50 protein-coding genes (2 of these 50 running past the window's edge) are annotated in these 55,925 nt (G+C 65.1%); 25 read left to right on the top strand and 25 right to left on the bottom strand.

Annotated features, from left to right (window positions below; genetic code table 11):
• The 3 genes from ACFUTU_RS01510 to ACFUTU_RS01520 all read left to right on the top strand — a co-directional run.
• Nucleotides 1-1,640, top strand: the 3' portion of a protein-coding gene (locus ACFUTU_RS01510; RefSeq protein WP_377960011.1) for a DUF3320 domain-containing protein. Its footprint begins 4,840 nt before the window's first position; 1,640 of the gene's 6,480 nt are visible here — the last part of the coding sequence; the start codon falls outside the window, past its left edge; its stop codon occupies nt 1,638-1,640.
• Nucleotides 1,641-2,285: 645 nt separating this feature from the next.
• Nucleotides 2,286-3,617 carry a hypothetical protein gene (locus ACFUTU_RS01515; RefSeq protein ID WP_377960012.1) on the top strand — a complete coding sequence of 444 codons (1,332 nt, stop codon included), beginning with the start codon at nt 2,286-2,288 and terminating at the stop codon, nt 3,615-3,617.
• 193 nt (nt 3,618-3,810) lie between these two features.
• Complete coding sequence (locus ACFUTU_RS01520; RefSeq protein ID WP_377960013.1) at nt 3,811-4,458, top strand: hypothetical protein; 648 nt, start codon at nt 3,811-3,813, stop codon at nt 4,456-4,458.
• A 134-nt stretch (nt 4,459-4,592) separates the two neighbouring features.
• Here ACFUTU_RS01520 and ACFUTU_RS01525 read toward each other — a convergent pair whose 3' ends face one another.
• Nucleotides 4,593-5,132, bottom strand: a complete 540-nt coding sequence (locus ACFUTU_RS01525; RefSeq protein ID WP_377960014.1) for a GNAT family N-acetyltransferase — start codon at nt 5,130-5,132, stop codon at nt 4,593-4,595.
• Nucleotides 5,129-5,998 (bottom strand): ribokinase, encoded by an 870-nt coding sequence (locus ACFUTU_RS01530; RefSeq protein ID WP_377960015.1) that lies wholly within the window; start codon nt 5,996-5,998, stop codon nt 5,129-5,131. Before ACFUTU_RS01530 ends, ACFUTU_RS01525 begins: the two co-directional genes overlap by 4 nt.
• Before the next feature lie 142 nt (nt 5,999-6,140).
• Between ACFUTU_RS01530 and ACFUTU_RS01535 the strand changes: the two genes are divergently transcribed.
• Nucleotides 6,141-7,574: an MFS transporter gene (locus ACFUTU_RS01535; protein ID WP_377960016.1), complete on the top strand. Its 1,434-nt coding sequence runs from the start codon at nt 6,141-6,143 to the stop codon at nt 7,572-7,574.
• A 32-nt stretch (nt 7,575-7,606) separates the two neighbouring features.
• On the top strand, nt 7,607-8,590 hold the full coding sequence (locus tag ACFUTU_RS01540) for a nucleoside hydrolase (RefSeq protein WP_377960017.1): 984 nt from the start codon (nt 7,607-7,609) through the stop codon (nt 8,588-8,590).
• Between the two features lie 214 nt (nt 8,591-8,804).
• Here the strand turns inward: ACFUTU_RS01540 and ACFUTU_RS01545 are convergent, their stop codons facing one another.
• Nucleotides 8,805-10,091 carry a GAF domain-containing protein gene (locus ACFUTU_RS01545; RefSeq protein ID WP_377960018.1) on the bottom strand — a complete coding sequence of 429 codons (1,287 nt, stop codon included), beginning with the start codon at nt 10,089-10,091 and terminating at the stop codon, nt 8,805-8,807.
• Nucleotides 10,092-10,263: 172 nt separating this feature from the next.
• Here ACFUTU_RS01545 and ACFUTU_RS01550 point away from each other — a divergent pair, with 172 nt between their 5' ends.
• Entirely contained in the window at nt 10,264-12,063 is a 1,800-nt protein-coding gene (locus tag ACFUTU_RS01550; RefSeq protein ID WP_377960019.1) for an NAD(P)-binding domain-containing protein, read from the top strand.
• Between the two features lie 12 nt (nt 12,064-12,075).
• Entirely contained in the window at nt 12,076-13,131 is a 1,056-nt protein-coding gene (locus ACFUTU_RS01555; RefSeq protein ID WP_377960020.1) for a 2,3-butanediol dehydrogenase, read from the top strand.
• A 169-nt stretch (nt 13,132-13,300) separates the two neighbouring features.
• On the opposite strand, the gene ACFUTU_RS01560 is transcribed toward ACFUTU_RS01555, so the two are convergent.
• The 5 genes from ACFUTU_RS01560 to ACFUTU_RS01580 form a co-directional block, all read right to left on the bottom strand.
• On the bottom strand, nt 13,301-13,603 hold the full coding sequence (locus tag ACFUTU_RS01560; protein WP_377960021.1) for a YciI-like protein: 303 nt from the start codon (nt 13,601-13,603) through the stop codon (nt 13,301-13,303).
• A 115-nt stretch (nt 13,604-13,718) separates the two neighbouring features.
• Nucleotides 13,719-14,036: a putative quinol monooxygenase gene (locus ACFUTU_RS01565; protein WP_377960022.1), complete on the bottom strand. Its 318-nt coding sequence runs from the start codon at nt 14,034-14,036 to the stop codon at nt 13,719-13,721.
• Between the two features lie 39 nt (nt 14,037-14,075).
• A complete protein-coding gene (locus tag ACFUTU_RS01570; RefSeq protein WP_377960023.1) occupies nt 14,076-15,110 on the bottom strand; it encodes an NAD(P)-dependent alcohol dehydrogenase in 1,035 nt (344 codons plus the stop codon).
• Complete coding sequence (locus ACFUTU_RS01575) at nt 15,107-15,922, bottom strand: metal-sulfur cluster assembly factor (RefSeq protein WP_377960024.1); 816 nt, start codon at nt 15,920-15,922, stop codon at nt 15,107-15,109. The genes ACFUTU_RS01570 and ACFUTU_RS01575 overlap by 4 nt, the downstream gene beginning before the upstream one ends.
• Entirely contained in the window at nt 15,919-16,965 is a 1,047-nt protein-coding gene (locus ACFUTU_RS01580; RefSeq protein ID WP_377960025.1) for an amidohydrolase family protein, read from the bottom strand. Before ACFUTU_RS01580 ends, ACFUTU_RS01575 begins: the two co-directional genes overlap by 4 nt.
• Nucleotides 16,966-17,126: 161 nt before the next feature.
• Between ACFUTU_RS01580 and ACFUTU_RS01585 the strand changes: the two genes are divergently transcribed.
• A complete protein-coding gene (locus ACFUTU_RS01585; protein ID WP_377960026.1) occupies nt 17,127-18,629 on the top strand; it encodes a helix-turn-helix domain-containing protein in 1,503 nt (500 codons plus the stop codon).
• Between the two features lie 30 nt (nt 18,630-18,659).
• Here the strand turns inward: ACFUTU_RS01585 and ACFUTU_RS01590 are convergent, their stop codons facing one another.
• A complete protein-coding gene (locus ACFUTU_RS01590; RefSeq protein WP_377960027.1) occupies nt 18,660-19,406 on the bottom strand; it encodes a haloacid dehalogenase type II in 747 nt (248 codons plus the stop codon).
• 42 nt (nt 19,407-19,448) lie between these two features.
• Between ACFUTU_RS01590 and ACFUTU_RS01595 the strand changes: the two genes are divergently transcribed.
• Entirely contained in the window at nt 19,449-20,069 is a 621-nt protein-coding gene (locus ACFUTU_RS01595) for a flavin reductase family protein (RefSeq protein WP_377960028.1), read from the top strand.
• 93 nt (nt 20,070-20,162) lie between these two features.
• Here the strand turns inward: ACFUTU_RS01595 and ACFUTU_RS01600 are convergent, their stop codons facing one another.
• Nucleotides 20,163-21,545, bottom strand: a complete 1,383-nt coding sequence (locus ACFUTU_RS01600) for an SLC13 family permease (RefSeq protein WP_377960029.1) — start codon at nt 21,543-21,545, stop codon at nt 20,163-20,165.
• Between the two features lie 12 nt (nt 21,546-21,557).
• Nucleotides 21,558-22,376: an Asp/Glu racemase gene (locus ACFUTU_RS01605; RefSeq protein ID WP_377960030.1), complete on the bottom strand. Its 819-nt coding sequence runs from the start codon at nt 22,374-22,376 to the stop codon at nt 21,558-21,560.
• A gap of 173 nt (nt 22,377-22,549) precedes the next feature.
• Here ACFUTU_RS01605 and ACFUTU_RS01610 point away from each other — a divergent pair, with 173 nt between their 5' ends.
• The 3 genes from ACFUTU_RS01610 to ACFUTU_RS01620 all read left to right on the top strand — a co-directional run bounded on the left by ACFUTU_RS01610 (nt 22,550) and on the right by ACFUTU_RS01620 (nt 25,903).
• Nucleotides 22,550-23,335: an IclR family transcriptional regulator gene (locus tag ACFUTU_RS01610; RefSeq protein WP_377960031.1), complete on the top strand. Its 786-nt coding sequence runs from the start codon at nt 22,550-22,552 to the stop codon at nt 23,333-23,335.
• Nucleotides 23,336-23,738: 403 nt separating this feature from the next.
• On the top strand, nt 23,739-24,587 hold the full coding sequence (locus ACFUTU_RS01615; RefSeq protein ID WP_377960032.1) for an esterase/lipase family protein: 849 nt from the start codon (nt 23,739-23,741) through the stop codon (nt 24,585-24,587).
• Nucleotides 24,588-24,661: 74 nt separating this feature from the next.
• On the top strand, nt 24,662-25,903 hold the full coding sequence (locus ACFUTU_RS01620; RefSeq protein WP_377960033.1) for a S8 family serine peptidase: 1,242 nt from the start codon (nt 24,662-24,664) through the stop codon (nt 25,901-25,903).
• A gap of 54 nt (nt 25,904-25,957) precedes the next feature.
• Here the strand turns inward: ACFUTU_RS01620 and ACFUTU_RS01625 are convergent, their stop codons facing one another.
• The gene (locus ACFUTU_RS01625) at nt 25,958-26,740 is read right to left on the bottom strand and encodes a GntR family transcriptional regulator (protein ID WP_377960034.1); all 783 of its coding nucleotides are present in this window, start codon (nt 26,738-26,740) and stop codon (nt 25,958-25,960) included.
• Between the two features lie 192 nt (nt 26,741-26,932).
• On the opposite strand from ACFUTU_RS01625, the gene ACFUTU_RS01630 reads away from it, so the two are divergent.
• Complete coding sequence (locus ACFUTU_RS01630) at nt 26,933-29,062, top strand: AAA family ATPase (protein ID WP_377960035.1); 2,130 nt, start codon at nt 26,933-26,935, stop codon at nt 29,060-29,062.
• 3 nt (nt 29,063-29,065) lie between these two features.
• Complete coding sequence (locus ACFUTU_RS01635; RefSeq protein WP_377960036.1) at nt 29,066-30,346, top strand: McrC family protein; 1,281 nt, start codon at nt 29,066-29,068, stop codon at nt 30,344-30,346.
• Nucleotides 30,347-30,566: 220 nt separating this feature from the next.
• On the opposite strand, the gene ACFUTU_RS01640 is transcribed toward ACFUTU_RS01635, so the two are convergent.
• From ACFUTU_RS01640 to ACFUTU_RS01655, 4 genes are read right to left on the bottom strand one after another with little or no spacing between them, the layout of a single operon-like run.
• A complete protein-coding gene (locus ACFUTU_RS01640; RefSeq protein ID WP_377960037.1) occupies nt 30,567-31,829 on the bottom strand; it encodes a Wadjet anti-phage system protein JetD domain-containing protein in 1,263 nt (420 codons plus the stop codon).
• Nucleotides 31,819-35,220, bottom strand: coding sequence for an ATP-binding protein (locus tag ACFUTU_RS01645; RefSeq protein WP_377960038.1), 3,402 nt, complete (start codon nt 35,218-35,220; stop codon nt 31,819-31,821). Before ACFUTU_RS01645 ends, ACFUTU_RS01640 begins: the two co-directional genes overlap by 11 nt.
• Nucleotides 35,217-35,891: a DUF4194 domain-containing protein gene (locus ACFUTU_RS01650; RefSeq protein WP_377960039.1), complete on the bottom strand. Its 675-nt coding sequence runs from the start codon at nt 35,889-35,891 to the stop codon at nt 35,217-35,219. The genes ACFUTU_RS01645 and ACFUTU_RS01650 overlap by 4 nt, the downstream gene beginning before the upstream one ends.
• Nucleotides 35,888-37,330, bottom strand: a complete 1,443-nt coding sequence (locus tag ACFUTU_RS01655; protein WP_377960040.1) for a DUF3375 domain-containing protein — start codon at nt 37,328-37,330, stop codon at nt 35,888-35,890. The genes ACFUTU_RS01650 and ACFUTU_RS01655 overlap by 4 nt, the downstream gene beginning before the upstream one ends.
• Before the next feature lie 617 nt (nt 37,331-37,947).
• On the opposite strand from ACFUTU_RS01655, the gene ACFUTU_RS01660 reads away from it, so the two are divergent.
• The 4 genes from ACFUTU_RS01660 (at nt 37,948) to ACFUTU_RS01675 (ending at nt 39,790) form a co-directional block, all read left to right on the top strand.
• Nucleotides 37,948-38,457, top strand: a complete 510-nt coding sequence (locus ACFUTU_RS01660; protein WP_377960041.1) for a hypothetical protein — start codon at nt 37,948-37,950, stop codon at nt 38,455-38,457.
• Between the two features lie 188 nt (nt 38,458-38,645).
• Nucleotides 38,646-39,383, top strand: coding sequence for a hypothetical protein (locus tag ACFUTU_RS01665; protein ID WP_377960042.1), 738 nt, complete (start codon nt 38,646-38,648; stop codon nt 39,381-39,383).
• A 129-nt stretch (nt 39,384-39,512) separates the two neighbouring features.
• Nucleotides 39,513-39,638 carry a hypothetical protein gene (locus ACFUTU_RS01670; RefSeq protein ID WP_377960043.1) on the top strand — a complete coding sequence of 42 codons (126 nt, stop codon included), beginning with the start codon at nt 39,513-39,515 and terminating at the stop codon, nt 39,636-39,638.
• Complete coding sequence (locus tag ACFUTU_RS01675) at nt 39,635-39,790, top strand: hypothetical protein (RefSeq protein WP_377960044.1); 156 nt, start codon at nt 39,635-39,637, stop codon at nt 39,788-39,790. The genes ACFUTU_RS01670 and ACFUTU_RS01675 overlap by 4 nt, the downstream gene beginning before the upstream one ends.
• A 36-nt stretch (nt 39,791-39,826) precedes the next feature.
• Here the strand turns inward: ACFUTU_RS01675 and xylB are convergent, their stop codons facing one another.
• The gene (gene xylB, locus ACFUTU_RS01680; RefSeq protein ID WP_377960045.1) at nt 39,827-41,230 is read right to left on the bottom strand and encodes a xylulokinase; all 1,404 of its coding nucleotides are present in this window, start codon (nt 41,228-41,230) and stop codon (nt 39,827-39,829) included.
• Nucleotides 41,227-42,177 carry a sugar-binding transcriptional regulator gene (locus tag ACFUTU_RS01685; RefSeq protein WP_377960046.1) on the bottom strand — a complete coding sequence of 317 codons (951 nt, stop codon included), beginning with the start codon at nt 42,175-42,177 and terminating at the stop codon, nt 41,227-41,229. Before ACFUTU_RS01685 ends, xylB begins: the two co-directional genes overlap by 4 nt.
• Nucleotides 42,178-42,355: 178 nt before the next feature.
• Here ACFUTU_RS01685 and ACFUTU_RS01690 point away from each other — a divergent pair, with 178 nt between their 5' ends.
• Genes ACFUTU_RS01690 through ACFUTU_RS01710 form a run of 5 tightly spaced genes read left to right on the top strand, consistent with a single transcriptional unit; the run spans nt 42,356 to nt 48,221 of the window.
• Nucleotides 42,356-43,699: an extracellular solute-binding protein gene (locus tag ACFUTU_RS01690; protein WP_377960047.1), complete on the top strand. Its 1,344-nt coding sequence runs from the start codon at nt 42,356-42,358 to the stop codon at nt 43,697-43,699.
• A 26-nt stretch (nt 43,700-43,725) separates the two neighbouring features.
• Nucleotides 43,726-44,709 carry a carbohydrate ABC transporter permease gene (locus ACFUTU_RS01695; RefSeq protein WP_377960048.1) on the top strand — a complete coding sequence of 328 codons (984 nt, stop codon included), beginning with the start codon at nt 43,726-43,728 and terminating at the stop codon, nt 44,707-44,709.
• The gene (locus ACFUTU_RS01700) at nt 44,706-45,629 is read left to right on the top strand and encodes a carbohydrate ABC transporter permease (RefSeq protein WP_377960049.1); all 924 of its coding nucleotides are present in this window, start codon (nt 44,706-44,708) and stop codon (nt 45,627-45,629) included. The genes ACFUTU_RS01695 and ACFUTU_RS01700 overlap by 4 nt, the downstream gene beginning before the upstream one ends.
• 30 nt (nt 45,630-45,659) lie before the next feature.
• The gene (locus ACFUTU_RS01705) at nt 45,660-46,730 is read left to right on the top strand and encodes an NAD(P)-dependent alcohol dehydrogenase (protein ID WP_377960050.1); all 1,071 of its coding nucleotides are present in this window, start codon (nt 45,660-45,662) and stop codon (nt 46,728-46,730) included.
• 24 nt (nt 46,731-46,754) lie between these two features.
• Nucleotides 46,755-48,221, top strand: a complete 1,467-nt coding sequence (locus tag ACFUTU_RS01710) for a mannitol dehydrogenase family protein (protein WP_377960051.1) — start codon at nt 46,755-46,757, stop codon at nt 48,219-48,221.
• Nucleotides 48,222-48,280: 59 nt separating this feature from the next.
• Here the strand turns inward: ACFUTU_RS01710 and ACFUTU_RS01715 are convergent, their stop codons facing one another.
• The 4 genes from ACFUTU_RS01715 to ACFUTU_RS01730 form a co-directional block, all read right to left on the bottom strand.
• Entirely contained in the window at nt 48,281-49,246 is a 966-nt protein-coding gene (locus ACFUTU_RS01715) for a TM2 domain-containing protein (RefSeq protein ID WP_377960052.1), read from the bottom strand.
• A 223-nt stretch (nt 49,247-49,469) separates the two neighbouring features.
• Nucleotides 49,470-50,051 carry an HNH endonuclease gene (locus ACFUTU_RS01720; RefSeq protein WP_377960053.1) on the bottom strand — a complete coding sequence of 194 codons (582 nt, stop codon included), beginning with the start codon at nt 50,049-50,051 and terminating at the stop codon, nt 49,470-49,472.
• 373 nt (nt 50,052-50,424) lie between these two features.
• Entirely contained in the window at nt 50,425-51,003 is a 579-nt protein-coding gene (locus ACFUTU_RS01725) for a hypothetical protein (protein WP_377960054.1), read from the bottom strand.
• A 2-nt stretch (nt 51,004-51,005) separates the two neighbouring features.
• Nucleotides 51,006-51,716: a hypothetical protein gene (locus ACFUTU_RS01730; RefSeq protein WP_377960055.1), complete on the bottom strand. Its 711-nt coding sequence runs from the start codon at nt 51,714-51,716 to the stop codon at nt 51,006-51,008.
• Nucleotides 51,717-52,172: 456 nt separating this feature from the next.
• Between ACFUTU_RS01730 and ACFUTU_RS01735 the strand changes: the two genes are divergently transcribed.
• Nucleotides 52,173-53,357: a sensor histidine kinase gene (locus tag ACFUTU_RS01735; RefSeq protein WP_377960056.1), complete on the top strand. Its 1,185-nt coding sequence runs from the start codon at nt 52,173-52,175 to the stop codon at nt 53,355-53,357.
• The gene (locus tag ACFUTU_RS01740; RefSeq protein WP_377960057.1) at nt 53,350-54,033 is read left to right on the top strand and encodes a response regulator; all 684 of its coding nucleotides are present in this window, start codon (nt 53,350-53,352) and stop codon (nt 54,031-54,033) included. Before ACFUTU_RS01735 ends, ACFUTU_RS01740 begins: the two co-directional genes overlap by 8 nt.
• Before the next feature lie 52 nt (nt 54,034-54,085).
• Here the strand turns inward: ACFUTU_RS01740 and ACFUTU_RS01745 are convergent, their stop codons facing one another.
• The 3 genes from ACFUTU_RS01745 to ACFUTU_RS01755 all read right to left on the bottom strand — a co-directional run.
• Nucleotides 54,086-54,691 (bottom strand): dihydrofolate reductase family protein, encoded by a 606-nt coding sequence (locus tag ACFUTU_RS01745; protein ID WP_377960058.1) that lies wholly within the window; start codon nt 54,689-54,691, stop codon nt 54,086-54,088.
• A 71-nt stretch (nt 54,692-54,762) separates the two neighbouring features.
• Nucleotides 54,763-55,185 (bottom strand): cupin domain-containing protein, encoded by a 423-nt coding sequence (locus ACFUTU_RS01750; RefSeq protein WP_377960059.1) that lies wholly within the window; start codon nt 55,183-55,185, stop codon nt 54,763-54,765.
• A protein-coding gene (locus ACFUTU_RS01755; protein WP_377960060.1) for a helix-turn-helix transcriptional regulator crosses the window boundary here: on the bottom strand, nt 55,182-55,925 show its 3' portion. Its footprint extends 126 nt past the window's final position; only the last 744 of its 870 coding nucleotides appear in the window; the start codon falls outside the window, past its right edge; its stop codon occupies nt 55,182-55,184. The genes ACFUTU_RS01750 and ACFUTU_RS01755 overlap by 4 nt, the downstream gene beginning before the upstream one ends.

The raw sequence follows: 55,925 nt of genomic DNA on the forward strand, positions 1-55,925 counted from the left end.
TTGTCCGCGTGGACGGCCAGTTCCACCGCTCGGGACCGTCCAAGGTCCTTCGTACCAATCCGGTGGAGGCCGCTGCCGTAGTGGCCGAGATCCGCCGGCGCTTCGATTCGGATTCCTCAGGTTCCCCGTCCGTGGGTGTGGTGACGTTCAACCTGCAGCAGCGGGCACTCATCGAAGGCCTGCTTCGCGACACTGACGATCCCCGGATTATCAAAGCGCTGGACGAGGATGCAGAAGGTTTGTTCGTCAAGAACCTTGAGAACGTTCAAGGTGACGAGCGGGACGTCATCCTGTTCTCGACTGGCTTCAGCAAGAACGACAAGGGGTACCTGCCGTTGAACTTTGGTCCCTTGAACCGATCGGGTGGGGAACGGCGCCTCAACGTTGCTATCACCCGTGCACGCCGGCAAGTTATGGTGTTCTCCAGCTTCAACCCGGCCGATCTGCGCTCCGAGGAAACCAGCTCCGTTGGCATTAAGCACCTCCGGTCCTACCTTGATCTGGCCGAGCAGGGGACCGCTGCTCTGCCCTACGACGGGCGCCGCGCTGCCAGCGTCGACCTGCACCGGGAAGAGATAGCCGACGCGCTGCGTGACCGTGGGTTCGTCATTGCTACAGACGTGGGGCTGTCCGACTTCAAAGTGGATATCAGCGTTGCCGTTCCCGACAACCCCAATCGCCCGTTGATGGCCGTCCTTCTGGACAACCCCGCGTGGGCTTCCCGCCGGACGGCGGGCGACCGGGACGGGCTTCCCGGGGATGTTCTTACCCGCATGATGCGCTGGCCCGCAGTGCAGCGGGTCTGGCTGCCAGCCTGGCTGGCCGACCGGAACGCGGTGCTGGACAAGCTTGAAGCTGCTCTGGAGGAAGCGTACGAGGCGGCAGCTCCTGCTTCTGAACCTCAGGGTGCGTTGACTGGCGGAACTCCCGCGGTGATGCGCTCCGGACGACGGGCGGCAGTGGCGGCCGCACCTGAGCAGGAGTTCGTTCTGGTAGCCGGCAAGGACACTTCGGCGCTTGGCCAGGGAACCCTCCTGGAAGCCGTTCAAGCGAACCCCAGGCCAGGCACGCTTGTTACCGCATCCGCCCAGTCCAGCTACGAGCCTTGGACTGTCCGGCGCTTCGGCGGCCTTGAAGTACTGGACACACTTCACTCCCGCCGCTCTGTAACAGCCGTACGCGGAGCTATCCAAGATGTGATCGCAGCAGAAGGACCTATCCACCAGGAGCGGCTCGCCAAGCTCGTCTGCGCTGCTTTTGAACTCAACAAGGTGAACTCGCAAAGGGCAAATTCCGTACTCGATGTTTTGGACGAATCACTCCACTACTGCGACGCCGACGGTTTTATCTGGGACGCCTCAGTGGACCGGGAGATGTGGGAGCAGTTCCGCCCGAACAGCGCTGACATCATGAGGAAGCCTGAGCACATCAGCGTTGTCGAAATTCGGAATGCAATGGTCGACATCGTGCGGCTCTCCGGTGGCATCGCAATGGATGAGCTCCACCGAGAAACCATCAGGACCTTCGGGGGCAAGCGTTTGACGGCAGGTGTGACAGCTCGCCTGAATGAAGGTCTGCAGTATGGCGTCGACACGAAGAGGCTTGAGCTTCGAGGTGCATTCGTGCAGCTGGCTAGCTAGGCGAACAAGGCATTTAGGCAATCATTTTTTCCCAGAAGGCATAGCAAGCGGGCCTGCAGATGCCGTTAGCTAGCTGGCGCTCGCACCCTAAACAAATTGATTCAAATTTTGATCGGAGTTCCCATGTCCCAAGAACCCACACTGCTCTTTCTGCACGGTGTCGGAGACGGAAACAGAGACCGTGCGTGGCTGACTGGCCTTGAGGCGGCGTTATCGCGCCTGGGGTATCCGGGCATAAACCCTGAACGCATACTTGCACCCAGATATGCTCACGCACTCAGGGACAGTGATGAATCCTTCCCTCTTCCGAAGATCAACGTTAAGCAGCCCGCGAGGGACAAGGTCCGCCAGAATCGCCGGGATTTTGAGCGACGCACAGCTGCGCTGGAGTTTCGGTTAGGAAGACATGACCACGGAACCGGCTGGGGTGGCGCCGAACTAGTGGTTAACGGGGCGGCGAACCTTCCCGGTTTCGCGCAAGTCCGAAAGTACCTCGGTGACGCTGACGTCAGAGCACAGGTTCTGCGGCTCATCCTTAGCAAACTGCCCACAGCCGGCCGGATAGTAATTGTTGGTCATAGCCTAGGGTCAGTAATTGCTGCAGACCTGATTCAGCGGTTGCCAAAGGAGCTCGAGGTGGTCGGTATGGTCACCATCGGCAGCCCACTGGCGAGCGGCAGATTCAATGTCGACAAACTGCGCGAAAATATGCAGGAGCCTCCCACCAACTTGGCTTGGTGGGCAAATTTCTGGAACGTGCTGGACCCAGTAGCGGCCCACAGAGGCCTGTCGTCGGTGTACAACTGGATGCTTGACTTCCGAATTGGAACTGGATTCAACCAACGTGTAGACGACGCCGAAACGTACCTTTCACACGATGCCGTCGCCGAAGCCGTGGGGTTTGGGCTCTTCGGATCCAAGTCCAAGGAAATCGTCCTTGCGGAGCGAGGTCTCGATATTCCACTGGATGCGTCTGAACTGACTGCCTTGGTGGCACTGCGTTATGCCCATCTGCTCAAGGAACGGCTTGACGGCGAACAGGGTATTCGATTTGCTGGAGCGTTGCGGCAAGTGCAGGCCACAGTCGTCGATGAAATTCGTCAAAGGAATGAGGAAGCGGGGAGGCCGCTGCCCTCTCAAGTTGCAAGGCTGGCCTTCGACGCATCAGACTCGAATGCGAACGTCCCTGAGCCCCTGCCGAGCCGTCACCTCACTAAAGAGGACGCGGTAACGCTACTGACAGTTCTGGCATCCGAAAATGTGATCCGGCCGTTTGATATCAATGTAGACCGCGGTAAATGGCTCGGCGCAATGCAGGAGCTTACCTCGGAGATGGGGTTGGGTAGCCAGTACGGTACTCACGTTTTTGAGGCTGCCAAAGAGGCCCAAGATGTGCTCAGTGGAGCGCTCGTAATTGATTGGAAGAAATGGGGAGCACTCGGCGCGGGCGCCGTTGCACTAGTCGTTGCTACAGGCGGACTGGCCCTGGCTGCGGCACCTGGGGTAGTCGGGGCCGCAGTCATCACGAGTGCCCTGGCCGGATTCGGTCCTGGAGGAATGATTGGTGGACTTCTAACTGCGGGAACGCTGGTGGGTGCGGGTGGTGGTGGCATCGCCTTTAGCCTTGCCAGTCCCGGCACTTCAGCCGAAACCGTCGAAGCAGTGATTCAGCGCCGCTTGGCGGCCGCGATACTGCGCCAGCGGCAAAACCTTGAACCGGACTACACGTTGTGGAGCATCCTAACTTCAAACGAGATAACAGTCCGCCGCGAATATGAGCGGCTGGACGAGTTCTCCGATGAGTCCGCTCAGGCACTGAAAGAGCTGAAGAAGAAGCTTGAGACAATTGGAAGGGCAATGAAGTATTTGTCCGAGAATGGCCTTGAACCGAAGCTGGTTGAAGATCTAGTGGAAGATGCAGAGGACCTGGCGGAGAGCCAGGACGCTGCTGCGCGCCAGCCCTCACCACTTAGCTAGGCGTACTGTTCACCGAGGTTGGAACGCACGGCTCGCAGCCTCATGCCCAGGGCGGGTGGCGCGTCTAATCGGCCAGTTCTTGCTCTTGTATATGGTCTGAGGAAACCTGACTCGGCGATCGGCTGCGGCCGTTTCCATACTGTGGAATTCCGAGAGGGTCTCGAGGACGAACAAAAATGGAGTCCCAACGATCATGAAGTTTTTGAAAGCAATAATGAAATTTTTCAAAGTCCGCGTTCTGCTTTGGCTTGTCCTGCTGGTCGTCGTGCTAGCTGCTGCAGGAACGGGCGTCGCATTTGCAACCGGCGGACTCAACGCGCTCGCACTCAGATCGCTATTCACCAGCAGCTCGCACGAACGTGATTCGCAGGTGGTTCAGTCTGTTACTCGCTTGCAAGAGGTCGCGCTGCTCAGCCTTCACATCGAGGGTATCTCGAGGCACGAAAGCAATGGAGAGGTTCTCGGTATGGCCATACCCGCGAGCGAGAAAACGACCCTGATTCAGTATCAGTTCGACGCAAAATTAGGCATCGATGGGTCACAGGTAAAGATCGAACCCACCGGTCCAAAGTCCTTTCGGTTGACCATTCCTCCATTCATTGGCATCGGCTTCGACAAGCCCACGTTCGAGGACCCCCTCGAGAGCAACAACGCGCTTGGCTGGCTGGCAACGCCAGCAGTTGAAACTCGCATGGTCAACAACATCCTCAGTGACGAGAACAAGCAGAAGTACATCTCGCAAAACGAAGTAGCGCTGAAGGAACAGGCGAAGGTCTTCTACTCCGGGCTCATCGCTAACGTGGATCCCGAGATCACGGTGGAATTTGTGTTTTCAGGATAGATGCCTGCAGCGCCCCGCCCACGCCGCATGAGCCCGAGAGAATGCTGCCGCAGTGACGCCTCCGAGTGCGCGCCCACAGCCTTGGCGCCGCCGTTGTTGCGGGCAATGCCCCTGCTCTTTGGGGTTCGGCAGGATCAACCACCGGCCGAGTCGGGCGCCGTTTCGACGAGCTCGACCACAGCCAACTCCAACCGGAACACCCACAGCAGCACATCCTCATCCGGCACGTACCAGTCGCGGGCCGGGACCCTCCGGAAGCCCAGGGATTCGTAAAGAGCATGCGCCCGTTCCATGAATGTTGCGCTCGTTATGCTGATCGCCTTGATATTCGGCAACGACTCCGCGTGTTCGATGAGCCGCCGGACAAGGGCACGCCCAACGCCACCGCCCTGGCGTGCCGGGTCCACGGCGAGCATCCGGAACTCCAGCTCCCCGTCCCGCGCGATCTCGCTGTACGGCTGGCCGGCGAACGTCAGCGTCACCGCCGCCACCACCTTCCCGGCGGCCTCGGCGACCCACACCTCCGCGTGCTCGGCGCGGTGCTCCACGTCCTCCAGCACGCCCATGTACGGGTGGTCGGCGGCAAAGTGCCCGGCCCGAAGGTAGGCGTCGCGGGTGATGCGCCGGACCTCTGCAAAGTCGGCCGGCAACGCGCGCCGGAAGGAAAGGCTCACGAAGAAGCGCCCGAGGCGGCTGTAGTCCGCTCGACATAGTGGCCCAGCTGTGCCAGATCCGGCTGCGACGACGGATCGCCGACTGCATCCGCACCCACGGCATTCGCCACGGCGAGAGCCTGCGTGTAATCCAGCCCGCTCCGCAGCGCCAGAACTAGGGCAGCGCAGAACGCGTCGCCCGCTCCGATCGTGTTCGCCACGGTCACGGCAGCAGCAGGCGCCTCGGCCACCCGCCGCCCACGCTCGAACATCGCCGAGCCGTCCTTCCCGTACGTCACGGCCACGAGCTTCGCATCAGCCAGTGCCGGGATCAGCTCGTACTCAGTCTCGTTGACGATCACCAGGTCGCACCGCTCCAGCAGCTCCGCCGGCAGGTCCATCGCGGGTGCCGCGTTCAGCACGAAGAACCCGGATGCCTTCCGCGCCGCCTCCAGCACCACGTCGAGGCCGACTTCAAGCTGGCACAGCACCGCCTCGTCCGCCCGGAACTCTACGCCCTCCATGGAAAATCCAGCGTTCGCCCCCGGGCACACCACGATCTGGTTTTCGCCGCCGCGGTCCACCACGATTAGCGCCGTCCCGGTCGGCTCCGAAAGCTGAGCAACATCGGACGTATCGACGCCGGCAGCTGCCAAAGCGTCCAGCATCCGCTGCCCGGGCGCGTCCTTGCCGACGGCGCCGACCATCCGGGCGCTGCCGCCCAGCCGGGCGGCAGCAGCGGCCTGGTTGGCGCCCTTGCCGCCGGGCTGCTCGGACAGGACGGCGCCGCCGATGGTTTCGCCCGCCGTGGGAAGCCGGTCCGTTGTGGCGATCATGTCGAGATTGATGCTGCCGACGACGGTGACGGCAGGAAGCTGAGTGCTCATGAGGAAGTCCTATCAGGTCGAGCCAGGGGTGGCTGAATTAGGAAATAGTGTACGGCATGGTTGTACTTGTTCGTCATACATGGTTGTATAACAACTGATTTCCCAACGGCAGGACCTCCTGCAGAGAACAATGGAGTTTGATGTGAACACCCCAGCCACGGCCAGCACCTCGCCGCCCACCGCCGTCGAAAGCGAAACCGACGTGAACAAACTTGCCGGCCGCCCGGCCGCCCTGCTGATCACCACCTTGCTGCTCGGCGTGCTGTCCTTCCAGCTCAACGCCAGCATGGTCACCCCGGCGTTGCCCCAGATCGCCGCCAGCTTCGGCCAGGCCGCCGACGCCGCAGCCCCCGTGCAGTCCATGTTCTTCCTCGCCGGCGCCATCGCCGGCCCCGTGATCGGCAGGTGGAGCGACTTCATCGGCCGCCGCCCGGCCCTCCTGCTGGTGCTGGCCATCATGGGCGCCGGAACCATCCTCTGCATCGCGGCGCCCACGCTGCCGCTGCTCGTCGCCGGCCGCTTCCTGCAGGGCGTGTCCAGTGCCGTCTTCGCACTGTCCTACATCGTGCTCAGCGAGAACCTGCAGCCGCGCGTCTTCGGCACCTCGGTCGGCATCATCGCCGCCATCAACGGCGGCATCGGGGGAGTGGACGGCTACGTCGGCGGGCTGATGTCCGAGACCCTCGGCTTCCGGTCCATCTTCGCCGTCGTCCTGGTGCTCACCGCCGTCGCCGCCGGCTGCATCCTCAAGACCGTCCCGAAGGGCCGGCCGCAGCACGTCCGCGGCGCCATGGACTGGTGGGGAGCGGGCTCGCTCTCGGTGTTCCTGGTGTTCATCACGTACTTCGTCTCCGGCGGGTCGGCCGCCGGGTGGACCGCACCCGGCACCCTGGCCCTGCTGGCCGGCACGATCGCGTCCTTCGCCGCCTTCTGGCTGATCGAGAAGCGGCGGAGCCATCCGCTCATCGCCGTCCACCACCTGCGCTCCCGCCAGGTGTGGCCCGTCATCGCCTCTACCGTCCTGACCCTCGCCGGCATCTTCGCCATCATGAACTTCACCGTGGTGCTGCTCAGCCAGGACAAGGGCTCCGGCTTCGGGCTCAGCCCGTCACTCTCCGCCCTGCTGTTCCTCACCCCGGCCGCGCTCATCGGCGTCTTCGCCGCGCCGCTCGCCGGCTGGCTCGCCGGCCGCCGCGGCTGGATCAAGGTCCTCCGCACCGGCACCGCACTGAGCCTGGCCTGCGCCGCAGCTGCGGCCGCCGCATTCCCGAGCAACCAGATCGCGGTGATGGTCGCTGTCGCGGCCCTCGGCATCTTCTACAACGGCCTCTTCCTCACCGCCATCAACGGACTCTCCGTCCTGCTCTCGCCCAAGGAAGCACCCGCTTCCCTGCCCAGCATCAACGGTGCCTCCTTCGGCATCGGGGCGAGCCTCGGCGTCGTAATTGTTGCCCCGTTCGCCGCCCAGGCGACCGCAGCCGGCTACGCCACAGCCCTCTGGATCTCGGTGGGCATCACCGCCGCCGCGTTCATCATCAGCCTCTTCGTCCCCGCCCCCAAGGGCGAAACCCACTAGACCCTCCGCACCAACCGAAAGAAGAACCACCCATGACCAGCTTCCCGTTCTACCTCGACTGCGACACCGGCATCGACGACGCCCTCGCCCTGGCCTACCTGCTCGCCTCCCCGCAGGCGGACGTGCGGGGGATCGGTACCGTGAGCGGCAACGTCAGTGCCGCCGTCGGCGCCCGCAACACCCTGGACCTGCTCGAGCTCGCCGGGCACGCGCACATCCCCGTCGCCCTCGGCGCGCACGACCCCCTCGCCGGCTCTTTCGGCGGGGGAGCGCCGTGGGTGCACGGCGCCAACGGCATCGGTGAGGTGGAGCTTACGACGGCGGATGCTGAGCTTGCGTCCGAGACCGCGGCGGAGATGCTGGTGCGGCTCGCTCGTTCTCATCCCGGGACCCTGCGGGTCCTGGCGATCGGCCCGCTCACCAACATCGCCGAGGCGCTGCGGCTGGAGCCCTCCCTGCCTGAGCTGGTTGCGGAAATCACCATCATGGGCGGCGCGGCCCTGGCCCCGGGGAACCTCACGCCCGTGGCGGAGGCGAACATCGCCAACGACCCCGAGGCCGCCGCCCTGGTGCTGGCCGCCGGCTGGAACGTGACCCTGGTGCCCCTGGACGTGACCATGACCAACGTGCTGGAGGAGAACCACCGGCAATCGCTTCTTGCTTCGCCCGGAGCCGTGCCGCGGGCGCTGGGGGAGATGCTGGGCTACTACTTCCGGTTCTACGAGGGCCTGTTCGGCCGCGCCTGCTCCGCCATGCACGACCCGCTTGCCGCGGCGATTGCTGTTGGTGCTGTTAGGCCCGCCCTTGCGCCGGTGGTGCATGTCGACGTCGACACCACGTCCGGGCCCAGCCGCGGGCAGACCGTCTGCGACATGCGCGGGCTGTACATGGACTACCCGGAGCAGCCCGGCGCCCGTTGCCGGGTCGTGCTGTCGCTGGAGGATGACTTCGCGCCGCACCTGGTGGAGACGCTGCTGACCCTGCAACCGGCGGGGGAGCCAGCACTCGCCGGTTGAGTCAGGCGAAACCACCCACCTGCCACTAAGAGTTTTTGGGCAGATACGACGACTTGGAAACGATTCAAACCCGAGTATCTGCCCAAAAACTCCCGGCCCCCGACGGGATTCAAGGGCCGGGGATAAGGGTCCTTGGCCAGACAAACTGCCAGTTCCGCGTGGGCGAACGCGGTCACGGGGCTGCTGCCAGGCTAATTACGGCGTTCTGCCAGGCTCACCCACCGAGGGCAGAGGAAGCGCGGAACGCCGAATACCGGGGATCGTCACGTCCCACCAGCTGTCCCAGCGCTTTCACACCTTCCGCGTCCGCTGAACCCATATCGGTGGCAAGCCAGCGCATGAGCAGTCCAGCATCCCCACTGGCCCGCACCGCCGAACCAACGGCCAGGTCCAGCTGGTCCCGCAGCAGTTGCACCGCCAGAGCCCCAGACCGGCTAAGCAGGGGAGCGGAGTACGCATCCAGCGCTTCCGCTACTAGCCCCTCCCGCAGCAGCCGCAGCACACGCCCCGAGTCAGAACATCCGGCCAAACCTGCAGCCAACCGATACGGGTTCGACTCCACGGCGACGCCCAGCAGCGACCGCACCCGGAACATCTCGGTCCGGATGGCCTGCGGCGTACCCGCATCCCCGTGCAGCTCGTACGCCAGTTCGTCGGCGCTCCACCCCTGGGAACGGGAGTCCAGCAGCGCCAGGATCTCCGCCCGGCGCAGGGTCAGCGGCACCCGGCTGCCGTCGGCAAACACCGCGGCAGGCCGGTCCCCAAGCAGCTCCAGCGAAGAAACAGCGGCAACAGCCCGCCGCGCACCCTGCCGGGACGTACGCACGGAAGACGAGGCACCCACGGAGGCGCCGCCGTCGGACGTTCCCAGCAGCGACTCCGCCACCCGGACCGCGCACCGCACCATCCGCAGCGTGTCCGCACTGATGGTGTCCAGGGGGCCGGAGACGTCCAGCACGCCCAGCAGCGCACCCGTCAAAGGGTCCGTGATAGGCGCCGCGGTGCAGGCCCAGTCGTGGTGGGTTCGGACCAGGTGCTCGGCGGAGAACAGCTGCACCGGGCCGCCGGTGACCAGCGCCTCGCTGATGGCGTTGGTGCCGATGCCCGCCTCGGACCAGTCCGCACCTTCGGAAAACTCCAGCCGGTCCGCCCGCCGCAACGCCTCCCGGCTGCCCACGCGCCACAGGATCTCGCCGCCGGCATCGGTGAGCACCAGCAGGTGCCGGCCGGAACTGGAATCGTCGGCCAGCAGGTCCTGCAGCGCCGGCATCACGCGCTGCAGCCGGTGCTCCCGCCGCAGCTGCAGCACCTCGGACGGATCGTGCACGTGTCGCGGGCTGTGCTGGTCCGGGCTGATGCCCAGCGCCATCGACCGGCGCCACGACTCAGCCAGCGGCACGGGGATCTCCGGGCGCGGGACACCGGAGATGACCAGCTCGTGCGCCCGACGCAGGGCGCGCGCGTACTTCGCCGGGTCCGAGAACCTCAGGCCGTAGTCCACCGTCTCCTCCTCACCGCCGGCGTCCTTGCCGGCAGTGCCCGTGTAACGCGCTTGTTACCCCCGCCGCGTTCCAATAGTGATGCAGCTCACGCCCGCACCAGCATACCGCAGGGACACCGGCGGGAGGGGGGCAGCCCGGACCACCCGAGGGACCGCACACAAAGGAGTGGAGATGACCGAAACACCCACCGCCGCCGCACAGGCCTGGCTGGCCAGCCTGGACGGCGCGCTGCAGCGCCGCGACGTGGACGCCGCGCTGGACCTCTTCGAGGACGAAAGCTACTGGCGCGACTTCGTGGCGTTCACCTGGAACCTGAAAACACTGGAAGGCAAAGCGGACATCCGCCGCATGCTCGAGGCCACATTGGACCACGTCCAGCCCGCCAACTGGGCGCTCGCCGAGGACGCCACCGGCAGCGCCGGCGCCGACGGGACAGTGGAAGCCTGGATCACATTCGAAACAGGCGCCGCCCGCGGCTACGGCCACCTCCGGCTGCGGAACGGCAGGTGCTGGACGCTGCTCACCACCATGCAGGAGCTGAAGGGCTTCGAGGAGAAGAAGGGCCCGCGCCGGGAACAGGGCGTGGCGCACCAGATCGTCCGCGGCCGCCGCTCCTGGAAGGAACTCAAGGAGGAACAGGAAGCGCGGCTGGGCTACGAGGAGCAGCCCTACTGCGTGATCATCGGCGGCGGGCAGGGCGGCATCGGCCTCGCGGCCCGGCTGCGGCGGCTCGGCGTGCCCACCATCGTGATCGAGAAGAACCAGAACCCGGGCGACTCCTGGCGGAACCGCTACAAGTCCCTGCACCTGCACGACCCCGTCTGGTACGACCACCTGCCCTACATGAAATTCCCGGACGACTGGCCCGTCTTCGCCGCCAAGGACAAGATCGGCGACTGGCTGGAGCACTACACGCGCATCATGGAGCTGAACTACTGGTCCGGCACCGAGTGCGTGGGCGCGGAGTACGACGACGGCACGCAGGAATGGGCGGTCAGCGTCCTCCGCAACGGCGAACCGGTGACGTTGCGGCCCAGGCAGCTCGTCTTCGCCCTGGGCGTCTCCGGCTACCCGAACATCCCCGCGTTCGACGGTGCCGAGAGCTTCCTGGGGGAGCAGCGGCACTCCTCCCAGCACCCCGGCGGCGGGGACTGGACCGGGAAGAAGGCGGTGGTGATCGGCTCCAACAACTCGGCGCATGACATCTGCGCGGACCTGTGGGAGCACGGCGCCGACGTCACCATGGTGCAGCGGTCCTCCACCCACATTGCCCGCAGCGAATCGCTGATGGACCTGGCACTCGGGGACCTGTACTCGGAGAAGGCGCTCGCCAACGGCGTCACCACGGAGAAGGCGGACCTGCTGTTCGCGTCCCTTCCGTACCGGATCCTGCCCGATGCCCAGGTGCCCGTGTACCAGGAGATGGCCCGGCGGGACGCCGAGTTCTACTCGCAGCTGGAGGCCGCCGGGTTTGACCTGGACTTCGGCGTGGACGGATCCGGCCTGTTCCTGAAGTACCTGCGGCGCGGCTCCGGCTACTACATCGACGTCGGCGCCTCCCAGCTGGTCATCGACGGCCGGGTGAAGCTGAAGTCCGGGCAGGTTTCCAAGATCACCGGCAACGCCGTGGTGATGGACGACGGCACCGAGCTGGAGGCCGACCTCATCGTCTACGCCACCGGCTACGGATCCATGAACGGCTGGCTGGCGGACCTGGTCTCTCCCGAAATCGCGGACAAAGTAGGAAAATGCTGGGGATACGGTTCAGACACGCCAAAAGACCCTGGCCCCTGGGAGGGGGAGCTGCGCAACATGTGGAAACCGACCAACGTCCCCAACCTCTGGATCCACGGCGGCAACCTGCACCAGAGCCGGCACTACTCCTCCTACCTGGCACTGCAGCTCAAGGCCCGGATGGAAGGGCTGGAGACTCCGGTGTACGAACTGCAGCCCAGTCACCACACCCGCTAAGGAGAGCCCATCATGAAGGCAGCCCGATTCCACGCCCGCAAGGACATCCGGATCGAGGACATCCCGGAGCCGGAACTCCGCGCCGGGGCGGTGAAGATCGACGTCGCGTGGTGCGGGATCTGCGGCACGGACCTGCACGAATACCTGGAAGGGCCCATCTTCTGTCCTCCTCCCGGCCAGCCGCATCCGCTGTCCCACGAGGAATCCCCGGTGACCCTGGGGCACGAATTCTCCGGCACTGTCTCGGAAATCGGCGAAGGGGTGACGGGCCTGGCGAAAGGGGACAACGTCGTCGTCGAACCCTATTTTGTGGACGGCGACTGCGACATGTGCCAGGCCGGCAGCTACCACCTGTGCCGGCAGATGGGCTTCATCGGGCTGTCCGGCGGCGGGGGAGGGCTGAGCGAGAAGATCGTGGTGGACCAGCGGTGGGTGCACGCCATCGGGGACATTCCGCTGGATGAGGCGGCGCTGATCGAGCCGCTGTCCGTGGCCCACCACGCCGTGGCGCGCAGCGGCGTGAAGGCCGGCGACACCGCGCTGGTGGGCGGGTCCGGGCCGATCGGGCTGCTCACCGCCGCCGTCCTGAAGGGCATGGGGGTGACCACGATCATCAGCGAACTCACCCAGGCACGCAAGGAGAAGGCCACCTCCAGCGGCGTGGCGGACCACGTGCTGGACCCGAGCCAGGAGGACGTCCCGGCGCGGGTGCGCGAGCTGACCGGCGGGACGGGGGCCGACGTCGCGTTCGAATGCGCCGGCGTGAACGCGGTGCTGGACACCATGCTCGACGCCGTCCGGCCCGGCGCCGTGGTGGTCAACGTGTCCATCTGGGGTGCGCCTGCCACAGTGGACATGCAGAAGCTGGTGCTCAAGGAGATCGACCTGCGCGGCACCATCGCCTACGTCCGGGACCACCCCGCCGTGATCAAGATGGTGCAGGAGGGCAAGGTGGACCTCAAGCCGTTCATCACCGGCCGGATCGCGCTGGAGGACCTGGTGGAGCAGGGCTTCGACACCCTGATCAACCACAAGGACACGGCGGTCAAGGTGCTGGTGCACCCGTAGGGGCTGTGGGCGGCCGCGCGTCAGGGGAGCGGGTGCCGTTCGCCCACGCTGACGGAGGACGACGGCGGCAGGTACTCCCGCCGTCGTCGTTCCATCCGTTGCTGCTGGCCCGGTGACGGGATGTTGGCACGCTTGGCGCGGTTGCATCTGGCGCAGGCCGCAAGTGGGCTCAGGGGCGAACGGGTGTGGCCGCCTCTTTTCCCACGACCGTTGTCCACGGGCGGGCGGTCCACGATGTCACCACGCCGGCGGTGACGTAAGGATCGGCGGCTGCAAAAGCCTGTGCAGCCTCGAGGGCGTTCTCGCCACTGAAGATCAGCAACCCAGTGAAGGGTCCCTCCCCAACGGCTCCACCCAGCAGAAGGTCGCCCCGTTCCACTGCTTCCCACGCCGCCCTGAGGTGGTCTGAGCGGTATTTTTCGCGGGTCTGAAGGTAGTTGTCCTCATAGGTGTATTCGAGCACGGCGTGCATGGGTGTCCGTCCATTTCGTTCAGGGGTTTTCACTCGTTGTAGAAGTAGCGTACCCACGGGGACTCAATCTGCCGTCGTCCCTTTGCGAGGGTGTCGCCCCGCGGGCGGCAGGGCCTTACTCGACGGCCATCTCCCCGAGCTTGGACCACCCGTCCACCTTGACGTTGACGATGTCCGGGGTCCGTGCCAAGTAGGCCGGCAGTTCTGCGGTGGCCTTCCTGAAATGCTCCGACCTCACGTGTTCGCCCCCGGCGTCGTCATCCCGGAACGCCTCGATCAGGACGTACGTATTGAGGTCCTCAAGCGAGCGTGCCCACTCGAAAAAGAGGCAGCCTTCCTCAGCGTTGGTCTTGTCCGTGAACTCGCGGGCGATCTCCGGCCAGTTGTCGGCGTGCTCGGGCTTGACGGGAAATTTTGCGGTGATGAAGATCATCGGTTCTCCTTGCGGTTTGCAGTTCGTCCTTGGGGGACATCAGGGGACCAGAATGGCGCGGCCGCGGACCTTGCCGGCGTCGAGGTCGCTGACCGCCTGTTGGAAGTCGTCGAGGGCGTATTTCTGGGTATGAAGGGTGACGGCGCCCCGCGCCGCCAAGGCCATCAGGTCCTGAAGGTCGTTGTAGGAACCCACCAGGTTGCCGATGATGTTGATTTCGGAGGAGATGATGTCGATCGTGGGCACGGTGATGTTTTCCCCGTATCCCACCACGAAGTAGTCGCCGGCTTCGCGGAGCATCGCAATACCCTCGGAGGTGGCCCCGCCTTCGCCCACGAAGTCGAGGAGCACCTCGGCGCCCCTGCCGTCGGTGAGTGCCCGCACCTGCTCCACCTGTGTGCCGTCCGCGATGACCCCCTCATCGGCGCCGATGGATTTGGCCAGTTCCAGGGCTGCCGGGTTGCGGTCGACGACGATGATCCGGGCCGGGGTGAGGGCCTTGAGCACCTGGATGCCGATGTGGCCCAGACCCCCTGCCCCGATGACCACGCAGTTGTCCCGGGGCGTCAGCCGCTTGGCCGCCTTGGCGGCAGCGTGGTAGGCGGTGAGGCCGGCATCGGCCAGGGCCGCGACGTCCGCTGGTTCCAGCGAGTCGTCGATCTTCACCACCGAGCGGGCGGAGGTGAGCAGGTACTCGGCATATCCGCCGTGGGTGTCGATGCCGGGGAACCTGCTGTTCTCGCAGTGCACGTCGTCGCCGGAGCGGCAGGCCCGGCAGAGCCCGCACGTGATCAGCGGATGGAGGATCACCTTGTCGCCCTCCTTGACGTTGGTCACGGCACTGCCGACGGCGTGCACCCAGCCCGCGTTCTCGTGCCCGATGGTGTAGGGCAGCTCAACCTGGGACTTTTCCGCCCACTGGCCCTCCAAGATGTGCAGGTCGGTGCGGCAGACGCCGGCTCCGCCGATTTTGACGACGACGTCCAGCGGTCCTGCCACCTCCGGGATGGGCGCCTCGGTCATTTTCAGGCCCTCGTGGTAGCCGACCACCTGGACGGCCCGCATCGTATTCATCGCTTGTTCTCCTTGACTGAGAGGGAAAGAAGGTGGTGGTGGTCTGCCGGTTCGGCCCCGTCCGGCCGGTCGGTCTGGTCGGCGCCCGAGCCGGCGTAGCGTGTCCGCAGCAGGCCGCGGCAGAAATGGGCGTTCCCGTCAATGGAAATGCGCGTGGAACGCGCCCGCCTTAGCGCCATCGGCACGTTGTCCGGCGGGTAGGGGATGTTGTTATGGTCAACGAGGACGGCGGCGGCAGGTTCCGTCGGCAGTCCAAGCGCCACCCGCCGTCGTACTAAAGCGTCCTTGGACCGGCCGGCCGGCAGGTCACCCAGCAGCACCGTCCCGACGCTTTCTTCCGCCCGCGCCGGATCGGCCCGCAGCAGTTCGGTAAGGCAGCGCTCCATCGCGGCGGTGTGCGCTTTGCGGCGGAACGTCCACCGCAGCTCCTCCAGGCTTTCCTCCGCTTCGTGGCCGAAGGTGCCGCGGTATCCTGCGTCAGCCGCGAGGCCGGCGTTGATGAGGTCAGAGTCGTGGTGGTCATCGAGCTCAACCACCACCTTCGCCACCCCGGGCAGCGCCCAGATCACGTCCTTGCTGTCCGACGCCATCAGGTAGGCGAAGTTCGGCGAGCAGAAGGACGTCGGCAGACGCAGGTGCACGGTCACCACGGCACCGGCCAGGGAGCCGGTGATCTCGAGGGAACGGACGAAGCCCAGATCCGTGATCGGCTCGTCCAGCTCGGGATCCAGCACTGCTCCCAGCGCCTGGCGGACATCCTCTGCCGTCACCGCCACGTGCCGGCCGGTGCGCTCCGTCAATGCCGCCGTCATGCCGCGCCCGCCAGGTCCGCCCGTTCCGGCTGGCGCGGCCCTGTCTTTGTCTCGTCCGCGTCCGGGAGCTGGAGCTCCGCGGGCACCGGGATGTCGTACATCTTCGCCGCGTTGAGCCCGAGGATCTTCTTCTTCTGGTTCACGGTGAGCGGGGCGTATTCGGTCATGTCTTCGGGGATCTGGAAGTCAACGAAGCGCTCGATCAGCCACCGGGGTGACCAGATGGCGTAGTCGCTGGAGAACTGGATCCGGTCCTCCCCGATCCAGTAGATGAGCTCGCCCATGATCTGCGCGAAGTACCGCGGCCGGGTGTGCATGAAGGGAATGGCGACGGCGAGGCCGCCGTGGACGTTGGGTTCCTGGGTGGCGATCCAGCAAAAATCCTCGAGCCGGGGCAGGCCGACGTGCTCCACCACGAAGTTCAGGTCGTTGAAGTCGGAGGCGGCGTGGTCGACGTCGGCGACGTCGAAGGCGTCCCGGTCCAGCGGGCGGACGGTAGGGCCCTTGTGGATGTGAATGTTCTTGATGCCGAGCTTGCGGCACTCCTCGAAATACCGGTAGGACCAGGGATCGGAGAGCTTGTACCCGCGGGACTCGCCGCGCCATTCGGCGGTGTAGAGCTTGACCCCCTTGAACTTCATCCTCTCGTGGTCCGCGCGGAGCCGGTCCAGGCCGGCCTCGCCTTCGCGCGGGTCATAACAATGGTTGTAGGTGAGCTTGTCCGGATGCGCCGCAGCCAGGCCGTACGCCTCCTCCACCTGCGCGAAGCCGTTCTTGTAGAACTCCCCGAGGTAGGCCGGCTGGAAGATCGCGTGGTCCACGTAGCCGTCCTCGAACAGGTCCTTCATGAGGCGTTCGCCGCCCTGGTAAAGGAATTCCTCGTAGGGCCAGTGCTCCTGCTCCGGACCGAGGTTGCGGTGGTAGTCGTAGAAGCAATCGATGAACTGCTTGCCCTGGATATTCCGCTGGTTCTCCGGGCGGGCGTCCCACAATGCGATGTGGGCGTCGACGATGAAGTAGTTCTCGCCGTCTTTGCTGTACATATCGTTCTCCTCCCCGCGACTGCCATAGTCGCGACAGAGATGACGCTATGGCCAAAAGGCACCTGTCAACCTGTGACCGGTGTCTCATTTTGAGACACGTTTGCATCGCCTTTTGAAGCACCGCCCCGTAATCTCGAATGACCAAAACAAGGAGGGCGGCAATGGTGCCGGAGCAGAACGTTCCCGTCCCGCGGCCACAGGCCAGCGGGCCGGGAGGCATGATGGCTACTGTCTCAAGGCGCCTGCTTGCCTCATGGCAGCGCAGTGAGGAATACGGCGTCTCGGCCGAGGTGATCGACCCCGTCTGGGCCGGGTCTGCGGCCGGAGACTCGCTGTTTTACCAGTGCGGCCAGGAGGTGCTCACGGGGCTGCACCAGACGCTGGCCAACGAGCCGCTAAGCCTGATGCTCACCGACGCCGACGGGCTGGTCCTCAACCGCTTCAGTGGCGACACGTCACTGTTGCGGGCACTGGACAAGGTCCATCTGGCTCCCGGTTTTGCCTTTTCCGAGCGGGAGGCGGGAACCAGCGGGTTGGGCATGGCGCTGGCGGACCGGACGCCCAGCCTGGTTCGTGCCGAGGAACACTACAGCGCAAGCCTCCGGACGTACACCTGCGCTGCCGTGCCGGTGATCGATCCCCTCAGCGGACGCCTCGAGGGCAGCGTGAACATCACCACCTGGTCCAGGTCTTCGCCGGAGTTGCTCCTGGCTCTGGCCCAGTCGGCAGCGAGCAACACCGCTGCCCTCATGCTCGCCAAGTCGGGTGGCCACAGGCCGAAAGCGGGACCCAAGGGCGGTGTCTTCCGGGTGCAGCGGGGCCGGGTCGAGCCGGGCGCGGGAACACTGCGCGCCATGTCCCCGGACTGGACGGAGGCACTGGACCGTGCGGTCTTGGCCCTTCGGGCAGACAGGGTGGTTGCCGCCGTCGGAGAACCAGGATCCGGGCGCGCCACCTTGCTGGGGCAAGCGATCCGCCAGGCGCGCCCCGGGAGCCGCATCCTGTGTGCAGCAGCTCCGGAACCCGAGGACGTGGAGGCGTGGCTGTCGCTCTGGACCCCCGAGCTGTCCAAGCCCGATACCGCCGTGATCGTGGAAAACGTCGACCTCCTGCCTGCCTGGGCGGCGCAGGAGTTGAGCGCCCGGGCTGCCGCCGCTGTTCAGGCGCTGCCCGTACCGGCTGAGAGTGCACCCGCGATCACCTGGGCCATGACCGCGGAGGACCTGGGCGCCGTCCCGCAGCCATTGGCCGCCATGGTGGAAACCGTGGTGCCGGTGCCTGCCCTGCGTGAACGCCCCGCTGACGTGATGCCCCTGGCACGGTACGCCGCACGCCAAACGCGTATGCGTGAAGTGGATTTCACCGCTGCCGCCGAACACGCGCTGACTGGCTATGGGTGGCCAGGCAATGCGGATGAACTTTTCACCATGGTCAATGACGCGGCCATGCGTACGGAAACCGTCGATGTGCGGCATCTGCCCTCCCATCTCGTGGGACGCGCCGGGCCACACCTGACCCGGATCGAGGCCGTCGAGAGGGACGAGATCGTCCGGTGCCTTTCGCGGCCGGGCATCACGGTGGCGGCGGCCGCCCATGAACTGGGAATGAGCAGGGCCACCATTTACCGCCGGATGGCCCGCCTGGGAATCACCGCGCCGAAGTAAGGCTGGGTCGGGCCACCCTGGCAAGAGGGTTCAGGCCCCGAGCAGGTTCGCCAGTTCAGGGATGCTTGACGCCACAAGGTCCCAGTCGCCTTCCGGGACCAGGTCCTTCACCTGGCCGGGGCCGTGTTCTGTGGGGCGGGCAATGAACGCCGTCGCCAGACCCGCTTGCCGGGCAGCTCGCAGGTCGCTGTTGTGGGCCGCCGCGAGCATCACCTCGCCGGGCCCGAGGTCCAGGAACTCCGCCGTGCGGAGGTAGGCCTGGGGCAAGGGCTTGTAGGTGCGCGTCATGTCCGAACCGATGATCACATCCCACGGCAGGCGGGCGTTCCTGGCCATGTCCAGCAACAGTGAGGTGTTTCCATTGGACAGCGGCCCCACGATGTAGTGGCGGCGGATGCTTGCCAGGCCCTCCACACTGTCCGGCCACGGCGGCAGCCGGTGCCAGGATTTGTTCAGCTCCTTCAGGGTCTCGCTGGAAACCCGTTCCGGACTCATGCCGTGATGGCGGAGGGCCTCGTCGAGGTTTTCGCGGTGCAGTGTGTCCAGCTTTGTGAAGCCGCGCTGTCCGGAGCGGATGGCTTCCATGGCCGGCTGGTAGAGGGCCCGCCAGTGGTCCGCGAAGGCGTGCGCGTCAAGGGCGACCCCTTGTGCCGTGGTGAAAGCTGCCACCTCCCGTGCAACGCCGGTGCGCCAGTCCACCACGGTCCCGAAGGTGTCGAAGAGGACGGCGCGCACCGGGCGCCCGGATGATGGTGAACGGTACGGCTGGAAACTCATGCTGTGTCCTTTCCTGGCTGCCGCGCCGGTTAGTCTGGCAGCATGCGAACTGATTTCAGTCCCACGGCGACGTCCGCCCGCGATTTCTACCGGCTGCTCACCGCGGTGGTGGTGCCCCGGCCCATCGCATGGGTTTCGAGCGTTTCTCCGGAGGGCGTTGACAACGTGGCCCCGCACTCCTTCTTCACGGTAGCCTCAACCAACCCGCCCATCGTGCAGTTCACCTCGGTGGGCGAGAAGGATTCGCTCCGCAACATCACCGCGTCCGGTGAATTTGTGGTCAACCTGGCCCCGGCCGCGCTCCTGGAAGAGGTCAACGCCACCGGCACCAACTTTCCGCCGCACGTCAGCGAGTTCGACGCCGCCGGCCTGACCCGGGAGCCGAGCCTCACCGTGGCCGCACCCCGCGTCAAGGAATCACCGGCGGTGCTGGAATGCCGTCTCCATTCCGTGCTGCCGATGGGGGACTCCACCCTGGTTTTCGGCGAAGTGACCCACGCCGCCGTGAGCGATGCCGTGCTCGACGGCAGCCACCCGCGGATCGACCTGCTCGAGCCGCTGGCCCGGCTGGGGCTGGACGAGTGGGGCACACTCGGCGACATCCAGGACCTGACCCGGATCCGGCTCAAGGACTGGCCAGGCCACTTCCGTCCCAAAATTTAGAGGCAGCCGGCTCTCGTTGCGTGTAGGGGAGTTGCCGGGAAAGGAAAAGGGACGCCCGGCCAGGACGTCCCTTTCCCTTTCAGCCCGGGGCTTTTAGCCGAGCCCGAGCTGGACGAACAGGAACCAGACGAGGAGCGGTACCACGCCGATCATCGCGATGGCCCAGAGCAGCAGCGCGCGGAAGAACATCCGTTCGTCCTTGGGCTGGGCGCTCGCCATGAGCAGGGCTCCGCTGGTGGACATGGGGCTGACGTCAACCACGGAGGAGCTGATGGCGATGGCCGTGACGACTCCCACGGGGGTGAGCAGCGGGTCCATGGCGATGGGTTCAATCACGGGGCTGATGACGCCCAGGGTTCCGGTGGTGGAGGCGAAGGCCGAAACGATGGCGACCACGTAGCTGGCGATCAGGGCTGCGAGGGAGCTGTTGCCCAGGCCGGCGATGCCGTCCTGGAGTTCCTTGAGCGCACCCATTTTTTCCAGCATGCCCACGTAGGTGACGATGCCGGTGACCAGGATGATGGCTGACCAGGGCATGCTTTCCACTGCCGGCTTCTGCACGCTGGAGTCCAGGACGATCAGTACCGCCGCGATGACCAGCGAGGCAACACCGACATCGAGTCCCAGGACGGTGGTGAGCACCAGCAGGGAGGCGATGCCCACCAGCGTGAGGATGCGCATGGGGGTTGCGGCCACCTTCTCCGGGCGGGTCCTGGTTCCGGCGGTCAGGGTGGTCTGTGCCGGTGCGGTGAGGACGGCCGTTCCGGCGCCGCCGGAACCTGAAACGCCGCCCCCTGCGGGTGCGTCAGCGCCGCCGTCGTTCTTCACGGCACTGTCGCCGCCGGCGTGACGTGCTTCCGCCTTGGCTGCCCGGCGCTTCATGATGGCCTGCACCAGGACGTAGGCGATCACGGCCAGGATGGCGTTGAAGACGAAGCAGTACGCGTAGAGCTTGAATGAGTCGTCAGCGGCGCCGGCGCCGGCCAGCATCTTGTTGCCGAGGACGCCGAACGGGTTGACCGGGGAGAAGGCACCCGCGTTGGCGCCCTGGACGATGACCAGGCCCATGGCCAGGGTGCTGATGCCGAACCGCATGCCCAGCGCCAGACCCACCGGGGCGACGATGGCGATGGCGGCGGGCGTGAATGCGCCGGCGGAGGCCAGGGCTGCCGTCAGCAGGAACATCAGGATGGGGACCAGGATTTTCCGGTCGCCGGCGAGCCGTTCAGCCCAGTAGGCCAGCAGGTCTATGGTGCCGTTGATCCGCACGATGGCGAACAGCAGAGTCGCGCCCACCAGGATGAAGAAGAGCCCGGCTGGGAATTGACCGATGACGTCCTTGATGGACATGCCGGCCAGGAGGGTGCCGACGCCGAACGCGGCGACGGTGGCGAGCAGTCCGGCGTTGATCTTGGTGAAGGAACCGACGGCGAAGGCCGCCACCAGCACCAGGAACGCGATGAGTGAAAGCGACATGGTGCCAACCGCCTACGCGTTGGCCGGGGTGAGGACGCCCGCCCCTGACAGCAGGCTGCCCGCGCCGGTGATGGCCGGCTGGTGGCCGAGCGCCTTGAGGATCTCGTAAGTGGTGGCCGTGGCCGCCGTGATGACCGGGAGTCCGAGTTCGTCCTCGACGGCCTGGACCGCGGCGAGTGACGGCATCTGGACGCAGGCAGAGAGCACGACGGCGTCCGCGCCCTCGCGCTGCAGGCTCCGGGCCAGTGCGGGCAGGTTCTGCGGGTCAAGGCAGCCGACTTCGAGGTTGTCCGCTACTTCGAGACTGATGGCGTCCAGCACCGTGATGCCCGACCCCTCGATGTAGTCCACCACCATCTTGGTCAGCGGCTTCATGTAGGGGGTGATCATGGCGACCTTCTGCGCGCCGATTTCGTGCAGGGTGCGGACCAGGGCGCCGGCGCTGCTGGTTACCGGGGCGGGGTGCCCGTTGCCGGCTGCGGCGTCTGCGATGACCTTCTCCGAGCCTTCGTGCGCTTCGGGGCCCTGGGCCATGACGGCCACCAGGCAGGCGTAGGCGATGACGTCCACGTCGGCGTCGGACACTGCTTCGGCGCACTGGGCTGCCTTGCCCACCATGGCCAGCAGTTCTTCCTTGGTGACTTTCTTCATGCCGGCGCGGGCGGAGTGGAATGTGTACTTGTGGCCGGTTGCCTCGGCCTGGCGCCGGAACAGTTCCGGCAGTTCGGTCTCCATGGTGGTGTTGGAACTGGGGACGATCAGTCCCACGCGGCTCATCCCGGGGCGCTTGGGCTCGGGGGCGGTTTCGCAGGTTACAGCGGGGGTGCTCATGGCTTCTCCACGTCGTTGTGTTGGGGATTATTGGGGTAAACCCATAAAGTGGGTTCTGGTCCCATAATGTGGGTCACGCGGACCGGATGTCAAATGGGTCACATCCCGGGGTTGCTCCCGGCTCACTAAGCTGGAGGCTGGTGGCGTAAGAAGATTGAAGGGGCGTTTGGACAGTGGTGAAGGAACCGGGAGCCGGGGCTTCCCCCTTGTTGGTCCTGCACAAGGTCGCGGAGATCCTGGACTGTTTCTCGGTGGAGGAGCCCGAGCCGACGCTGCAGCAGATCATCCGCAAGACGGGGCTGCCGTCCAGCACCTGCCAGCGGCTGGTGCAGAACATGCTGCGGGAAGGTTTTCTGGACCGCGACGGCGACCGGTATCGGATCGGTATCGGACTGGTCCGCTGGGCTACTCCGGGAACGTTCGGGCTGGACGTGGTCCGGTTGGTGAAGCCGGTCCTTCAGCAGCTGCGCGACGAAACCGGCGAAACTGCCTGCCTGTACGTTCGGGACGGGGCCTTCCGGACCATCGTTGCGGTAGCCGAGACCCGGCACGTTGTGATGCGGCCGTTCATGGTGGGCATGGTCATGCCGCTGCATGCTGGCGCCCCCGGCAAAATCTTCCTGGCGTTCGACCCCGGGGCCTGGGATGCCTTGGACGAGCAGGGGCTCGAGAGCTTTACCCCGGATACCCCGGTATCCCTGGAGGCACTCCGGGAGCAGGCCGCTGTTGCCCGCCGGCAGGGGTTTTACGCGGCCTTCGGTGAACGCAACCAGGACGTGGGCTCCATCAGCGCGCCGGTCTTCGACCATGCCGGACGGCTTGCGTGCGCTGTGGGCCTGGGGTTCCCTACCCAGCGGATTGGGGCCGCTGATGTCGAGCGGCTGGGGCCGGTGGTAGCCCGTGCGGGACTGGAAGCCAGCCGTGCACTGGGGTACGACAGCAGCCAAACCATCGGGTGAACCCGCCGGAGTAGGCGTGGCTGCGGCGCCCCGGCGCGTGCGCGAGATGCCGGGCTGCATATGGACCACCCGGAGCAGCCCGGCGCCCGGTGCCGGGCGGCGCTTTCGCTGGAGGGCGTTATACCGCCCGGCAGTGAACGTTTGTGCAGGCGGGTTTGGTGGTCTTCCCACAGCTCACGCCTCGACAGAATGTACTGACCAGTAACTTTGCGCTAAAGCAGCCGTCATGGCATGGCAGACGGGGTTCGCCCGGGCAGCGGATTTCCGCGCACATCCGTGCAAAACCATGGCGGCGTCGGAGGCCGGGCTGCCTACATTGGGTACCCGGGCAACCTTGGCCGACTCCGCTGAATACGGATGAATGCCGGGCCCGCACTCCTGACACGCGAACAAAGAGGTTTCTATGTCACTGCTCACCAAAGCCCTGTCCGCTGCCGCCATTGCCGTTCTTGCCGGTTCCCTGGCCGTGGCTCCCGCACGCGCGGGAACTGTGCAGGTTTCACCGCCCGGAGCCAATGACTGGTCCTGCAAGCCAAGCGCCGAGCATCCTTATCCGGTGGTTCTGGTGCCCGGAACATTCGAGAGCATGGAGAAGAACTGGTCCACCCTCTCGCCGTTCCTCAAGAGCGCCGGGTATTGCGTCTTCGCCCTCAACTACGGCGAGACGAACGGCGTGTACGCCACCGCGCCGGTGGCCAAATCGGCGCAGGAACTCGCCCCCTTCGTGGATTCAGTGCGGGCAGCCACCGGCGCCAAGAAAGTGGACCTTGTGGGCCACAGCCAGGGCGGCATGATGCCCCGCTACTACATGGGCTTCCTGGGCGGCGCCAAGTACGTCCACCAGCTCGTCGGGATCGCGCCCTCCAACCACGGCACCGAAGGGGTGATCGTCCCTGCACCGGGCGTCGTCCCGGATCCCAACTACACCGGACTGGGCTGTGCAGCCTGTGCCGATCAGCAGGCTGGTTCGGCTTTCATGCAGAAGCTCAACTCCATCGGCGACACGGTTGCGGGACCTTCCTACACCGTCATCTCCACGGTTCACGACGAGGTGGTTATTCCCTACAACAGCCAGTTCCTCAGCGGCCCGGCGCGGCAGGTCACCAACATCACGATCCAGGACAAGTGCCCGGCCGATGCCTTCGAACACGACCAGACGCCGAACGACCCCGTCGTGCACCAGCTCGTGGCCCACGCGCTGGGCCAGGCGTCCGGCCCCGCGGATCCCGCGTACCAGCCCAAGTGCCTCTAGCAGGGTGCAGCGGTGGGAGGTAATTTTCCGGCAGACGCTACCTACGCGGTGCAGATTGCAGCAATATGCTCCATATGAAAAAAGTTGTTATCGCCGGCCTCGCCGCGGTGGTCATAGGACTTGGTAGTGTCACCGCAGCAGGCCCGGGCAGCGCGGCAACGGAGCCGCAGCAGGCCTCTGGCCAGATCATCGTCAAGTTCCGCGACAACGGCGCGGCCGCAGGGGTGCTGCGCCAGCACGCCCTGAGCGAGGGTGCCGGCGTCGGCAGCACCGGCGCCCACGTGGTCAAGGTGCCGGCGGGGCAGGAATCCTCACTCATCGAAGCGCTGAGCCGGAACCCCGCCGTCGAGTACGCCGAGCCGGACGAGGTGGTTACCGCAACCACCTCTGACCAGTACTTCCCCCGCCAGTATGCCCTGCAGAACACGGGCCAGTCGTTTACCAATACGGCGAGCACGCTCACACAGCCCGCGGGAACAGCGGATGCCGACGTCGACGCCGTCGAGGCCTGGAACATCACCACCGGGAGCGGCATCAAGGTCGCCGTCCTCGATTCGGGCGTCGCCAGCGACAACCCCGACATCAACCCGAAGGTTGTCCTGCGGGCGAACTTCAGCAGTGCGGCGACCAATGAGGACAATTACGGCCACGGCACCCACGTGGCCGGGATCGTCGCCGCCACCTCCAACAACACGATTGGTGTCGCCGCAACGTGTCCGGGCTGCACCATCCTGGCCGGCAAGGTGCTCAACGACAGCGGGGTCGGATCCAGTTCAAGCCTCGCGAACGGGATCAACTGGGCGGTCGCTAACGGTGCCAAGGTCATCAACATGAGCATCGGCGTCCGGGCGTCACGCACCCTGGAGACGGCCATCAACAACGCGTGGAGCAAGGGCGTGGTGCTTGTTGCCGCGGCAGGCAACGGCGGCAACCAGACCAAGATCTACCCGGCGGCCTACCCCAACGTCATTGCCGTCGCCGCTACCGACAACAAGGACGCCAAGGCATCATTCTCGACCTACGGGGCCAGCTGGGTGGACATCGCGGCGCCCGGAGTCAACGTCTACTCAACGTTCCCGAACCACACGTTCGTCCTGGGAACGCAGAACAACCGCTCCTTCGGTTACGACGTCGGCAACGGTACGTCAATGTCATCGCCCATCGTCGCGGCAACGGCTGCCCTTGCCTTCAGCTCGCACCCGGGGGCAACGAACACGTCGGTGCGCACAATCGTGGAATCGACAGCCGACAAGATTGCCGGCACTGGCACGTTCTGGGCCAACGGCCGCGTGAACGCAGACAAGGCGGTCCGGTAGGCATCGCTCTAAACAAAACGGCTCCGCCAGATCGGCTGGCGGAGCCGTTTCGTTTTAAGACTGGAGTGACTGCATCACCGAGAGGTGCCCGGCGCGATCGGCGATTAGGCACTTGGCCAGGTAGAACGGCCGGTTCGCGTGCCGCACGTACTGCGTGAGGACGAGGACCGGGTCGGACGGGCGCAGGTCCAGCAGCTTGGCGCGGCTGGGACCGACCTGGCTCAGGCTGATCTGGCACTCGCCCGGCCCCAGTCCCCGGCCCGCCGCTTTGTTGAGCGCCGTGAGCAAGGTGGTGCCGCCGTCGTCGTTAATGTCCAAAGGCGCCGCGGCGCCGCCGGCGAAGCTGACGGGGAGGGCGGAAATGTTTTCCTGCAGGTGCGCGATGGGCTCGCCGTCGCGGATGAGGACGGACTCCCAGAGCCAGACGTCGCTGCCGGGCTCGACGCCGACGCCGGGGGCGACGAATTCGGAGGCGGGCTGCTTCTCGACCTGGATGCGCTTGATCTGGACCTGGTGGCCGGGGCCGCCGAGGACTTCCTCGAAGGGGCGGATGCGTTCGATGCCGATGCGGGGGAGGGTGTCGGAGACGAACCGGCCGACGCCGCGGCGGGCTCGGATGAGGCCGTCCTCCTCGAGCAGCATGAGAGCCTCGCGGACGACGGTGCGGCTGACTTTCATGTCGGTGCCGAGTTCGGTCTCGGTGGGGAGCATGGAGCCGGGCTGCAGCAGGTTGTTGCGGATGGCTTCGGCGATCCGTGAGTAGACGGCGACCCGGAGCGGTGAGCCGGGCTGGGCCTCCACTGGCTGGGACAGGAACCGGACGGCGTCCTCGTGCACGTTATGCCTCGCTTTGTTTTAGGGATTCCAGCGTAGCGCGCGTGTGACGCGTTTGTTGGACAAGTTGAAGTTGTAGCCGCTAGGTCATCCGGCTTCGGCGCAACTCAATTAAGATCGCTACGAATGCCACGCCGAGCCCGGCCGATGATGCAAACTCGGTTGAGACAGCGCATCCAGAGATGAGGACTGAACATGGCAGCTACCAGTGGCAACATCGCTCGATCGCGACTCATTCTGCAACTCCTGAGCGAGCATCCGGAAGGACTCTACAACAAGCCGGGCGAACAGGGAATTATGGCGATCGCCGCGGACCGCGTGCCGTGGACTGAACACGAACTCGAGGCACTCCCGAGCGGAGGTATCCGAGGAACGGCCAACCTCTCATGGGCCTCTGAAGATCTAAAAAAGGCTGGGTGGCTGTGGAAGAACCCGGAAGGTGACGGCCTCTGGAAAATAACCGAGGCAGGACAAGCGGCGCTGGCCGAGTATCCGGATGATGACTCGCTCGCTCTGGAGGCCCGCTCCCGGTACAACGAATGGAGCAAACAGAACAGGCAAAAGAAAGCCGAACTCCTGCGATCAACGATCGTCGCTCGGCACGCCAGCGAGGAGCGGGTTCGAACCGCCGCTCAGCTCTTTCGAGAAAGGGGTCTTTCGCAGTCCAGTTCGGTGTTTTCCCCCGGACGCTCTGTCTGGACCAGGCCGAATGTGGACGCGCTGCTGAGCCATTTTGTAAGCGCCATCAAAGTCGAGGGCGCCGACTTCCTCAGCAAGCTGGACGTCCAACTGGCTGGACTCGGTGATGAGGCGAAGCTGCTGCTCGCCGAACTCACGACTTGGCAACTGCTTCCGTTTCATAAGAGTGCGATGGGCGAACGCTCCAAGCTGGCACGTATCGAGAAAATTCTGGGATCCATGACCCATCCGGTCGAGTTGCCGCGGGAGATCCGTGAGGCACTCAAGGACGGGGTGTACCACCCCGGCATGTGGATGGTCGGTCAGGCACACCCTGCGATCAGCATTCATGTTCGCTTGCTGGATGAATGGCTCCGTCGGGCTCCTGAGGAACAGGAACTGATCTTGGAGGAAGCGCAGTCTTGGAAGAAATTCACCGCATCTATCCCTGAGAACATTTATCCAACGCAACGCAATTCATTGCTGTACGTGGGTCGGCCTGACTATTTCACCTCAATCATCCCGGACGTGGACAAAGAAGCAGTACGCGACAGGTTCCTTGGTGAGATCGGGGAACAGACAGGCGATGTCGACGAGGACCTTTTTCAGATCGTACTGGCGCTCCAGCAGTCGGAAAACGGTCCGATCGATTTTTACAGCGATGCCCTACTTCCCAAATGGCGTGGTCCGGGGTCGATCCAAGAGCCAACAGTTGAACCACTTCCAGCGGCTCCTGAGTCAGCAGAAGGAGCCGACTTCCGACGCGCGACCGTGGAGCTTTCGCAACGCCTACACATCGACGAGGACTGGTTGCAGAAGCAGCTAGATCTGATCGAACGCCGCCGCCAAGTTATCCTCTATGGACCTCCTGGTACGGGAAAAACCTATGTTGCTCTGGCCCTGGCCGAGCACATTGCCGGCGACGCTAAGTACACGGAGCTGGTGCAGTTCCACCCCAGCTACTCATACGAGGACTTCTTCCAGGGCTACCGGCCCGTGACGACCGATTCCGGTGCTTTGAGTTATGAGCTCAAGGACGGACCTTTGCGGCGGATAGTAGACCAAGCGGTCAGCAACCCGGAATACAAATATGTGCTCGTTATTGATGAAATCAATAGGGGAAATCTGGCCAAGATTTTTGGGGAGCTGTATTTTCTTCTTGAGTATCGAAACCGTCCCATCAAGCTCCAGTACAGCCGCGATGACGATGATTTCTTCGAGCTCCCCTCCAATTTGTTCATTATTGGGACGATGAACACCTCAGACCGGTCGATTGCTCTGCTGGACGCGGCGATGCGCCGCCGGTTCTCGTTCGTTGAACTGCATCCGGACAAGCACCCGGTAAAGCACGTGTTGGAGAAATGGCTTGAGCATCATGGACTTGAGGCTGAACCGGCACGTCTTCTCAGATTACTCAACGACCGCATCAGTGACCCAGATTTCAAAGTCGGGCCGAGTTATCTCATGCCACGGCATCTCGTCTTCGAGCCCGGACAGCTTGAGCAGATCTGGGAATACGACATCCTTCCCTTGCTTGCCGAACACCACTATGGCCAAGATCTGGACATTGAAAAGACGTATGGGATTGAGGTCCTGCGCCGCCAACACCGGGAACAGTCGCAAGACGCTGCGTCGCGGATGGAGTAACGCATGAAGCGCCTGAACCTCAGGGAAGGCCGTAACGAGGAAACCGTCTCCCTTCCTGCCAACGTCGCGGCGGCTATATCGGCTCTGAATGTGGCCAATGTGTCTCCCCTCGGCAATGGGGACTGGTCCATCTCCGGTGTCAGCAAAGTCGGCGTGATTCGTGTTGCTGACTGGCAGGTGGAAATCACACCTAAGGTCCTAATTGACCGGCTGTTTTTCATGATGAGTTTCTCAACAGATCAGCGATTCTGGCAGGAACAGGACGTCATTCTAGGTTCTGGGGCGACTCTTTTGGACACCATCGCCCATTCATTCATCAGACAAGCGGCGGTGGCCCTGGGTCGAGGAATGCATCAAGCGTACGAAACCTTCGACGATGCCTTGCCTATAGTTCGAGGACGTCTGGATATTCCGGCACAGATTGGCCGTCGGGCCGGGCTGGCGTTGCCGGCGCAGGTCATATTCGACGAATACACGGTGGATACGGTAGAGAATCGATTGCTGCTGTCCGCCTCACTGAGACTTCTGCACCTCCCGACGCTCGGTCAGGCCCATAGGGCAGCCATCATGAAGTTGACTCAGCGCTTCGAAGGAGTACGTCCGATAGCACCCGGGCGTCCTGTGCCGCAGGTTCATTTTCAGAGGTTGAACGAGCGATACAAGGGTGCGGTCGCACTCTCGGAGCTGATTTTGCGCAACACATCACTCGAACACAGGCAAGGAGAGAATGCGGCCAGCGGCTTCCTGTTCGATACTTGGCGGATATTTGAGGATTTCGTGTCAAAGGCGCTCCGCGCAAGTCTGGCAAGACATGGCGAAAGTGTCGAAATGCAGTCGTCTTCCTTCCTTGACCAAGGCCGCGAAGTCGTGATTAGGCCGGACATCCTGGTGCATTCCAATGGGTTCATTCGAGCCGCTGTGGATGCGAAGTACAAATCAGAGAAGAACGGGCGCTTTCCCCATGCAGACGTCTATCAGATGCTGGCCTACTGTTTGAGGTTTAGATTAACCGAAGGACATTTGGTTTATGCGAGGGGAGAGGAAGTCCTGAAGTCCTACGTCATTGATCCACCGGGAGTGACGATTCACTGCCATGCGCTCAATTTGGATCAGACCCCCGAGATGCTGCTGGCAGATGTGGATTTGCTTGCGGACAGGATCACGAGGCCCGTCTCGGCACGAGCGGACGAGCCGATTTGCGGGTTTGGAGAGGCTCAACTAGTGGAGCAGCGACCGATGACGGCGCGCGCTGTCCCTCGGAGGCCGCCGCCGCTAGAGTACTAGGCGACGGGTCCTCAAACATGGCCTGGTGATGTTTGGAAGCTTTATTAGAAGCTAATAAAGCTGAATAAACTTTGTAAACCCCGTCATATGAATCCGGCGAGTAACCCGTACAAGCCGAATGCTGCAGCTATTCAAAGCCTGAAGGAAGGTGTCTCGATAAAGTGGCCCAGACGAGGGCGGGAGCGCCATTCAAAGTTTCAACAGGCTTGACTTCACAGGCTCAACCGGCGGGGCGGAAGCGGTCGAGCGCCCACTCCCAGTTGATTAGCTCTTGTTCAAGCCGGACGGCTGATCCGTAGGTATCATTGCCGAGGGCTTCGTAGAGCATGGACTCTTCGGCAGTCAGCCTCGTCAGCGCTGCTCTCGACGGCGATGGCTCCGCAGTCCAAGCCTCCCGGTGCGCGAGCAGGGTTTCCTCGTCCATCAGCACACTCTCCACATGCGGGTGCGCCGCCCGGAGCTGGTCGAGGATTCGAAAACCATGCGTGTCGATGTCGCCCCAGTACAGGACTTCGCAGTCGCGAAGCCACGCCGCGTCACGTAGTGAGGAGAACCCGTAGCCGGCTCCATAGAGGGCTAGCGTCCCGGGGCGCTCTGGCAGGGCGAGGAAATTGACCTGGTTCTCGGTCGCGATGACGGTGTGTACCGGCAATTGCAACGCGCTGAATGCTTCAGCCGTGACGGTGATGTCGCGGGCGCCGCCAAGGGCAGGAATCGAAGGGTCAAGGATGCGGAACCGGACGAGTTCCGGCGGATGCAGGAAACCGTGTCGGCGGGCGTAGCGGGCCGCCGGAGTACGGCCGGCGCTGTTTTCCAAGCCAGCATCTGAACCGGCCATATCCGGTTCAGCGACTTCCAATGAAGCTTCCGCAATGACGTCCAGCTCGCCGCCGTTGGAGCCGGACCTGAGCGCGGCGAGCAGCTGATCAATCACCTGCCGGTGCCGCTCGATAAACTTGGTGTGCACGCCCGGAAGCCCCAGCTGACGGACGTAGATTCCCGGTTCGGGATTGTCCTGCAGCCAAATGGCGACTCGCGCGGCCGTCAAGGCATCAGAACCTAGCTCCAAAAGCTTCAGCGGCCGCCGCGCCGCCCAGCTCAGCAGCTGCGGATCCAGCTCACCCAGCTGAGAGGCCAGCTCCCGGAACCGCGCCGCCTCCCGGGACTTACCGACAAATGCGATCTCGTCCTCCACAGTTTCGAACACGGCCGCCGCCGGGATCCGGTTGGAACCAACCGTGCGGCGTCCCACCTCCGCGGTCTCCAGCTCGTACGCACCAGCCCCGGCGAACAGCTCGGCCGCCCACCGCTGGGCCGCAGCGTAATCGCTCAAGAGGGCTGCCGCCGTCGGACGTTTCAGCGGACGGCGGCGCGGATAAGCGCCCGACGGTTCCAGCAGCTCCCGCAGCAGCGCACCGCTGTTCCACGCCTTGAGCGACAGCGCCCGCAACCCCGCGACAGAGGTCCACGACTCAGCCGGCACGCCGGTCCCGTTCGTCCCGGTACTCCTGGATGGTCATGTTCCGCAGCTGCGAATCGTCGCCGTTGGTGTTCGCCACGAACCCCACATGCGAGACGAACGGCTCAATCACGTGAATCTTCTGCAGCGGCGTGACGATCAGCAGCTGCAGCTTCATCCGCTGGAACAGCTGCAGCCCGTAGCGCGCGGACTCATCGGACCCGCGCCCGAACGCCTCGTCGATCACCACGAACCGGAAACTCCGGCCGCTGTTCTTGATTTTGGCAGCGCCCGCAGCACCTGAAGACCCCAGCCCGAACTGGAACGCCAGCGCCGCCGCCAGAATGGTGTACGCCAGCTTCTCCTTCTGGCCGCCCGACTTGCCGCCCGAATCCGTGAAGTGCTCGAACTCCTCGCCGGTCTCGGTCCACTTCTCCGACGCCGAGAATGTGAACCAGTTCCGGACGTCAGTGACCTTGGCCGTCCACCGCTCATCCAGCGTGGTCAGGCCCTCCCGTCCCCGGAAGCGCTCGATCAGGCGCTCCACCTGCAGATACTTCTGCTCCGAGTACTGGTCCTCGTCGCCGATGGTCCCCTCCGAGCACGCCCGCAGATCGACGCCGAACTCGCGCACGTCCTGGTCCGAGCTGTTCTGGTGCTCCAGCTGGATGTGCCGGCCGGAGTTGTACTCAATACCGGCCAGCGACTGGTTGATCTCGCCGATCCGGTTCACGATGTCCTGCCGCCGGCTGTCCAGGAACGCGTTGAACGCCACCACCTCGTGGATGGTGTTCTGGTTCAGCGACTCCTTGAAGTGCGCCTCGAACCGCGGCAGGTCGTTGCTGACCAGCTGCTCCAGCAGCCGGTTGTAGTCCGCCGCGGCCTCGAGCGCGGCGTCGATGTCCGTGGTCTCGTTGGGGTACTTGTTGCGGAAGTCCGCCATCAGCCGGACGGTCCCCTCCGCTGCCCGGGCGATCCGCTTGGAGAGCGCGTCGATGGTGTCCGTCAGTCCCGCACGCACGGAGCTCTCCGTCATGCCGGTGTTCTTATACGTCAGCGTCTTGTCGCCGAGTGCCGCTGTGGTGAGATGTTCGACGGCGGCCAGCACGCCGCCGTCATCCGTCAGGGGAGTCTCGGCGAGAATGCCGCGGCATTCCTCGATCGCCTCCGCGATGTCCCGCGCGTCCTTCTCGTTCGCGCCCAGGCGCTCGCGCAGCTTGCCGGATCTTTCCTCCAGGCGTTCCAGCTCTTTACTGACGGTGGATTCCTTGGCGGTCAGCTGCTTCAGCACGTCGCTGGCGGTTTCCAGCTCGGTCTTCTCGTCCTTGAGCTCCTCGATCCGCCGGGCGGTGAGCTGCCAGCTGATCTCGCCGAAGTCGGCCACCGATTCGACCGTACCGAGCTGGCGCTGGCTCTTGCCCAGCGCGCCGAGCCTCCCGTTCACCTTGGCCAGCTGCGCCTCGGTGACCTGCAGCTGGCCCCTGATCTCGTCCTGCTCGGCGAGGAAGCGGCTGATCTTGTCGTGGTTGTCCCAGCCGAGCACGTAGTTGCGCCGGTCTGTTAGCTCCCGCCGGTCGTCCTTCTCGTGCCGGCCCCGGCCGCCCTTGAGCTGCCCGTTGACGGTGAGCGCCTTGGGGTAGCGGCGGAAGTCCTCGAGGGTGTCGCAACAGTAATGGTCGAACCGGGTGGCGAGCTCGTCCAGAAGGAAGTTGCGGAACGGGGTGTTCGGCTTGATGGCGATCTTCGCCGCCAGCGTTCCCGGCTCCGCCGTCCTGACCGCCGGGGACTCGCTGATCCGCAGGTAGACCAGCCGGCCTTTCAGGTTGTTGGCATCCACCCAGCTGCTCACTGCCGCGTAGTGTTCGGCCGGCACCAGCAGGGACAGCGCGAAGCCGTGCAGCGTGCGTTCCGCGGCACCCTCCCAGGCGCCCTCGCCGTCCCTAACCTTTAGTAGCTCCCCGGCGTACGGCAGGGCCGCTTCCGGGACTCCCGTACCATCACACAGCCGACGGCGGAGCTCCAGCTGGGGGATTGGCAGCAGGTTGGGGCGGGACTGCAGGCTGCGCAGTTCGGCGCCGATCTCGGTCAGGCGCGCGTTGAGCTCGGTCCGGGTGATGGTCAGTGCCGTGCGGCTCTCCTGCAGCTCGTCGTTCTGTCCGGCGAGCTCCTTCTCGACGTCGCCGAGCCGGGCACGGTTGGCGTCGAAGAGGACTTTGTCCTCGGGTGTCCGCAGCCCCAGGTCCTTCGCGGCCTCCGTGTAGGTGTCGAAGCGCTGCCGCTGGGTCCGCGACTCAACAGCGAGCCGGGCGATATCGGCGTCGATGGCCGCGAGCCGGCCACCACCGTTGGTGCGGATGTCCTCCTGCACGGCCTGCAGCTCGTGCCGCTTGTCCGCGATCTCCGTGCGGAGCTTGGTGCTGTCCTCCTGCAGCCGTTCGCCGGTGCGTTCGAGTTCCTGCTGGTGCTCCAGGCTCAGCTGCAGCTTCCGGTCCGTGAACCAGGGGTGCAACTGGTCGCGCTGCTGCCGGGCCAGCTCGTCCTCGCGGCTCAGCTTCGCGTGCTGTTCTGCGCCGTCCCTGATGGGCGTCAGCAGGGCGATCTGGTCCTTGGCCCGCAGTACCGCTTCGTGGGCCTTTTTCAGGTCGTCGAAGTGGTGGATCAGTTTGCCGATCCGCTCGGCGACGTTGTCCTCCTCCAGCATGTTGCTCCGCACGAACGAGGTGATGTTCTCCACCTGCTTCATGGACACCGTGCGGTGGAACAGCTCCATGGCCTGGTTGCCGCTGATGCCGAACTGCCGCTTGAAGGCCGCGGCGTAGGGTTCGAAGGTGTCGTGGACGGCGGCGCCGGCGGCCCGGAGTTTCTTCTTCAGCTTCGCCGGGTCCTGGCCGAAGTTCGAAAAGTCCACAGCGATGGACTGGTCCGCCTCGGCGAGGGAGTAGAACCGGCTGGGCTGGCCCGCCTCCTGCGTGGCCCACAGGGTGATGGCCAGGGTGACCGACTTGCCGAGCACCGCGTTGTGGAAGACCGCCAGCACCACGGTCAGGGACCCGGTGCTGCGCAGCGCCACCGGCTTCGAGTACTCGCCGCCGATGCTGCGCGTGCTCTTGTGGAAGCCGCGCACGTACGACATCAGCGAGCGTTCCTTCTTCTGCGCGCCGGCCGCCTTGTTGTACTCGATCTTGTTGGCCGGCAGCAGCAGCGTGGTGATCGCGTCCACGACTGTCGACTTGCCCGAGCCGATGTCGCCGGTGAGCAGGCTGTTGGCGCCGTCCAGCCGGAACGTCCGCACGCCCTGGTGGAACGTGCCCCAGTTGAGCAGCTCCAAACGGTGCAGCCGGAAGCCCGGGGGAGTGCCGCCGTCGTCCGTCCTTTCCTCCAGGCTGAACAGCGTGTCCTGCACTTCAGTGCTCACTTGCCGTCCTCCCCGGAGGTCTCTACCGCAGGGGTCCCGGCGCCCGGCGTGCCGGCGCCCAGCGTTCCTGCGAGGGTCGCGCGGTAGTCCGCCAGCCGCGCGTCGAACTCCTCCATCCACTGGGCGTCCACGAACGCCTTGAGAATGCGGGCCACCTCGTACGTGTCCGCCTGTCCCTTGAGCTTCCGGAGAAAGCCGAGCTCCACCACTTTCTTGATGTCCGCCCGCAGCCGGTCCAGGGTCCGGGCCTCGTTGCTGGATTCCGGCCGGAACAGCGAGACCATGTCCACGATGTCCTGCTCGGTCATGATGAGCCTGACCTCGCTGCTGTTGATGTCGAACTCCAGCATGCGGCGGCGGAGGAGGACCAGCAGAAGGCTGACGTTGAAGGTGAGCGTGCGGCGTGCGATGAGCCGGGGAAGCGTGCCGTCCGGATCCTCGCGCGACTTCAGGAACGCGTAGCCCTCGGACTCGTCCAGGATCAGGTCCAGCCCCAGCACGGACACATAGTCGCGGACCTGGGAGGACAGCCCCAGCAGCGACTGCCAGAGCTTCTGGTCCGCTTCGGCGTACAGCACGCCTTTGAAGAGCCGGGTGACGACGCCGGGAAGTTCCTCGGGCGTGCGGCTTTCCGTTTCTGCTGTGGCTGGGAAATTCGCTGCCGGATTCATGCGGGCCTTCCGAAGATGATCTGTTCGAGGGTGGCTTCGCGGATGCTGCCGTCTTCCAGCTGCCAGGCTATGTGCTGCTCGGTCTCCGCATTGATGGTGGCCCAGTCCGACTCCGTGGCCAGCTGGTAGTAGGCCACGATCTCCGCCAGCCCCTGTTGTACGGGGTGCTTCTTTGTGATGTCCGCCAGGGTGGCCTGCTCCGCCTCGGCGAGGACGGCGTCGATGTTGGCCTTGAGCCGTTCCTTGTCCACGTGGAACTGGCTGAACAGGGCGCCGGCGTCCACATCGGCGTCGTCGGCGGTTTCGATGTGGTCCTCCACCATGACCCGCCGGCTGGGCTCATAGAGCGGGCGTTCGAACGGCAGGGTGATCTCCACCTGCGGGCCGTCGATGGCGATGAAGTCGCCCGGCGGCGGCTGTTCCCTGGTTGCCAGCGCGCCCGATTCGACGCTCCGGATCAGCTGCATGATGCGCTTGTTCTCGAGGAACACCTTGTCGTCCAGCAGCCGGCGCATCTGCTGGGACAGCTGGCGGACGGTGCCCTGGGTCTGTTCGACGGCGGGCAGCCAGTCCTGGTGCAGGTTGGTGACGGTGTGGAGGTTCTCGGTTTGGGCGAGGGCCTCGATCTGGGTGGCTCTTTGGAGGAGGTCCTGGAGTTTCCGCCGGGATTCCGGGGACATGAGGTAGTCCCAGAAGCCCTGGAACGTCCGGCCCTGGAGGGAACTGCTGATGTCCTGCTGGTTGGCGAAGATCGACTCCAGCAGTTCGCCCTGGGTCCCGTCCCAGGTGGCGATCTGCTCGCGGACCTGGCGGTCCAGCTTCCGGAAGTTCTGTTCGACCTCGCGGAAGTCGGAGAGGAGGTCCTTGGCCAGGGCCTGCAGCTGCTGGAAGTGGTCCAGTGCTTCGGGCGCCGTCATGACGCGGATGTTGCCGTCGCGGATGCGCTGCATCTCGGCGTCGATGGCGTCCCGCTGGCTTTGGAGTTCCTTGAGGCGTACTTCGGGGTCCGTTTCCGACTGCTGGACCAGCCGTTCGAGGACGGCGAAGATGCTGGTGAGCCGTGACTGGGTGGCGACGAAGTCCCTGCCCTTGAGGCTCTCCACCCAGCGGACCACGTCCTCTGCCGCCGGGGTGAGGTCGTAGCGGGGCTCGTCCTGGCCCTGGATGTAGTATTTCCGCAGCCAGGCCCGTTCGGGGGCCGCCCAGTCGTCGAGGTACTCGGCTGCCAGGCGGGGGAACTTGTCCTCGCCGTAAGCGTCGCGGAGGCCGAAGAGGACGTCATCCAGGCTGTCGATGAGCTGCTGGCGGCCGAGGTTTCGCTGGTTGGGTCCGGTGAACGCCGCCATGAAAAACGAGATGGCCAGCGGGGCGTTCTGGGCGCGCAGCAGGGACCAGCCTGCATGGTTCTCCCGCAGGGCGTTGATTGCGTAGTAGTCCATCCGGTCCTCGGTGTTCCTGGGCTCGGTTGCCGTCAGTTCACTCTAAAGGGCGCCGCGGACATCCAAAGGCAACGCGGGGTCACTTAGCGCCCAATGACTGGCCGAAATTGGGCGCGATGTGACTCCGCGTTGCCACGGAACTCTCAACTGGTTGCTTGAGCTACCCTCGGAACATGCCTACTCCTTCCGCTCTGATCGCCGGGGCGAGCATCGCCGGTCCGGCGCTGGCCTGTTGGCTTGAGCGCTGTGGCTGGCGCACAACGGTTGTGGAGCGGGCGCCGGCCCTGCGCACCGGCGGGCAGAACGTTGACCTCAAAGGAGCAGGGCTTCAGGTCATCCGGAGTGTGGGCTGGAGGACCAGGTCCGTGCGGCCCACACCGGCGAGTCGGGGCTGGAGTTCGTCGGGGCGCGCGGGCAGGTGTTGGCGCGGTTTCCGGCGGAGGACCCAAGCGGCATGAGCCTGACCTCGGAGGTGGAGATCCTGCGCGGCGACCTTGCCGAGCTATCTGTGTCGGTCACCTCCGCCAGCATCGAGTACCGCTTCGGAGACCGCATCCAGTCGCACCTCGAATAGCCGGTATCGGCTGAGGCGCAATGACCAGACAAAGGAAAACTCATTGCAGATCAACAAACAGACGCTAAAAGCCGACGGCTTTGCCGGATTCCGTTCGTTCGAACAGTTGGACATCAGCCGGATTCCGCAGTCACCCGGAATCTACGTGGTGCTCAAACCCGAGGGCTTCGAACGGCTGTTCCTTGCGAAGAGCGTGGGAGGCCGGTTCAAGCGGCGTGATCCGTCTGTACTCCAACCTGCCTTGGAGACAGAGTGGATCGAGGACACGGACATCCTTTACATCGGCAAAGCAGGCGCAGGAAGCACGGGCAATCGCGGATTGCGAAAGCGCATTCAAGAGTTCGCCGATTTCGGCATGGGTAAGCCTGTAGGCCATTGGGGTGGTCGGCTCATTTGGCAGCTCACCGACTCCCAATCACTGGTCATTGCATGGAAGGAACTCCCAGCTTCCGAGGTCAATTCCGCCGAGGCCAGGTACCACGAGAAATTCATCGGGATCTACGGGCGGCTGCCGTTCGCCAATCTAGTTCAGGCCAGAGCGAAGGGTATTTAGGCGCGCTAGGTAGTTCGCGCGCGTTAGCCGGCGCGCACCGCGGTCCCGGCCAGGCGGCGCCGAGCAGTTTCTTTGAATTTCATGGGTTCTGCTTCACGGCGGACAGGACTACCTTTTTCCTATGGCCATGGGCAACGGTGCCCTGACCCTTTTATAGGAATTTCTACTCAGTGAGGAGTGGGAAGGTCATGCCTCTGCGGACGAAAATCTTTCTTGGAGTCCTCGCCCTGTTGCTGGTTGTCGGCGGCGGAGTGTTTTTATATAACGACAACATCAAAAGAAGCCGGGCCGGGGAGTACGACCCCGTAATCAGGCCGTCAGATTTCACCACCAACATAACCAACAAGTACTTTTCGCTCCCCGTCGGCAAGAAGATGACTTACGAGACCACCAGCGGGGGAGGAGTCACCGAACGGGTCGAGATTGAGATCCTGCCGGAGAAGAAACAGATAGAGGGCATTGAAACCGTCGTCTATCTGGACAAGGAATACAAGAACGGGCAGCTGGTGGAGGAAACCCGGGACTACCTGGCGCAGCACAAGAACGGCGACGTGTGGTACTTCGGGGAAGACGTGAATAACTACTGGAACGGGTTCCTGCTGAACCACAACGGCAGCTTCATTCACGGAAAAGACGGCGCAAAAGCCGGAATCTGGATGAAGGCCAACCAGCGCGTGGGCGATTCCTACCGGCAGGAGTTCTACATCGGCAACGCGGAGGACATGCGGGATACCCTCGCAACGGGCCAGGCCGTCTCCACGAAAAACCGCAAATACACCGACTGCGTGAAGGTCCTGGACTGGTCGCCGCTGGAGAAGAACGCGCGCGAGCACAAATACTACTGCCCCGAAGTCAGGTCCCTGGTCCTCACCGAGGACCTCGAGACGGGCAACCGGTCAGAACTCGTAAATGTAGTCCAGCCGTAGCTTGATCGCGAAGGCAATGGGGGCGCGCGTTGCTGTGGAGGAAGACCTTCGCCTTTCTTGCCTGAAACTTTCGGCGATCTTGCCGGAACGGGGTCACCATCAATCCATAACTTGGAAGGAGTGATCACCATGGCCGACGACAAAGAAGTGCTGGACTGGGTCTCCCCGCGCAAACAGCGGGAAATCGACAACCAGGCGGCATTTCTGCGCTATCTGCTGGAACGCGAAGAGGCCCAGGCGGGTGGGACGTCATGAACGACTACGTTCCCCGTCCGCACGAACCCTATGACGCCCACTGGGTCATCAAGCACGACCTCGCGAACATCATCGCCAAATACACCGCTAAGGGCGACGACGAAACAGCCGCTGTCTACATCGAGGCACTGGCGCGGTACAACAGGGACTGAAGACGGCTACGGCAGGTTCAACCAGCGGCGACAGGCTCAACCGACGCCGTAGAAGTTCTTGCGGGCCTCTGCGAAGCGCTCGCGGACGCTGAAGCCCCAGTCGCCGTCGGGCTCGTAGGCCGCCTCAATGCTGCGCTTCCAGTCCGGCAGCTCACCGGTGGCCGCCCACGCCGCCTGCTTGGCAGCCCCGAGCGCCACGTACTCCCTGCTTGCCGGCACCTCCACGGGCAGGTTGAAGATGCTGGCCGCCGCCCGGCGAAGGGCCTGCGACTTCGAGCCGCCGCCAATGAGGAGCACCTTGTCCGGGGTGCCGCCCAGCTGCCGCAGCACGTCGATCGCGTCCGCCAGTGAGTTCAGCACACCCAGCACGGAGGCCCGGGCGAGGTTCTCCGGCGTCATGTTGCTTCTGGTCAGTCCGGCCAGGCTTCCGGTGGCATGCGGCAGGTTGGGGCTGCGCTCGCCGTCCAGGTACGGCAGGAACGTGAGTCCGCCGGCGTCATTGCCCGCCGCGAGTGCCAGGGCATCCAGCGCTGCCAGATCGACGCCGAGCATGGCGGCGGTCGCGGCCATCACCCGGGCCGAGTTGAGCATCGCCAGCAGGGGCAGGTGCCCGCCGGCGGCATCCGCGAAACCCGCCACCTCGCCGCTGGCATCCGGCATCGCCGAGGGCGACGCGGTGAACACGGTCCCGGAGGTGCCGATCGAGACCACCACCTCGCCCGGCCGCAGCCCCAGTCCCAGTGCAGCCGCGGCATTGTCCCCGGCGCCGGCCGAGAGCACTGCGCCGTCGATGCCCCAGCCGCTCCGCACGTTGCCGGCCGGATCGTCAGATGCCACCACGCGGGGAAGCCGCGGGACCCGCCCGAAGGAGCGTTCCAGCAGGTCCGTCCGGTAGCTGTTGGTCACGGGGGAGAAGTAGCCGGTGCCGGAGGCATCGCTCCGGTCCGTGGTGAACTCCCCGCCCATGGCACCGTTGAGCCAGTCGTGGGGGAGGACCACCTGGTCCACTCTGGCCGCGGTGTCCGGTTCGTTCCGCGCCAGCCACGCCAGCTTGGAAATGGTGAACGACGCCACCGGCACCAGGTTGACGGCATCCACCCACTCCCCGGGCCCCAGCTCGTCCCGCAGCCTCGCCGCGTCCGCAGCACTGCGGGTGTCGTTCCACAGCAACGCGTCATGCACGGGCGTCCCCGAACTGTCGAGGGCCACCATCCCGTGCTGCTGCGCCGCGATGCCGGCACCGGCAACCGAACCGCCCAGGCGGTCAGCCCCGGCATTATGCCACGCTTCCTTCAGCGCCGAGGTCCAGACGTGCGGGTCCACAGCGGTAAGGTCCGGATGGGCCGCCGCCCCGGACGTGATCACGTCACCGCTGTCGGCATCCACCGCAAGGACCTTGCAGGACTGGGTGGAGGAATCCACCCCAATAACAACGGTCATTGACTCTTCTCCTCATCGATCAGGTCAGTCAGGGTCTTGGCCAGCGGCGAATCAATGATCAGCGTGGTGACGAAACCGGCCTTGGCCACGGCCAGCACGGCCTCGGCCCGTCCTTCGCCCTGCGCCACGGCAATGACCTTCGGGGTCCGCTGCAGCTGCTTGATGGTGACGGCGATGATCTGCTCATCCAGCCCCGATTCCACCGCTACGCCTTTGGCGTTGAGCAGCCGCCCCGAGCATTCCCCGACGGCGCCGGCCTCCACGGCCGCCTGCCTCACCTTGGCGTCGGCCCGGTCCCAGATGGTGGAGGTGCCGGGCTTCCACGCACCGATCGCGACGACGGCCAGATCCAGTGAGTCCGCCTTTGCCAGCGCATCGGCGATCTCCGGCTGGCGGCGCAAGCCGGCCGCCGTCGTCGGATCTTCCACCACCAAAGGTGCCCACAGCGGCCAGGTGAGCCCCCCGCTAACATGCCCCAGCCGCTGGATCAGCTCAAGGGGATTGCTCTCGCCTTCCGTGGGGAGCGCGCCGGCGAGCTGGACCACGTCGCACTTGGGAAGATCCCGGACCAGCCGGGAGGCGACGTCCAGGGTCCGGGACCAGGAGATGCCCATGGTGCCGCCCGGGGGCGCCTGCCGGGAAATTTCGACGGCGGCCGCCCTGGCCAGGATGCCGCGCGCCTGGACGACATCGCCATTGGTATCGGCAACCACCACCTCGCCGATCCCCAGGAATTTCTCGATGCGGCGAATGTCCGCAGCTGAGACGCGCGACGGGAAGTTCACCTTGATCTCCACGATGCCCTTCTCGAGGGCCTCCGTGAGCAGACGCGCCACCTGGAACCGCGAGATCCCGTAGCTGCTGCCAATCTCCACCTTGGACCGGTTCTCCAGGTAGTACTCGCTGCTGATGCGCGCCAGAAGTTCATCGTGGGAAAGCTCCGTCATGCTGGTCACCTCTCGCACATCCGATCATTTGAGTATTGCGTCTTGCTCAAACGAGTATATATGACTAGAGTCACATGACAGATGAGCATGTCAGGTTCGCTCATGTGAGCAAGCTCGTATGAGAACCGAAGCCCAAAGGGCCTCACCGGTCCTGACTTTTGAGCACAAAGGAGTTCTTATGCGTCCCAAGATGCGCGCCGCCTCGCTGGCCGCAGGTGCATTGTGCATCGCCCTCTCCGCCTCCGCCTGCGCGGGGGCCGGCGGCTCGGGCACAGGTGATCCGAACAGCATCAGCGTCCTGATGGTGAACAACCCGCAGATGGAGGACCTGCAGAAGCTGACCGCGGACAACTTCACCAGGGAAACCGGGATCAAGGTCAACTACACGGTCCTGCCGGAGAACGACGTCCGGGCCAAGATCAGCCAGGAGTTCTCCAGCCAGGCCGGCCAATATGACGTCGCCTCCCTGTCGAACTACGAGATCCCGTTTTTCGCAGCCAACAAGTGGCTGGCGCCGCTGGACAGCGTCGCGAAGGATCCGGAGTTCAACCAGGCGGACATCCTGCCCGCCTACACGGCGTCCCTGACCGGCACCGACGGCAAGCTGTACGGTGAACCCTTTTACGGCGAGTCCTCCTTCCTGATGTACCGCAAGGACATCCTCGACGCGAAGGGGCTGACCATGCCGGAGAAGCCCACCTGGGATCAGGTGGCTGACATCGCGGCGAAGGCGGACGGCGCCGCCCCGGGAATGAAGGGCATCTGCCTGCGCGGCCAGCCGGGCTGGGGCCAGGTGTTCGCCCCGTTGACCACCGTGGTGAACACCTTCGGCGGCACCTGGTACGACAAGGACTGGAACGCTAAGGTCAACGCCCCCGAATTCACCGAGGCCGCCGAGTTCTACACGAAGCTGGTCCGCGAGCACGGCGAGCCCGGTGCCGCACAGGCCGGGTTCACCGAATGCCTGAACAACATGAGCCAGGGCAAGGTGGCCATGTGGTACGACGCCACCTCCGCCGCCGGCGCGCTGGAGGCAGACGCGTCGCCGGTGAAGGGCAAGATCGGCTACGCCCAGGCGCCGGTGAAGAAGACGGCGTCCTCGGGCTGGCTGTGGACCTGGTCCTGGGCCATGCAGGCGGCCTCGAAGAAGCAGGACGCCGCCGGGAAGTTCATCGCCTGGGCCAGCTCGAAGGAATACGAGGAACTGGTGGCCGCCAAGCTCGGCTGGGCGAAGGTCCCCTCCGGCAAGCGCATCTCCACCTACGAGAACGCCGAGTTCCAGAAGGCCGCGCCGTTCTTCAAGGCCGAACGCTTCGCGATCGAAAACGCCGACCCGAAGAACCCGGGCGCCCAGCCGCGCCCCGCCGTCGGAATCCAGTTCGTCGGGATTCCCGAGTTCGCCGCCCTGGGCACCAGCGTCTCACAGGGGATCAGCTCCGCCATCGCGGGCCAGGGGACCGTGGCCGACGCGCTGGCCAAGGGCCAGCAGGCCGCCGAAAAAGTCGGCAACAAGTACAAGTGACCTCAACCCAACGCCAGGAGAACATCATGACTACCGCAACGGCGCGTATCTCCCGTCCCGGGCACAGTGCAGCCACACCTCCCCAGAACCCCAAGTCACGGGATACCCGGTCGCGTGAGCGCGCCCTGGCCTGGGCGCGGCGCGCGCCGCTGCTGCCGGCCCTGGTCTTCCTCATCATCGTCACGCAGCTGCCGTTCGTGGTGACGCTGATCATCTCGTTCCTGAACTGGAACAGCCTCAGCCCGGACAAGACCGGGTTTGCCGGCCTGGAAAACTACATCACGGTCCTCACCGACCCCGACCTGCGCCAGGCCATCTTCACGACCATCCTGCTCACCGTTTCAGTGGTCCTGCTGAGCCTGCTCATCGGCCTGGGCCTGGCGCTGCTGCTGGACAAGAAGTTCATCGGCCGCGGCCTGGCCCGGACCCTGCTGATCGCCCCGTTCCTGGTGGTTCCCGTGGCCGCGGCCCTGATCTGGAAGCACGCCCTGCTGAACCCGACCTACGGGCTGATCAACGGCATCCTGACCTGGGTCTGGTCGCTGTTCGGCAGCAGCGCGGCACCCCAGCTGGACCTGCTGTCCCAGGCCCCTTTGATGGCCGTGATCGCGTCCCTGGTCTGGCAGTGGACCCCGTTCATGATGCTCATCCTGCTCGCCGGCCTGCAGTCCCGCCCGATGGACACCGTGGAAGCCGCCCAGATGGACGGCGCCACGCCCTGGGCCATCTTCCGGCACCTGACCCTGCCGCACCTGCGCCAGTACCTCGAGCTCGGCGGCCTGCTCGGCGCGATCTACATCGTGCAGAACTTCGACTCCGTCTTCACCCTCACCGCCGGGGGACTGGGCACCGCGAACCTGCCCTACGCGATCTACCAGACGTTCTATTTCGCCAACGAATACGGCCTGGCCTCCGCCGCCGGCGTCGTGGTGGTCATCGGCACCATCATCGTGGCGACCTTCGCCCTCCGCACCGTTTTCTCGCTCTTCAAGAAGGAGGCAGCACGATGAGCACCCTCACCGCACCCCGCCCCACCACCCCCGGTGCGGCGAACACCCGCGGTTCCCGCCGCGCCTTCGGAAAGTTCGGCTCCAAGTCCCGGATGGACCCCACCCGGAACAACACCGCCGCCGGGATCGCCGCCTGGCTGCTGGCCCTGCTCTTCGCCACCCCGGTGCTGTGGATGATCCTGACGTCCTTCCACTCCGAAACCGACGCCGCGACCAACCCGCCCTCCATCGCCGCGGACCTCACGCTTGACGCGTACAAGGAGTTCTTCGGTGCCACCTCCGGGGTGAGCCCCTGGCCGCCGCTGATCAACTCCGCCACCGCCGCCATCCTCTCCACCGTCCTGGTGCTGGCCCTGGCCATCCCGGCCGCCTACGCCCTGTCCATCCGGCCGGTGAAGAAGTGGACGGACGTCATGTTCTTCTTCCTCTCCACCAAGATGATGCCCGTGGTCGCCGCGATCCTGCCGCTCTACCTCTTTGCCCGGACCGTCGGCGCGCTGGACAACATCTGGTTCCTGATCCTGATGTACACCTCGATGAACCTGCCCATCGCGGTGTGGATGATGCGCTCCTTCCTCGCCGAGGTCCCCGAGGAGATGCTCGAGGCCGCCCAGATCGACGGCGCCAGCCTGCTGCTCATTCTGCGCAAGATCATCGCCCCGGTGGCCATGCCCGGCATCGCGGCCACCGCCCTGATCTGCTTCATCTTCAGCTGGAACGAACTCCTGCTGGCCCGCGTCCTCACCGGCGTCGTCGCCGGCACCGCCCCGGTGTTCCTCACCGGCTTCGTCTCCGGCCAGGGCCTGTTCCTCGCCAAAGTCTGCGCAGCCGCCGTCGTCATCTCCCTGCCCGTACTGTTCGCCGGATTCGCCGCCCAGGACAAACTCGTCCAGGGGCTGTCGCTGGGTGCGGTCAAGTAACGCCCTCGAACTTCCAAAGGAATGACCTCCATGACAACAACCACCCAGTCCGCCGCCGGCCAGACCGCCCCCGGCCGGACAGAACTGCCGGCCACCATGCGCGCCGCCGTGCTGAAGCGCCAGGGCGAGATGGCCCTGGAAACCCTGCCCGTCCCGGGCCTCGGGCCGGACCAGGTCCTGGTGCAGGTGGCCGCCGTCGGCGTCTGCGGCAGCGACGTCCACTACTACGAGCACGGCCGGATCGGCGACTACGTGGTGGACCACCCGCTGATCCTCGGCCACGAGCTCTCCGGCCGGATCGCCGCCGTCGGGAGCGACGTTGACCCTGCCCGCATCGGCAAGCGAGTCGCCGTCGAACCCCAGCGACCCTGCCGTACCTGCAAGCAGTGCCGGGCCGGGCGGTACAACCTCTGCCCGGACATCGAGTTCTACGCCACCCCGCCGGTGGACGGCGCCTTCGCCGAATACGTCACCATCCAGTCCGACTTCGCCTACGACATCCCGGACAGCGTCAGCGACGAGGCGGCCGCCCTGATCGAACCGCTCTCCGTGGGGCTGTGGGCCTGCGAACGCGCCGGCATCCGCCCCGGAAGCCGCGTCCTGATCGCCGGCGCCGGACCCATCGGGATCATCGCCGCACAGGCCGCCCGCGCCTTCGGCGCAACCGAGATCTACGTCAGCGACATCGCCGAGGACCGCCTCGCCTTCGCGCTGGACCACGGCGCCGCCCACGCGCTCAACGCGCGCACCGACACGGTGGAGGGGCTCGACGTCGATGCGTTCATTGACGCTTCCGGCGCACCGCAGGCGGTCCGTTCCGGGATCAAGGCGGTGGCGCCCGCCGGAAAGGTGATCCTCGTGGGGCTGGGGGCGGACGACGTCGAACTCCCCGTCTCCTACATCCAGAACCGGGAGATCTGGCTCTCCGGCGTCTTCCGCTACACCAACACCTGGCCGCTGGCCATCCAGCTCATCGCCGACGGCAAGGTGGACCTGGACATCCTGGTCACCGGAAAGATCGGACTGGCTGACGCCGAAGAAGCACTCAAAGCGGGCAAACAGCCCGGACAGCTCAAAGCCGTGGTCTACCCGGGCCGCTGACAGCCCGCCCTGAAAGGAACAGCAATGCTCACCGATGCAACACTCGCCAAACTCCCGGGCAGCCTGGGCCGGCCGTCCTACGACCGCTCAACCCTGACCGCGGGCATCGTCCACTTCGGCGTCGGCGGTTTCCACCGCGCCCACCAGGCCATGTACCTGGACCAGCTGATGAATGCCGGCCTCGCCCACGACTGGGCCATCTGCGGCGTGGGCGTCCTGCCCGGCGACGCCCGCATGAAGCAGGTCATGGACCGGCAGGGCTGCCTGTACACGCTGGTGGTGAAGAACCCCGACGGGACGCGTGAAGGCCGCGTGATCGGCTCGATCATCGAGTACCTTTTCGCCCCCGATGACCCCGAGGCCGTGATCGAAAAAATGGCGTCCGACGCCGTCCGGATCGTTTCGCTGACAGTCACCGAGGGCGGGTATAACTTCCACCACGTCACCGGCCGCTTCGACGCGGACAACCCGGACGTGGTCCACGACCTGCAGGCCGGCGCGGCGCCGCGGACCACCTTCGGGCTCGTCACCGAGGCGCTGCGCCGCCGCCGGGACCGTGGCCTGGCCCCGTTCACCGTCATGTCCTGCGACAACATCCAGGGCAACGGCGACGTGGCCCGGGAGATGTTCACGGCGTTCGCCTCGCTGAAGGACCCTGCACTGGGCGCCTGGGTCACCGAGAACGTGCCTTTCCCCAACAGCATGGTGGACCGGATCACGCCCGTGACCACCGACGAGGACCGCCAGGCCATCGCGGAGGAGTTCGGTGTGTCGGACGGGTGGCCTGTGGTCTGCGAGCCCTTCGAACAGTGGGTGCTGGAGGACCACTTCAGCCTGGGACGGCCGCCCTTCGAGAAGGCCGGTGTGCAGCTGGTGGAGGACGTGGAGCCGTATGAGCTGATGAAGCTGCGGCTCCTCAACGCGAGCCACCAGGGCATGTGCTATTTCGGCCACCTGGCCGGTTACCGCTACGCGCACGAGGTGGCGCAGGATCCGCTGTTCGCGCAGTTCCTGCTCGACTACATGGACGAGGAAGCGACGCCGACGCTGCAGCCTGTGCCGGGCATCGACCTGGACACCTACAAGAAGACCCTGATCGAGCGCTTCTCCAATGAATACGTCCGCGACACCCTGGCCCGGCTTTGTGCGGAGAGCTCCGACCGGATTCCGAAGTGGCTGCTGCCGGTGGTCCGGATCAACCTCGAGAACGGCGGAGAGATCCGGCGCTCGGCCGCGATTGTGGCCAGCTGGGCCCGGTACGCCGAGGGAACGGACGAGGAGGGCAACCCGATCGAGGTGGTGGACCGGCTGAAGGAACCCCTGATGGCTGCCGCCGGGCGCCAGCGGCAGGACCCGCTCGCCTTCATCGCGGACCGGGAGGTCTTCGGGGATCTGATCGACGATGAACGCTTCGTCGCCGCCTACTCGGAAGCGCTCTCCAGCCTGCACCGGCACGGGGCGCGGGAGACGCTGCGGAGCCTGGCCTCCTAGAAAACGCAAGCGGACGACGGCGGGGGGAGTCCCGCCGTCGTCCGATTTCCCGTCACCTACTACTGGGAAGTCAGGGTGAAGGTCGATGCCGGGTCGCCGTACTCATCGTTCACCACGACCTTGACCGGGCCCTTCTTGACGTCGAACACAATCAGGCCCTCGCGGACCTCACCGGCGGCGACCTCCCCCGTGGGCAGGCTCCCCAGCTCCTCCTCCAGGTAGACCTGTTCGCCCTCATTGCCGTCCGCGTCGTAGACCTCAAAGTTCAAAGGGCTGGACCGGGTGCTTCCGAGCAGCGTTTCCCACGAGACCTTGATCGCGAGGAACCCTCCGTTCTCCGGCTTCATGTAGGACATGCGGGGAATCCTGGAGGTATAAAGGGAGTCGAGGACGCCTATTTTCGCGGTGTTGCCTTCGGACACGGTAACCACCAGGGAGTTCGCATCGCTGGCGGCGGCCGAGGCCGACGGGGCAGGTGCTGCCTCCGAGGCGGAGGCTGACGGGGCAGGGGCGGCCCCGGAGGCAGAGGGCACCGGATCCGGGAAGTTTCGTCCCTCGGAGATCTGCGCAAGCATGGCGAAGGACATCACCATGTACAGGACTCCGACGACCACTCCGACAAGCCAGACGACCGCGGTGATGATCCACGCCTTCTTCTTGTTCTCCGGGTAGCCCTCCAGCGGCCGCCCGTAACTGTCCCTGGCATTCCCGGTCAGGGTGATGATCAGGTCCACGATCGACCAGATGCCGAATCCACCGAGGGTCAGCAGCTTGGCGATGCCCGTGCCGGTCTTGCCGAGGTAAAAGCGGTCCACGCCGAGGTTGCCCAGCAGCAGGGACAGCAGCCACGTGGCCATGAAGGACTTCCCCGGCCCGGCGGCGGAGGGGCCGTCCCCGTAGGACCCCGGCTGGTATCCGCCCTGCTGTCCAGGCTGGTACTGCCCGTCATAGAGGGAGGTCGGATGCGGGATCGGCGGACCTGACGGACCGTTCTGGGGCGCGTGGGGGTAACTGGGGTGACTCATGGATCTTCCTTTGATGGACGGGTGCGAGCGGCCAAAAGTATTTGCCCAACGACTTTACTATTTGAGGCGAGGCCGTTGCGATGGGCAGACCTCCCCATGGCCCTGCGTGACTTGCCCTTCTTGATCGGGCCCGGTCAGGAGACGAGTTTTTGTACAGATAATGGCGTCTCCAGGCGCCCCAGCGGCCATTATCTGGACAAAAACTCACCGCACCTGCCGGCCGTCAGGGGAGCGGCTGCCGTTCCCCGACGGGAACCGCCGCTTCCAGCACGACGTACGTCCGGCGTCGTGCTTCCAATCTTTTCTGCTGCGCCGGCGACGGGATCTGCGCGCCCTTCGCCCGGTTGCACCGGCTGCACGCCGCCACGAAGTTCTGCAGGCTGGTGGAGCCGCCCTTGGACCACGGGTAAAAATGGTCGCCGTGCTCTGCAAGACGGGAACAACGACGGCGGAACCCCGCCTCCATCTCGCACTGACCACCGGCGCGCGCCATCCCTTCGCGGCGCTGCTGGCGGGTGAAGCGCCGGACCGGATCCCGCCGCCGGACGTCCCGGGAGCGGATGATGAGCACCGTGATGACCAAGGCAAGAATGGCGAGTCCCGGCGCTGTGGCTGCCGCCAGCGCACGGTCGAACATGTCGCGCATGATGCCGCCGACGACCAAGGTGCCGCGCTCGCCGAGGGCTACCGTGCCTGCTTTCGGCTGGAAGGCAAGGACGACGGCGGCGGCCAGCCAAACCGTGGCCCCGAAGTATGCCAGCCGCAGGGCCACCCGGGTCCAGTAGATCCTTTTCAGTTCCAGCATTTGCCCCCCCAGGACATCAACAGCATTTGCGGTGGTCCGCCCGACAGATGCTATCGGCTTCACGCAGCAAGAATGTCCAGGGTCAATTTCTTTTGGGGCTTTTGAGATGTTCTGGATCAAGTGTCGCCGCGCAGGTCGGACAAAATCTCTGCGCTGCCGACAGCAGGCACGTCATAGCTGCCTCCACAGAGATCGTAGCGCCGGCGGGTTTCGCAGAGCACTCAAAGCCATGACGCCCCGAGTTTTTTACAGATAATGGCCGCTAAAGCCACTTCAGAAGCCATTATCTGTACAAAAACTCCGTGAGTATTGTCGTCTGACGCGATTGCCTGCAATCAGCACACGGGGTTTTGGAGCGATAAGCCTTCCTGCACTACGACGCGGCGGAATTGAAGCCTGGGTCGGTCGTTGCGGTTTCGAGCAGCCGGTCAAAGCTGCTGATGCCGTAGTCGGGAGGGGCGGCTGCGATGATGATCCGCGTTGTGGTCACCGCTTCCGTTTTCGAATGGGCGTTCGGGTTCCGCTTCGGTGAGGGCAGCGGGGCGGTCTTCAGGTGCAGGCCGGACACCCCGTTCACCAGCAGCGGGAGGCGCCCGCCGTCGACGAGGAGTGAGCGGAGTTCATCGGGTGAGAGTTGCTTGCTCCGGTCGGCCGTCAGTTCAATAATCACGTCATTCACGGTCCCGGTCAGCCGTTGCAGAAACGCCCGTTCGCTGGAGTTCTTGCCGAGGATGGCCAGGACGGTGAACGTCGTGGCGAAGATTGCGACGAACAGCATCGTGGCGCCGATGTCCCGAAGGGCAGGCGTGAAAGTCATCAGGAGCAGGCATATTACGAAGCCGATGACGGAAAACCCGCCGAACGTGGCCCCCGCCCCGTCGGCCGGCCTGCCGCTCCATTGCTTGGAGGTGAAGCTGCAGACTTCCCGGGTGTTGGTCCGTGGAGTTGGCATGATCAGTTCCCTTTCACTTCCAGCAGTGCCTCGGCCATCATGATTGCTTCCCGCGCTTCCCGCAGGCTTTCCCGAAGTCCCGGATCGGGGAATCCGAGGCTGATGCCCTCCTCGGGGAGGGACAGGTTGTCGGCGACCTTCCGCAGATTTTCCCGGTCCTGCGCGAGCGTCCGGGACGACGCCAGCTTGACCCGGCTCTTCTCCAGTTCGAACAGCGCAGTGTTGATCTGGTCCCGGCGCGCCCGGATCGAATGGCAGACTCCCTCGACGCGTTGCGCGCGGCTGCCGAACATCCGCTCCATCTTGGCTGCAACGTCATGAAGTTCCCGCAGAGTGCTGTACCTGCGCGCCTCACTTGTTCCGCTGTGCCGGGCCAGGAGCTGACTGATGAGCGAGAGGCGCTGGCCCCACAGTTCGAGTCCTGCCTGGTTCTGGCTCAACAGCATTTCCGCAGCGCCGAGGGCCGTGGTGAGCGCCTCCCGCCTGGGAATGAGTTTGCCTGCCGCTGCGTCCAGCCGTGCGATGAACTTCGCGTAGTTGTCGAGTGGCGGAGGACTTTCCTCGTTGCCCGTGTCGCGCACGGTGAGAGGGGCAGGCGGCCCGCTGGCCGCCGTCGAACGTTCCTTCGGTGCTCCGATGCGGGGAGGTCTCCAGGGTTTTCGCGGCGGGACGGCGCGGGGTTCCGGTGCGGAGTCGGAAGCGCCGTCACTCATGATCAATCATCCCCATTCATGATCCGTCCAGGCCGGCTTCACACCGCCCATGAACGAGACAGGAGCGCCCGCGCACCTGCTGTGAGTGCTTAGTCTAGGGCCCTGGGACCGGGGTTGTCTGCGGGTTGGTTTCGGCAGGCTCAACCGGCGCGGAGGATCTCCCGACGCCGGTCCATGGCTCCCGGTTTATGTCGCGCAAGTCTGGCCTCCAGCATGAATCTTCTGGCTTCCGGGTGGAGATTGGCCGGATACCTCGTTCTGCGCGTGAAGGCCGTGGATAGGGTGGCAGGCATGGAACCAGTTATGAAGTTTGCGCGGCGTTGGGGCGCCCCGGTGGCGGCCGTCATTTTCTTCTCCCTGTGGTGTGTGGCCGAAGCCGGCCGGATGGGACCCAGCGGCGGTCTCTGGGGTCCCGGAGGTTTGCATACGTGGTCAGGGACGTGGCCACTGGTGCTAATGACTCTGTCCATTGCAGTCTCTGGCTGGCAGCCGATGGCGTCCCTGGCGCTGGTGGCTCTGCTGCTCGGCGGCCAGTTGGCGCACGCCATCCCGCCGATGTACGACAACAACTGGGCGATTTACATTGGTTCCTTTATCGCGCTGGCCTTCATAACTTGGCTGTACCAGGGGCGGATGCGGCTGATCGCGGCCTGTGCCAATGTGCTCTTCGCCGGCGTCATGGCGTTCCTCATGCTTTCGTGGCGGTACGGCGCTGGCGTGGGTTGGTTCGTTCCGTTCGGCGGCGACATGATGATCCTCCGCCACAACGGCTGGCAGCTCTTCGCCCTCCTCGTTCTGATCGCCGCAGCCTGCTTCGCCCTTGGACTCCTGCTGGCCCTCTACCAGGAACGTGGCACTTTGTTCCGTGCGCGGGATCTTGCCCAAAGTACCCTTGAGGCCGCCGAGGTGGACCTGATCGTGGAACAGGAACGGACGCGCATCGCCCGGGACCTTCACGACGTCCTTGCCCATTCGCTCGCTGCCATTGCAGCGCAGGCCGACGGAAGCCGCTACCTGAGCAGCGATCAGCCGAAAGCGGTTCTCAACGCCCTGGAAAACATCGCCGGATCGGCCCGGACGGCGCTGGTGGACGCGCAGCGTGTCATCGAAGGAGTCCGGGATGACGGCATGTCGGTGCCACAGCCGCAGCTTGCTGACATTGAGGCGCTGGTCGAGGGCATGCAGCGGGGCAGCCTGAAAATCGAATCCAGCGAATCCGGCACACGCGTTGATCTTTCGGGCGGACAGCAGCTGGCGGTGTTCCGCATCGTGCAGGAATGCCTGACCAACGCCCTCAAACACGGCGGAAGGGGAACCGCTGTCCGTCTGCACTTCGACTGGAGCGGCCCTGGCCTGACGTTGCATGCCGCATCGGCAACTACGTCATCCGAGCACCCCGCAGTGCCCGCCCCGCAGGGGTCCGGCCGCGGTCTGCCGGGAATGCGGGAACGTGCGCACATGGCCGGCGGCTGGCTGACGGCCGGGCCGGACGGCGAGCAATTCCGGGTGACAGCGTTCATCCCTTATACGGCAGGTAGCACGGACACCTCGGCGGAAGGAGGCCTCGGGGAGCGGCCCATCCAACAGCCCGAACTCGTTGCGGCCGCCGCCGCGGCAGCAGAAGCTGACAACCGTGGCTGAGGCGGGATCGCGCATCAAAGTTGCCCTGGTCGATGACCAGCCATTGTTCCGGGCGGGCATCCGCATGCTCATCGAAAGCCAGCAGGACATGGAGTTTTCCGGCGAGGCCGCCGACGGGGAAGAGGCAGTGGCCTTGGCAGCTGAGCACAGCCCGGACGTGATGCTGATGGATCTGCGGATGCCCGTCCTGGACGGAGTCACTGCAACCAGCCGGATCATGAAACAGGCCGACGCCATCAACACGGACAAGCCCAAGGTCATTGCGCTGACCACCTTCAACCGGGACCAGGCTGTGGTGGAAGCCGTGCAGGCGGGGGCCAGCGGCTACCTCCTCAAGAGCGCTGAACCGGAGTTCTTGCTGGCCGCCATACGGACCGTGCATTCCGGCTACTCCGTCATCGCGCCGGGCTCGGTGCATTCCCTGTTCGAGCACGCGGCCAGACAGGGACCCGTTCCAGGGCCGGACCTGTCTGTGCTGGATGTTCTCTCGGTCCGGGAGCGCGATGTGTTTCTCCTCGCTGCAAAAGGCCTCAGCAACGGCGAAATGGCCGATGGCCTGTTCGTCTCCGAAGCCACCATCAAGACGCACCTGCGCAGTGTGCTGGACAAGCTGCAGCTGCGGACACGCCTGCAGCTGATCGCCTTTGCCCACGAACGCCGGCTGCTCGGCAACTGAAGGGTGAAACAGGCAGGCAGCGCGCACTGCCGCCTGCGCAGCTGGCTAACCGTTAGCTGGTGCGGCGGTAACGGATATGGGTAGTGAGCGGTGAGTGCAGCACCTCGGCGGGTTCGAAGCCGAAGGTTTCCACGCCGTCGAAGATGCGCTCGCCGGAACCGAGCAGGACCGGTGCGATGTCGAGGGTGAGCTCGTCGATCACTCCGGCGATCAGTGCCTGCCGGACGGTCGAGGCTCCGCCGGCGATGTCCACGCCCCTGTCCCCGGCGGCCTGGCATGCTGCGGCGTAGGCCGCGTCGAAGCCCCCGGTGACGAAGTGGAAGGTGGTCCCGCCCTCCATCCGGATCGGGTCATGTGCGTGGTGGGTCAGCACGAAAACGGGGGCGTGGTAGGGCGGTTCGGGGCCCCACCAGCCGGTCCATTCCTCATCCCAGTCCCCGCGGACCGGGCCGAACATATTCCGGCCCATTACATAGGCGCCCCGCGGACGCATGAGCCAGTCGTTCGCCACCTTGTCGGCCTCATTGGCCCGCGGGTCGCCGATGTGCCAGCCGTGCAGCTCGCGCCCCCGCGTGCCCAGGGGGTTGTCGCGGCTCTGGTCCGGCCCGGCGACGAAGCCGTCCAGCGATATCGACATATGGCAGGTGGTGTCCGTCATGGTGAACCTCCCGGGTGGGTGCGCCTTGCATGGGCTCGTGCGGGGATCCTAGCACCCGGGGTTTGGCGGCGTCAGGGCCGGCTGCCGTTGGATCGCGTGCCGTTGTATTCGTCGTCGGTGATGTGCTCCAGCCAGGTGGTGGTCGTGGCGGGGTCGTCAGCGTTTTCCAGCATGGCGATGTGCTCCATGAAGCAGCCCGGCGCGGCGGCGTGCCAGTGCTCTTCGCCCGGCGGGGTGTAGAGCGTCTGTCCGGGGTGGACCTCGATGATCTTGCCGTCGCGGCCGCCGAACCTGGCCACGCCCTGGGTGACGCGGAGGTACTGTCCGCGGGCGTGGGAGTGCCAGGCGGTCCGGGCACCGGGGGCGAAGCGGACGGTCGCCACCACCATGCGCTGATCGCCCTCATGCGGCAGCGCGATGGGGTCCAGCCACACGTCGCCGGCGAACTGCTCGGGCGGGTTCTTGCTGGTGGGCTTCGCGGGTTCGATGTTCATGCATTCTCCTTGCTGGTGGTGGTCATTTCGGTCGCCGCCCAGCTGGCGAGCAGCCGGAGGCCGTCCTCCGACGGCGTGCCGGGATCGGCGCTGTAGGCGGTCAGGGTGAGTCCGGGCGCGTTGGGAAGCTCAAGCGCGTCGAACGCCAGGTGGAGGTCCCCGACGGCGGGGTGATGGAAGTCCTTGTAGCCCCCTCGGTGGAGGCGCACGTTGCGCTGCGCCCAGCGGGCGCGGAAGTCCTCCGAGCGGGTGGACAGCTCGCCGATCAGCTCGGTAAGGGATTTGTTGAACGGGTCCCGGCCCGCCTCGGTGTGGAGGATTGCGACGGCGGTGCTGGCCGCCTTCTCCCAGTCCGGGTACAGGATGTGCGAGCGGGGGTCCAGGAAATTGAACCGCGCCAGGTTCACATGGTTGGGGTTCCGGGCGTAGGCCTCGGAGTACAGCGCCCGGCCAAGGCTGTTGATCGCCAGGACGTCCAGCCGGCCGTTGCGCACGAACGCCGGCACGCCGGCCATCGAATCCAGCAGCCGCTGGATGCTGGGGGTGACCGATTCGCTGGCTTTGCGCCGGGGCCGCGCCGAGGGTGACGCCGCCCGGGCCAGGTTGTGGAGGTGCTCGCGTTCGGCCTCGTTCAGCTGCAGCGCCCTGGCGAGCGACTCGAGGACGCTTTCGGAGACCCCGCCAAGCGAGCCGCGCTCGAGTTTGGTGTAGTACTCCACCGAGACGCCGGCCAGCAGCGC

It is taken from the genome of Arthrobacter sp. NPDC057388, assembly GCF_042668165.1.
Taxonomy (GTDB): Bacteria; Actinomycetota; Actinomycetes; order Actinomycetales; family Micrococcaceae; genus Arthrobacter.

What these genes read in the sequence shown, in the direction of transcription:
- ACFUTU_RS01515 (WP_377960012.1), top strand. Translation starts at nt 2,286, where the DNA reads ATGGTCACCATCGGCAGCCCACTGGCGAGCGGCAGATTCAATGTCGAC.
- ACFUTU_RS01520 (WP_377960013.1), top strand. Translation starts at nt 3,811, where the DNA reads ATGAAGTTTTTGAAAGCAATAATGAAATTTTTCAAAGTCCGCGTTCTG.
- ACFUTU_RS01530 (WP_377960015.1), bottom strand. Translation starts at nt 5,998, where the DNA reads ATGAGCACTCAGCTTCCTGCCGTCACCGTCGTCGGCAGCATCAATCTC.
- ACFUTU_RS01540 (WP_377960017.1), top strand. Translation starts at nt 7,607, where the DNA reads ATGACCAGCTTCCCGTTCTACCTCGACTGCGACACCGGCATCGACGAC.
- ACFUTU_RS01550 (WP_377960019.1), top strand. Translation starts at nt 10,264, where the DNA reads ATGACCGAAACACCCACCGCCGCCGCACAGGCCTGGCTGGCCAGCCTG.
- ACFUTU_RS01555 (WP_377960020.1), top strand. Translation starts at nt 12,076, where the DNA reads ATGAAGGCAGCCCGATTCCACGCCCGCAAGGACATCCGGATCGAGGAC.
- ACFUTU_RS01560 (WP_377960021.1), bottom strand. Translation starts at nt 13,603, where the DNA reads ATGCACGCCGTGCTCGAATACACCTATGAGGACAACTACCTTCAGACC.
- ACFUTU_RS01565 (WP_377960022.1), bottom strand. Translation starts at nt 14,036, where the DNA reads ATGATCTTCATCACCGCAAAATTTCCCGTCAAGCCCGAGCACGCCGAC.
- ACFUTU_RS01570 (WP_377960023.1), bottom strand. Translation starts at nt 15,110, where the DNA reads ATGAATACGATGCGGGCCGTCCAGGTGGTCGGCTACCACGAGGGCCTG.
- ACFUTU_RS01575 (WP_377960024.1), bottom strand. Translation starts at nt 15,922, where the DNA reads ATGACGGCGGCATTGACGGAGCGCACCGGCCGGCACGTGGCGGTGACG.
- ACFUTU_RS01580 (WP_377960025.1), bottom strand. Translation starts at nt 16,965, where the DNA reads ATGTACAGCAAAGACGGCGAGAACTACTTCATCGTCGACGCCCACATC.
- ACFUTU_RS01585 (WP_377960026.1), top strand. Translation starts at nt 17,127, where the DNA reads ATGGTGCCGGAGCAGAACGTTCCCGTCCCGCGGCCACAGGCCAGCGGG.
- ACFUTU_RS01590 (WP_377960027.1), bottom strand. Translation starts at nt 19,406, where the DNA reads ATGAGTTTCCAGCCGTACCGTTCACCATCATCCGGGCGCCCGGTGCGC.
- ACFUTU_RS01595 (WP_377960028.1), top strand. Translation starts at nt 19,449, where the DNA reads ATGCGAACTGATTTCAGTCCCACGGCGACGTCCGCCCGCGATTTCTAC.
- ACFUTU_RS01600 (WP_377960029.1), bottom strand. Translation starts at nt 21,545, where the DNA reads ATGTCGCTTTCACTCATCGCGTTCCTGGTGCTGGTGGCGGCCTTCGCC.
- ACFUTU_RS01605 (WP_377960030.1), bottom strand. Translation starts at nt 22,376, where the DNA reads ATGAGCACCCCCGCTGTAACCTGCGAAACCGCCCCCGAGCCCAAGCGC.
- ACFUTU_RS01615 (WP_377960032.1), top strand. Translation starts at nt 23,739, where the DNA reads ATGTCACTGCTCACCAAAGCCCTGTCCGCTGCCGCCATTGCCGTTCTT.
- ACFUTU_RS01620 (WP_377960033.1), top strand. Translation starts at nt 24,662, where the DNA reads ATGAAAAAAGTTGTTATCGCCGGCCTCGCCGCGGTGGTCATAGGACTT.
- ACFUTU_RS01630 (WP_377960035.1), top strand. Translation starts at nt 26,933, where the DNA reads ATGGCAGCTACCAGTGGCAACATCGCTCGATCGCGACTCATTCTGCAA.
- ACFUTU_RS01635 (WP_377960036.1), top strand. Translation starts at nt 29,066, where the DNA reads ATGAAGCGCCTGAACCTCAGGGAAGGCCGTAACGAGGAAACCGTCTCC.
- ACFUTU_RS01650 (WP_377960039.1), bottom strand. Translation starts at nt 35,891, where the DNA reads ATGAATCCGGCAGCGAATTTCCCAGCCACAGCAGAAACGGAAAGCCGC.
- ACFUTU_RS01655 (WP_377960040.1), bottom strand. Translation starts at nt 37,330, where the DNA reads ATGGACTACTACGCAATCAACGCCCTGCGGGAGAACCATGCAGGCTGG.
- ACFUTU_RS01665 (WP_377960042.1), top strand. Translation starts at nt 38,646, where the DNA reads ATGCCTCTGCGGACGAAAATCTTTCTTGGAGTCCTCGCCCTGTTGCTG.
- ACFUTU_RS01670 (WP_377960043.1), top strand. Translation starts at nt 39,513, where the DNA reads ATGGCCGACGACAAAGAAGTGCTGGACTGGGTCTCCCCGCGCAAACAG.
- ACFUTU_RS01675 (WP_377960044.1), top strand. Translation starts at nt 39,635, where the DNA reads ATGAACGACTACGTTCCCCGTCCGCACGAACCCTATGACGCCCACTGG.
- xylB (WP_377960045.1), bottom strand. Translation starts at nt 41,230, where the DNA reads ATGACCGTTGTTATTGGGGTGGATTCCTCCACCCAGTCCTGCAAGGTC.
- ACFUTU_RS01685 (WP_377960046.1), bottom strand. Translation starts at nt 42,177, where the DNA reads ATGACGGAGCTTTCCCACGATGAACTTCTGGCGCGCATCAGCAGCGAG.
- ACFUTU_RS01690 (WP_377960047.1), top strand. Translation starts at nt 42,356, where the DNA reads ATGCGTCCCAAGATGCGCGCCGCCTCGCTGGCCGCAGGTGCATTGTGC.
- ACFUTU_RS01695 (WP_377960048.1), top strand. Translation starts at nt 43,726, where the DNA reads ATGACTACCGCAACGGCGCGTATCTCCCGTCCCGGGCACAGTGCAGCC.
- ACFUTU_RS01700 (WP_377960049.1), top strand. Translation starts at nt 44,706, where the DNA reads ATGAGCACCCTCACCGCACCCCGCCCCACCACCCCCGGTGCGGCGAAC.
- ACFUTU_RS01705 (WP_377960050.1), top strand. Translation starts at nt 45,660, where the DNA reads ATGACAACAACCACCCAGTCCGCCGCCGGCCAGACCGCCCCCGGCCGG.
- ACFUTU_RS01710 (WP_377960051.1), top strand. Translation starts at nt 46,755, where the DNA reads ATGCTCACCGATGCAACACTCGCCAAACTCCCGGGCAGCCTGGGCCGG.
- ACFUTU_RS01715 (WP_377960052.1), bottom strand. Translation starts at nt 49,246, where the DNA reads ATGAGTCACCCCAGTTACCCCCACGCGCCCCAGAACGGTCCGTCAGGT.
- ACFUTU_RS01720 (WP_377960053.1), bottom strand. Translation starts at nt 50,051, where the DNA reads ATGCTGGAACTGAAAAGGATCTACTGGACCCGGGTGGCCCTGCGGCTG.
- ACFUTU_RS01725 (WP_377960054.1), bottom strand. Translation starts at nt 51,003, where the DNA reads ATGCCAACTCCACGGACCAACACCCGGGAAGTCTGCAGCTTCACCTCC.
- ACFUTU_RS01730 (WP_377960055.1), bottom strand. Translation starts at nt 51,716, where the DNA reads ATGAGTGACGGCGCTTCCGACTCCGCACCGGAACCCCGCGCCGTCCCG.
- ACFUTU_RS01735 (WP_377960056.1), top strand. Translation starts at nt 52,173, where the DNA reads ATGACTCTGTCCATTGCAGTCTCTGGCTGGCAGCCGATGGCGTCCCTG.
- ACFUTU_RS01745 (WP_377960058.1), bottom strand. Translation starts at nt 54,691, where the DNA reads ATGACGGACACCACCTGCCATATGTCGATATCGCTGGACGGCTTCGTC.
- ACFUTU_RS01750 (WP_377960059.1), bottom strand. Translation starts at nt 55,185, where the DNA reads ATGAACATCGAACCCGCGAAGCCCACCAGCAAGAACCCGCCCGAGCAG.